Annotated in this window: 54 protein-coding genes (2 of these 54 only partly in view); 19 read left to right on the forward strand and 35 right to left on the reverse strand. The window is 33.4% G+C overall.

All coding sequences use genetic code 11. The features are described 5' to 3' along the window. On the forward strand, positions 1-513 hold the 3' portion of the coding sequence (locus Q0921_RS16880) for a GNAT family N-acetyltransferase (RefSeq protein ID WP_299258925.1). The gene continues 42 nt to the left of window position 1, outside the view; 513 of the gene's 555 nt are visible here — the last part of the coding sequence; its start codon lies beyond the left edge, outside the window; it ends in the stop codon at positions 511-513. A gap of 123 nt (positions 514-636) precedes the next feature. Here Q0921_RS16880 and Q0921_RS16885 read toward each other — a convergent pair whose 3' ends face one another. Next, on the reverse strand, positions 637-1,425 hold the full coding sequence (locus Q0921_RS16885) for a reprolysin-like metallopeptidase (protein ID WP_299258927.1): 789 nt from the start codon (positions 1,423-1,425) through the stop codon (positions 637-639). 356 nt (positions 1,426-1,781) lie between these two features. Between Q0921_RS16885 and Q0921_RS16890 the strand changes: the two genes are divergently transcribed. Genes Q0921_RS16890 through nadD form a run of 3 tightly spaced genes read left to right on the forward strand, consistent with a single transcriptional unit; the run spans position 1,782 to position 3,850 of the window. Continuing rightward, positions 1,782-2,648, forward strand: coding sequence for a YicC/YloC family endoribonuclease (locus tag Q0921_RS16890; protein WP_299258928.1), 867 nt, complete (start codon positions 1,782-1,784; stop codon positions 2,646-2,648). Positions 2,649-2,684: 36 nt separating this feature from the next. Next, on the forward strand, positions 2,685-3,257 hold the full coding sequence (gmk, locus tag Q0921_RS16895) for a guanylate kinase (protein ID WP_299258929.1): 573 nt from the start codon (positions 2,685-2,687) through the stop codon (positions 3,255-3,257). Between the two features lie 11 nt (positions 3,258-3,268). Next, a complete protein-coding gene (gene nadD, locus Q0921_RS16900; RefSeq protein ID WP_299258931.1) occupies positions 3,269-3,850 on the forward strand; it encodes a nicotinate (nicotinamide) nucleotide adenylyltransferase in 582 nt (193 codons plus the stop codon). Between the two features lie 66 nt (positions 3,851-3,916). Here the strand turns inward: nadD and Q0921_RS16905 are convergent, their stop codons facing one another. From Q0921_RS16905 to Q0921_RS16915, 3 genes are read right to left on the reverse strand one after another with little or no spacing between them, the layout of a single operon-like run. Continuing rightward, on the reverse strand, positions 3,917-4,696 hold the full coding sequence (locus Q0921_RS16905; protein WP_299258933.1) for an enoyl-CoA hydratase-related protein: 780 nt from the start codon (positions 4,694-4,696) through the stop codon (positions 3,917-3,919). Positions 4,697-4,715: 19 nt separating this feature from the next. Beyond that, positions 4,716-4,871, reverse strand: coding sequence for a DUF4177 domain-containing protein (locus Q0921_RS16910; RefSeq protein WP_299258936.1), 156 nt, complete (start codon positions 4,869-4,871; stop codon positions 4,716-4,718). A gap of 51 nt (positions 4,872-4,922) precedes the next feature. Then, positions 4,923-6,392, reverse strand: coding sequence for a PAS domain-containing sensor histidine kinase (locus Q0921_RS16915; protein WP_299258938.1), 1,470 nt, complete (start codon positions 6,390-6,392; stop codon positions 4,923-4,925). Between the two features lie 128 nt (positions 6,393-6,520). Here Q0921_RS16915 and Q0921_RS16920 point away from each other — a divergent pair, with 128 nt between their 5' ends. The 4 genes from Q0921_RS16920 (at position 6,521) to Q0921_RS16935 (ending at position 11,386) form a co-directional block, all read left to right on the forward strand. Further along, entirely contained in the window at positions 6,521-8,209 is a 1,689-nt protein-coding gene (locus Q0921_RS16920) for an ABC transporter ATP-binding protein (protein WP_299259139.1), read from the forward strand. A gap of 117 nt (positions 8,210-8,326) precedes the next feature. Next, positions 8,327-8,797 carry a hypothetical protein gene (locus Q0921_RS16925; protein ID WP_299258940.1) on the forward strand — a complete coding sequence of 157 codons (471 nt, stop codon included), beginning with the start codon at positions 8,327-8,329 and terminating at the stop codon, positions 8,795-8,797. Between the two features lie 155 nt (positions 8,798-8,952). Beyond that, the gene (locus Q0921_RS16930; protein WP_299258942.1) at positions 8,953-10,089 is read left to right on the forward strand and encodes an SPFH domain-containing protein; all 1,137 of its coding nucleotides are present in this window, start codon (positions 8,953-8,955) and stop codon (positions 10,087-10,089) included. 178 nt (positions 10,090-10,267) lie between these two features. Further along, a complete protein-coding gene (locus Q0921_RS16935; protein ID WP_299258944.1) occupies positions 10,268-11,386 on the forward strand; it encodes a DNA helicase PriA in 1,119 nt (372 codons plus the stop codon). Between the two features lie 3 nt (positions 11,387-11,389). Here the strand turns inward: Q0921_RS16935 and Q0921_RS16940 are convergent, their stop codons facing one another. The 4 genes from Q0921_RS16940 to Q0921_RS16955 form a co-directional block, all read right to left on the reverse strand. Beyond that, positions 11,390-11,881: a hypothetical protein gene (locus tag Q0921_RS16940; protein WP_299258945.1), complete on the reverse strand. Its 492-nt coding sequence runs from the start codon at positions 11,879-11,881 to the stop codon at positions 11,390-11,392. Between the two features lie 64 nt (positions 11,882-11,945). Further along, on the reverse strand, positions 11,946-15,659 hold the full coding sequence (locus tag Q0921_RS16945; protein WP_299258947.1) for a T9SS type A sorting domain-containing protein: 3,714 nt from the start codon (positions 15,657-15,659) through the stop codon (positions 11,946-11,948). Positions 15,660-15,747: 88 nt separating this feature from the next. Beyond that, the gene (locus Q0921_RS16950) at positions 15,748-16,125 is read right to left on the reverse strand and encodes a hypothetical protein (RefSeq protein ID WP_299258949.1); all 378 of its coding nucleotides are present in this window, start codon (positions 16,123-16,125) and stop codon (positions 15,748-15,750) included. A gap of 214 nt (positions 16,126-16,339) precedes the next feature. Continuing rightward, the gene (locus Q0921_RS16955; protein ID WP_299258951.1) at positions 16,340-17,893 is read right to left on the reverse strand and encodes an aldehyde dehydrogenase family protein; all 1,554 of its coding nucleotides are present in this window, start codon (positions 17,891-17,893) and stop codon (positions 16,340-16,342) included. A gap of 333 nt (positions 17,894-18,226) precedes the next feature. Between Q0921_RS16955 and Q0921_RS16960 the strand changes: the two genes are divergently transcribed. Next, the gene (locus Q0921_RS16960; protein ID WP_299258953.1) at positions 18,227-20,701 is read left to right on the forward strand and encodes a C13 family peptidase; all 2,475 of its coding nucleotides are present in this window, start codon (positions 18,227-18,229) and stop codon (positions 20,699-20,701) included. Positions 20,702-20,771: 70 nt separating this feature from the next. Here Q0921_RS16960 and Q0921_RS16965 read toward each other — a convergent pair whose 3' ends face one another. The 3 genes from Q0921_RS16965 to Q0921_RS16975 form a co-directional block, all read right to left on the reverse strand. Further along, positions 20,772-21,332 carry a 3-hydroxyanthranilate 3,4-dioxygenase gene (locus Q0921_RS16965; RefSeq protein ID WP_299258955.1) on the reverse strand — a complete coding sequence of 187 codons (561 nt, stop codon included), beginning with the start codon at positions 21,330-21,332 and terminating at the stop codon, positions 20,772-20,774. Between the two features lie 113 nt (positions 21,333-21,445). Then, positions 21,446-21,655: a hypothetical protein gene (locus tag Q0921_RS16970; protein ID WP_299258957.1), complete on the reverse strand. Its 210-nt coding sequence runs from the start codon at positions 21,653-21,655 to the stop codon at positions 21,446-21,448. A 257-nt stretch (positions 21,656-21,912) separates the two neighbouring features. Then, positions 21,913-22,851 (reverse strand): nicotinic acid mononucleotide adenyltransferase, encoded by a 939-nt coding sequence (locus tag Q0921_RS16975; protein WP_299258959.1) that lies wholly within the window; start codon positions 22,849-22,851, stop codon positions 21,913-21,915. A 125-nt stretch (positions 22,852-22,976) separates the two neighbouring features. Between Q0921_RS16975 and Q0921_RS16980 the strand changes: the two genes are divergently transcribed. The 6 genes from Q0921_RS16980 to Q0921_RS17005 all read left to right on the forward strand — a co-directional run bounded on the left by Q0921_RS16980 (position 22,977) and on the right by Q0921_RS17005 (position 29,180). Continuing rightward, positions 22,977-23,972, forward strand: a complete 996-nt coding sequence (locus Q0921_RS16980) for an NAD(P)H-dependent glycerol-3-phosphate dehydrogenase (RefSeq protein ID WP_299258961.1) — start codon at positions 22,977-22,979, stop codon at positions 23,970-23,972. A gap of 63 nt (positions 23,973-24,035) precedes the next feature. Beyond that, a complete protein-coding gene (locus Q0921_RS16985; RefSeq protein ID WP_299258963.1) occupies positions 24,036-24,281 on the forward strand; it encodes a VF530 family protein in 246 nt (81 codons plus the stop codon). Positions 24,282-24,386: 105 nt separating this feature from the next. After that, the gene (locus Q0921_RS16990) at positions 24,387-24,842 is read left to right on the forward strand and encodes a nuclear transport factor 2 family protein (RefSeq protein WP_299258965.1); all 456 of its coding nucleotides are present in this window, start codon (positions 24,387-24,389) and stop codon (positions 24,840-24,842) included. 3 nt (positions 24,843-24,845) lie between these two features. Continuing rightward, on the forward strand, positions 24,846-25,694 hold the full coding sequence (locus Q0921_RS16995; RefSeq protein WP_299258966.1) for a sulfurtransferase: 849 nt from the start codon (positions 24,846-24,848) through the stop codon (positions 25,692-25,694). A gap of 29 nt (positions 25,695-25,723) precedes the next feature. Beyond that, positions 25,724-26,821, forward strand: coding sequence for a glycoside hydrolase family 3 N-terminal domain-containing protein (locus Q0921_RS17000; protein WP_299258968.1), 1,098 nt, complete (start codon positions 25,724-25,726; stop codon positions 26,819-26,821). A gap of 154 nt (positions 26,822-26,975) precedes the next feature. After that, the gene (locus Q0921_RS17005; RefSeq protein ID WP_299258970.1) at positions 26,976-29,180 is read left to right on the forward strand and encodes a radical SAM protein; all 2,205 of its coding nucleotides are present in this window, start codon (positions 26,976-26,978) and stop codon (positions 29,178-29,180) included. Here Q0921_RS17005 and dprA read toward each other — a convergent pair whose 3' ends face one another. After that, positions 29,181-30,284 carry a DNA-processing protein DprA gene (dprA, locus tag Q0921_RS17010; protein WP_299258972.1) on the reverse strand — a complete coding sequence of 368 codons (1,104 nt, stop codon included), beginning with the start codon at positions 30,282-30,284 and terminating at the stop codon, positions 29,181-29,183. 210 nt (positions 30,285-30,494) lie between these two features. Between dprA and Q0921_RS17015 the strand changes: the two genes are divergently transcribed. Then, positions 30,495-31,529, forward strand: a complete 1,035-nt coding sequence (locus tag Q0921_RS17015) for an SPOR domain-containing protein (RefSeq protein ID WP_299258974.1) — start codon at positions 30,495-30,497, stop codon at positions 31,527-31,529. Between the two features lie 212 nt (positions 31,530-31,741). Beyond that, entirely contained in the window at positions 31,742-32,251 is a 510-nt protein-coding gene (locus Q0921_RS17020) for an acyl-CoA thioesterase (protein ID WP_299258976.1), read from the forward strand. Between the two features lie 500 nt (positions 32,252-32,751). On the opposite strand, the gene Q0921_RS25080 is transcribed toward Q0921_RS17020, so the two are convergent. The 21 genes from Q0921_RS25080 to Q0921_RS17120 form a co-directional block, all read right to left on the reverse strand. Beyond that, positions 32,752-32,868 (reverse strand): hypothetical protein, encoded by a 117-nt coding sequence (locus tag Q0921_RS25080; protein WP_366520005.1) that lies wholly within the window; start codon positions 32,866-32,868, stop codon positions 32,752-32,754. Positions 32,869-33,408: 540 nt separating this feature from the next. Further along, complete coding sequence (locus tag Q0921_RS17025; protein WP_299258978.1) at positions 33,409-34,182, reverse strand: sulfite exporter TauE/SafE family protein; 774 nt, start codon at positions 34,180-34,182, stop codon at positions 33,409-33,411. A gap of 7 nt (positions 34,183-34,189) precedes the next feature. After that, on the reverse strand, positions 34,190-35,422 hold the full coding sequence (locus tag Q0921_RS17030; RefSeq protein WP_299258980.1) for a peptidoglycan DD-metalloendopeptidase family protein: 1,233 nt from the start codon (positions 35,420-35,422) through the stop codon (positions 34,190-34,192). Beyond that, positions 35,419-36,192 carry a DUF4292 domain-containing protein gene (locus tag Q0921_RS17035; RefSeq protein WP_299258982.1) on the reverse strand — a complete coding sequence of 258 codons (774 nt, stop codon included), beginning with the start codon at positions 36,190-36,192 and terminating at the stop codon, positions 35,419-35,421. The genes Q0921_RS17030 and Q0921_RS17035 overlap by 4 nt, the downstream gene beginning before the upstream one ends. Positions 36,193-36,198: 6 nt before the next feature. Then, the gene (locus Q0921_RS17040) at positions 36,199-37,575 is read right to left on the reverse strand and encodes a lipopolysaccharide assembly protein LapB (protein WP_299258984.1); all 1,377 of its coding nucleotides are present in this window, start codon (positions 37,573-37,575) and stop codon (positions 36,199-36,201) included. A gap of 31 nt (positions 37,576-37,606) precedes the next feature. Next, positions 37,607-38,623 carry a sugar phosphate nucleotidyltransferase gene (locus tag Q0921_RS17045; protein WP_299258986.1) on the reverse strand — a complete coding sequence of 339 codons (1,017 nt, stop codon included), beginning with the start codon at positions 38,621-38,623 and terminating at the stop codon, positions 37,607-37,609. 31 nt (positions 38,624-38,654) lie between these two features. Then, entirely contained in the window at positions 38,655-39,089 is a 435-nt protein-coding gene (dut, locus tag Q0921_RS17050; RefSeq protein ID WP_299258988.1) for a dUTP diphosphatase, read from the reverse strand. Between the two features lie 55 nt (positions 39,090-39,144). Next, positions 39,145-40,596, reverse strand: coding sequence for an oligosaccharide flippase family protein (locus Q0921_RS17055; RefSeq protein WP_299258990.1), 1,452 nt, complete (start codon positions 40,594-40,596; stop codon positions 39,145-39,147). A gap of 34 nt (positions 40,597-40,630) precedes the next feature. After that, positions 40,631-41,143 carry a hypothetical protein gene (locus tag Q0921_RS17060; protein WP_299258992.1) on the reverse strand — a complete coding sequence of 171 codons (513 nt, stop codon included), beginning with the start codon at positions 41,141-41,143 and terminating at the stop codon, positions 40,631-40,633. Further along, positions 41,128-41,781, reverse strand: coding sequence for a hypothetical protein (locus Q0921_RS17065; protein WP_299258994.1), 654 nt, complete (start codon positions 41,779-41,781; stop codon positions 41,128-41,130). Before Q0921_RS17065 ends, Q0921_RS17060 begins: the two co-directional genes overlap by 16 nt. 103 nt (positions 41,782-41,884) lie before the next feature. Continuing rightward, positions 41,885-43,819 (reverse strand): hypothetical protein, encoded by a 1,935-nt coding sequence (locus tag Q0921_RS17070; protein WP_299258996.1) that lies wholly within the window; start codon positions 43,817-43,819, stop codon positions 41,885-41,887. A 318-nt stretch (positions 43,820-44,137) separates the two neighbouring features. Further along, positions 44,138-44,602 carry a hypothetical protein gene (locus Q0921_RS17075; RefSeq protein ID WP_299258999.1) on the reverse strand — a complete coding sequence of 155 codons (465 nt, stop codon included), beginning with the start codon at positions 44,600-44,602 and terminating at the stop codon, positions 44,138-44,140. 468 nt (positions 44,603-45,070) lie between these two features. Continuing rightward, entirely contained in the window at positions 45,071-45,934 is an 864-nt protein-coding gene (gene atpG / locus Q0921_RS17080) for an ATP synthase F1 subunit gamma (protein ID WP_299259001.1), read from the reverse strand. A 127-nt stretch (positions 45,935-46,061) separates the two neighbouring features. Then, positions 46,062-47,639: a F0F1 ATP synthase subunit alpha gene (atpA, locus tag Q0921_RS17085; protein WP_299259141.1), complete on the reverse strand. Its 1,578-nt coding sequence runs from the start codon at positions 47,637-47,639 to the stop codon at positions 46,062-46,064. Between the two features lie 73 nt (positions 47,640-47,712). Further along, positions 47,713-48,240: an ATP synthase F1 subunit delta gene (gene atpH, locus Q0921_RS17090; protein ID WP_299259003.1), complete on the reverse strand. Its 528-nt coding sequence runs from the start codon at positions 48,238-48,240 to the stop codon at positions 47,713-47,715. 7 nt (positions 48,241-48,247) lie between these two features. Then, positions 48,248-48,748, reverse strand: coding sequence for a F0F1 ATP synthase subunit B (locus tag Q0921_RS17095; protein ID WP_299259005.1), 501 nt, complete (start codon positions 48,746-48,748; stop codon positions 48,248-48,250). A 92-nt stretch (positions 48,749-48,840) separates the two neighbouring features. Continuing rightward, complete coding sequence (gene atpE / locus Q0921_RS17100; protein WP_201921264.1) at positions 48,841-49,035, reverse strand: ATP synthase F0 subunit C; 195 nt, start codon at positions 49,033-49,035, stop codon at positions 48,841-48,843. Between the two features lie 41 nt (positions 49,036-49,076). Further along, entirely contained in the window at positions 49,077-50,126 is a 1,050-nt protein-coding gene (gene atpB / locus Q0921_RS17105) for a F0F1 ATP synthase subunit A (protein ID WP_299259143.1), read from the reverse strand. A 579-nt stretch (positions 50,127-50,705) separates the two neighbouring features. Beyond that, on the reverse strand, positions 50,706-50,945 hold the full coding sequence (locus Q0921_RS17110) for an AtpZ/AtpI family protein (RefSeq protein ID WP_299259007.1): 240 nt from the start codon (positions 50,943-50,945) through the stop codon (positions 50,706-50,708). Then, positions 50,902-51,336: a polymer-forming cytoskeletal protein gene (locus Q0921_RS17115; RefSeq protein WP_299213056.1), complete on the reverse strand. Its 435-nt coding sequence runs from the start codon at positions 51,334-51,336 to the stop codon at positions 50,902-50,904. Before Q0921_RS17115 ends, Q0921_RS17110 begins: the two co-directional genes overlap by 44 nt. A 22-nt stretch (positions 51,337-51,358) precedes the next feature. Next, positions 51,359-53,983: a hypothetical protein gene (locus Q0921_RS17120; RefSeq protein ID WP_299259009.1), complete on the reverse strand. Its 2,625-nt coding sequence runs from the start codon at positions 53,981-53,983 to the stop codon at positions 51,359-51,361. Positions 53,984-54,296: 313 nt separating this feature from the next. On the opposite strand from Q0921_RS17120, the gene Q0921_RS17125 reads away from it, so the two are divergent. Beyond that, a complete protein-coding gene (locus tag Q0921_RS17125; RefSeq protein WP_299259011.1) occupies positions 54,297-54,959 on the forward strand; it encodes a hypothetical protein in 663 nt (220 codons plus the stop codon). Between the two features lie 10 nt (positions 54,960-54,969). On the opposite strand, the gene Q0921_RS17130 is transcribed toward Q0921_RS17125, so the two are convergent. Together Q0921_RS17130 and Q0921_RS17135 are read right to left on the reverse strand one after the other, a co-directional pair. Continuing rightward, entirely contained in the window at positions 54,970-55,665 is a 696-nt protein-coding gene (locus Q0921_RS17130) for an ABC transporter ATP-binding protein (RefSeq protein WP_299259013.1), read from the reverse strand. A 4-nt stretch (positions 55,666-55,669) separates the two neighbouring features. Continuing rightward, on the reverse strand, positions 55,670-57,145 hold the full coding sequence (locus Q0921_RS17135; RefSeq protein WP_299259015.1) for a DUF5687 family protein: 1,476 nt from the start codon (positions 57,143-57,145) through the stop codon (positions 55,670-55,672). A gap of 242 nt (positions 57,146-57,387) precedes the next feature. Here Q0921_RS17135 and Q0921_RS17140 point away from each other — a divergent pair, with 242 nt between their 5' ends. Next, positions 57,388-57,671: the 5' portion of a ferredoxin--NADP reductase gene (locus Q0921_RS17140; protein ID WP_299259017.1), read on the forward strand. It continues 769 nt past the right edge of the window; only the first 284 of its 1,053 coding nucleotides appear in the window; it begins with the start codon at positions 57,388-57,390; its stop codon lies beyond the right edge, outside the window.

Here is a 57,671-nt window from a genome sequence, read left to right on the forward strand (position 1 = left end):
TCTATCACTATCAGGCAAGCCGTATCTGATGATGCCGAAAAACTAGTAAAGCTCAAACTAGCATATCTAAAAAATACCGAAAGTTTACCCTTGTTTGCAAATGAATACCCAAACGATATTAATCAAGAAAGAGATATGATCGAACGGTATCAATCGGAAAACAACAGTATTATTCTGGTGGCCGTTTCTAAAGACAAGATTATTGGAAATATTGATCTTACTGGAAGTTGGAGAAAAAAGATGCAACATACAGCCGTTATTGGAATGGGAATTCACACGCAATGGCAAAATAGAGGTATTGGAACTTTATTACTGCAAAATAGTATCGACTGGGCACGAGAAAATCAAATTTTGAAAACAATCTGGCTAGAAGTATATGCCAATAATGCATCGGGAGTTGCTTTATATAAAAAAATGAATTTCCAACAATCAGGAATTATCCCTAACTTCTTTCTGGAAAACGAAGTATTCCTTGATAAAATTATAATGTCTAGAGAAGTTTCTGATAATTAAGAGAAGAACATTATACCGATTTTATCTCTCTAGAATCATATCATTACACTTTTGAAATACATGATAAAAAAACTGCCTTCTGTAAAAAGGCAGTTTATAAAGCTTCAATAATTTAATCTATTTCTATCGACACAATCTATTATTTCTATTACTATACATACGTCTTACTGCTCTAGCATCATTATTAGATACTCGTCTTGCATTAAACACCACACTAGGGTTTGAACCAGAAGTCATAATTGAATTAGGATCACCAACTGGTGTTCCAGGAACAAGCGTTCCTAATAGGTCTTGTTCTGCATGAACAAACCCTATATTATGTCCAATTTCATGGGCCAATATATTCCCCCATTCTCTAGCAGTTACGGCATCTCCATCGATACTAGGCTCATTAAGATTTAAGATAATTCGACCGCCTTCTCTTCCATTAGTAGGAAACTCTCCTAGGCCCCAACCACCAATTTCACCTGGTCCTGCTAATCTCACGATAATATCTGGATTGTTAGTCACTGGAATCAGGTTTAACGTTGTATTGTTAAGCCTATTCCATAAATTGATGCCTCTCTGAAAACCTCTTCCAGCAGCATTATTTCCCAGATTATTCTGAATACGAATATTCCCGACTCTATTACAGTTCACAATTCCAAAAAAAGCTTGTTTTTGAAAATCATCTTTTTTTAATGTTTCATCAGTAATAAAAATATCCCCATCTACAATATACCCTCCTTTAGAAGATATAATTGATGTTTCTTTAATATCAAACCCCATACTTTCCAGTTTTGACAAAACCTCAGCAGGTATCTTTTGTTGGCTTAAAATAGTTTCCTTAGGAACATCGTTGTCCACATCGTTTGTACATTGAACTATGCTAATAGCCAAAAGAATTAATAAAGCAAATTTTAAAGTTTTCATAAGTTTGTGTAATTTAAGTTGACTTTAAAAATAAGGATAACAACTTTATAAACAACACTATATATTACCTTCTTATGGCTTTATTTTAACAAAATTGATTTTTTATCATATAAATAAAGATCTGAAACAATCTAAATTTCTAAAAAAATTGTGTTTTTTCTAACCCTCCATTATTTATTAACTAAGAACATATTGAACTATTACTTCTTAATTACTACATTAACAAAATCGTCATGTCTAGAGAGGTAAAATAATTAAAACCATCTAGATCACACCTAAAATCATTCTCAAGAGCTTCACCTCACTACTTTTATGTATCTTCGTGTAATTTTTTAATCGAGTACTGATATAAGCATATGATCAAATCCATGACAGGTTTTGGGAAGTCAATCCTTCAGCTTCCTACAAAGAAAATCACTATTGAGGTAAAATCCTTAAATAGCAAAAACTTAGACCTTAACGCAAGAATTCCATCTCAATACCGCGAAAAGGAATTAGAGATGCGTAAAACCATTGCCAAAACTCTAGAAAGAGGAAAAGTAGATTTCGGTTTATATGTAGAAGTTACTGCAGAAGAAAACTCGACAAAAATCAACGAATCTATTGTAAAAGATTATATGAAGCAATTAGGCTCCATATCCCAATATGCAAAACAAGAGGAGTTGGAGTTGATAAAAATGGCTGTTCGTATGCCAGATGCTTTAAAAACTGAACGAGCGGAGGTTGACGAAACAGAATTTGAAGCAATAAAAGGTGGTCTAACTGAAGCTCTGGAAGCTATCGAAAACTATAGACTTGATGAAGGAAAAGCTTTGGAAAAAGACTTTATCACTCGAATTAAAAATATTAGCGATTTATTAGAGAAAGTTATTGAAATTGATCCGGAACGTATTGAGGTTGTTCGAGAAAGATTACATAAAGCCGTTTCTGAATTAAAAGAGCAAGTGGATGAAAACCGGTTTGAACAAGAATTGGTATACTATCTAGAAAAATTTGATATTACAGAGGAAAAAGTAAGGCTTGCGAATCACGTAGAATATTTTACAACTACGCTTAATTCTAAAGACTCTAATGGTAAAAAATTAGGTTTCATCACACAAGAAATTGGTCGTGAGATTAATACAATAGGTAGTAAATCTAATTACGCACCTATGCAACAATTAGTAGTTCAGATGAAAGATGAATTAGAGAAGATCAAAGAGCAGTTACTTAATATTTTATAACATAGAAACTGTATAGTTGCGAAACTAGGAGATATTATGAACACAGGAAAACTTATCGTATTGTCTGCACCATCCGGCAGTGGAAAAACTACTTTAGTTAAATATTTATTACACAACGAGAAATTGAATTTAGATTTCTCTATATCTGCTGCTTCTAGAGAACCTCGTGGAGGGGAAGTACATGGAAAGGATTATTATTTCCTGTCACTTAGAGAGTTCAAGGATAAGATCAAAGCAGATGAATTTCTGGAGTGGGAAGAAGTATACCGTGATAATTTTTATGGAACACTGAAAACAGAGGTACAACGTATTTGGGATAAAGGAAAGCACGTAATTTTTGATATTGATGTTGTTGGTGGACTCGATATTAAAAGAATCTATCCGGATAGAACACTTGCTATTTTTGTAAAACCACCAAGTATCGAAGAATTAAAAATCCGATTAAAGAAACGTAAAACTGAGTCTGAAGATAAAATCAATATGCGAGTTGCTAAAGCCTCTACAGAGCTAGCAACGGCTCCACAATTTGATGCTATCATAACTAATGACGATCTAGAAAAAGCAAAGGCAGAAGTGCTTCAATTAGTCAAGAAATTTATTGTAGACTAACCCTGTATCTTATGAGGAAAATAGGTTTATATTTCGGAACATTTAATCCTATTCATATAGGTCATTTGGCTATTGCGAATCATATGGCAGAATATTCTGATCTAGATGAAATCTGGATGGTAGTAACTCCGCATAATCCGTTTAAAAAGAAAAGTTCTTTATTGGATAATATGCACCGTCTGGAAATGGTATATCGCGCCACAGAATCCTATCCTAAACTAAAACCAAGCGATATAGAATTCAAACTACCACAACCAAATTACACAGTAAATACATTAGTTTATCTACAAGAAAAACAGCCTGATTATCAGTTTAATTTGATTATGGGTGAAGATAATTTAAAAAGTTTCCATAAATGGAAAAATTATGAAGCTATACTAGAAAATCACCATGTCTATGTATATCCAAGGGTTTCTGAAGGAGTAACCGAACATCAATTTAAGAATCATCCAAAAATTCATAGCGTAAACGCTCCAATCATGGAAATATCTTCGACTTTTATAAGAAAAGCTATCCCTGAAGATAAAAATATTAAACCCTTACTCCCAAAAGAGGTATGGGAATATATTGATGAAATGAATTTTTACAGATAACTATAAATAAGTCGACCTGTTAGGTTTATAACTCCCAACAGGTCTATATCTTACACGAACTCCCTGTTACTTTCCAGGAAAATCAGCCTTTCTTTTTTCTAAAAATGCAGTAGTTCCTTCTTTAAAATCTTTAGTTCCAAAACAATTACCGAATTCTGTAATTTCTGTTTTAAAACCATTGACACCATCTTCATAGGCCGCATTAATAGCACTAATAGCAGCTCCAATAGCTACTGAGGAATTCCTCATGATTCTACTAGCTAGTTTTTCTACCAATGGCAATAACTCTTCTTGTGAAACTACGTGATTCACTAAGCCGTAATTCAACGCTTGATTGGCGTCAATCATTCCTGCTGTCATTATCATTTCCATAGCTCTACCTTTGCCTACTAACTGTGGTAAACGTTGTGTACCACCATATCCAGGAATTACACCCAGAGACACTTCTGGTAATCCCATTTTGGCATTATCACTCGCTACTCTAAAGTGTGCTGCCATAGCTAGCTCTAATCCACCACCTAATGCAAAACCATTAACCGCAGCAATTACGGGTGTAGATAAATTAGCCACAAAATCAAAAAGTAATTCCTGTCCTTTTGCAGCAAGTTGACCTCCTTGATCGACAGAAAAATTAGCAAATTCGCTAATATCAGCTCCAGCTACAAAAGCCTTCTCTCCGCTCCCTGTTACAATAATCACCTTAGACTGAGGATCCTTATTTGCTACATCAAAAGCATTATGAAGCTCCTGAATGGTTTCCTTATTAAGTGCATTTAATTTTGAAGGACGATTGATGGTAATAGTTGTTATACCACCAGTATGAGATGTAAGAATATTACTATACATTTTCTATATTATTTGTTTGTTATTTTAAATCCCTTTCGAAATATAAATAGAAATACATTCCCATACCAAAATCCTCGACATCCGTAGATACTAATCTCCATGCATCTTTGGCATAAAAATCAAGTTTTTCCTGAATATCTTTAGCAGAAGATTTTAAGATATGTTCTTTATCCAACGTTAGTTTTTAATAATAAATCAACGATTCTAATTTATATTCTTTCATAGTTTAAAGTATTTGCTGTTCTTTTGGGAATTTCACCTTAAAAACGGTTCCTTTTCCCTCCTGAGATGTAAAGGTAATACTTCCGTTATAGGTTTCCACAATATTTTTTACCATACCTAACCCTAACCCCATACCACTGCTCTTTGTAGTAAATTTTGGTTCAAAAATCTTTTTTTTATTTTCCTCATTTATACCAACCCCATTATCTGCTACAGTAATAACGACATTTTCCATTTCCGCAAAGACATTTACCATAATTTTAGGTGTTTGATCTTCTGATATGGCTTGTATCGCATTCTTAACCAAATTGGTTACCACCCTTATTAATTGTGTCCTATCAAATTTAGCAATAATCTCCTCTTTTTCTGAAGGGAAAACAATATAATCTTCATTGAAAATATCGAGTGCTAATCCTACAATTTTCACAACATTTAATGTTTCACTTTTCTGTGCTGGCATCTGCGCAAAATTAGAAAAAGCAGAGGCAATTGAGCTCATAGTGTCAATCTGCTGGATCAATGTATCACTGTACTCTTTTACTTTTTGTTCAATAATAGGATCGTTAGGGTCAAACTTCCGTTCGAAACTCTGAACCGTTAATCTCATCGGAGTCAGTGGATTTTTAATTTCATGCGCAACCTGCTTTGCCATTTCTCTCCAAGCTGCTTCACGCTCACTTTTAGCCAGCATCGCAGCACTTTCTTCTAACTCATCGATCATACTGTTATATGCGTTTACCAACGAATAAATCTCATCACTAGAATCTCCAATCCTAATTCTTTTATTACGTTTATCTAAACGAGTCTGATCTATCGTATCTGAGATTGTTTTAAGAGATCGTGTGATATATTTTGACAAAAAATATGCTAACACTATAGCGATTAACAACATCAGCAAATATACTTGACCAAGCCTCTTTAAAGACTCCCATAATTCTCTGGAAAAGAAATTATCATCTTCCAAATATGGTAAGTTAAGTATTGCTAGTGGTTTTGATTTATAATCCTTAATATATGTGTATGAAGATAAAAAGTGTTCTCCATTTTTCTCAGAAACTCCCAAGTATCGTTTGTCATATCCACTACCTAAAGTATCTATAATAGGTTGACTTAACTGTTTATCAGTAGTATCATTCACAAAAGTTTCCTCTGATTTAACAAGTAATTTTCCGGATAAACTATAAATATTCACTGGTAATGTATGTTCCTGAGAAATTTGAGAAATTCTTTTTTTCTCTCTAAAAATCAAAGCAACATTCTCCTCAGTGACTGGATACGTGGTACTTCCTAATGCATTGTTAATAGCTATTTTAATTCGCTCTTCTTTCCTCTCTAATCGCTCTCGATGATAATCTTCTGCCTCTTCTTTGTATTGATATACAGTAATTGCGGCAACCAAGACAGAAGCTAACAAAACTAATACGGTCATGGAAATAAAAATTCTCGTTCTAAGGGAGAGTTTGGTAAGCTTCATAGTATTCATTGAAACGTAAATATAGCAAATATCACACCAAAACAGCCTTTAAAAGAAAGCTTGGGTACTACCTCACTACATTTCATTTCTTTGGGTGGAATTGGCTAAATTTACTTAGTTTTGATTCTATGGATAATGATGCCTTACTTTCTGTTAAAAATATAAACGTCTCTTTTATCTCTGATGAAAAAGAAATGCAAGTATTACATGATATTTCATTTGATATTAATTATAATGAAATCTTAGGGGTTGTAGGAGAATCCGGAAGTGGAAAATCAGTAACTTCTCTTGCCATTATGGGATTACTTCCTACTCGTATCGCAAAAATTTCTGGGCAAATCCTGTATGATAATCATTCTCTAATTGATTTAGATGATAAAACATTACGATCTATCCGAGGTAATGAAATCGCTATGATTTTTCAGGAACCCATGAGCTCTCTTAATCCATCTATGAAGTGTGGTAAACAGGTTATAGAAATATTATTACAACACACTGATTTGTCAAAGTCTAAAGCCAAGGAAGAAGTACTCTCTTTGTTTGAAAAAGTAAAACTCCCTGACGGTATTCGCGCATATAATTCTTATCCTCATCAACTAAGTGGTGGACAAAAACAACGCATAATGATTGCTATGGCCATTGCATGTAAGCCTAAATTACTTATTGCTGATGAACCCACAACGGCTTTAGATGTTACTGTTCAGAAAGAAATCATAAGTCTACTAAAAGATCTACAGAAAGAATATGAAATGAGTATTCTCTTTATTTCTCACGATCTTTCATTAGTTTCAGAAATCGCAGATAAGGTTCTGGTGGTTTATCAAGGTAAAATGGTAGAATATGGGACTACATCAGAAATCTTTAATAGCGCTCAGAAAGAATACACCAAAGCATTAATTCATGCCAGGCCATCACTTGACGTTAGATTTAAAAATTTACCGACCATAGAAGATTACCTTACCGATCAGACAGAAGAAAGAGAGATTATTACTAAAACACAACGAACACAACATCACAACGAATTATACAGCAAACCCCCTCTATTAGAAGTGAAAAATGTAGAAAAAACCTTTTTTTCTAAGGTGGGTTTGTTTGGTAAAAAGGAATTTAAAGCAGTTGATGGAGTCAGCTTCAAATTATACGAAGGTGAAACTTTGGGTCTTGTTGGAGAGTCTGGATGTGGTAAATCTACTTTAGGAAATACAATTCTACAATTAGACAAAGCCAATAGTGGCGAAATTTTATATAAGGGTCAAGATATTACAAAAATTTCTTCCTCAGAAATAAGAAGTTTAAGAAAAGAGATTCAGTTAATATTTCAAGATCCATTTGCTTCATTAAATCCTCGTTTAACTATCGGTAAAGCAATTATGGAACCTATGAAAGCTCATAATCTTTATTCTAATGATAAAAAAAGAAAAGAAAAAACTATTGGCTTGTTAGAAAGAGTAGGATTAGATCCTATATATTTTAACCGATATCCGCATGAGTTTAGTGGAGGGCAGCGTCAGCGAATCGGAATTGCAAGAACCATAGCGCTCCAACCTAAATTAATAATCTGTGATGAATCTGTTAGTGCTCTAGATATATCCGTTCAGGCACAAGTACTGAATTTATTAAACGAACTAAAAGAAAAATTTGGATTTACCTATATTTTTATATCCCATGATTTGGCTGTGGTAAAATATATGTCTGATCAGTTATTAGTTATGAACCAAGGTAAGATAGAAGAACAAGGAGATGCAGACCTTATCTACGAAAATCCAAAAAAAGAATATACCCAAAAATTAATTGATGCTATTCCTAAAGGTATTTAGTATAAACATATGCTCTTTTGTTTATTAGAAACATACATAAACTTCAAGTTTTTTATTATCCATGTTTACCTTTTTGTTTTCACTGACACTAAGTTTTAAATAACAAAACTTAAAATGATGAAAACAACAATGAAATTTTTAACGTATGTAATGATGGCCTTTGCCTTAGTATTAACCTCTTGTGATGGCGAAGATGGAGCCAACGGACTTGATGGAGCAATTGGTCCACAAGGACCATCAGGCCAAGATGGAAATGCCAATGTAGTTTCTGTATCAGTAGATGCATATACTGTAGCTATTGGCCAAAATGAAATCTTAGTTCCAGAGCTAACTCAAGAAATATATGATAATGGATTTGTATTTGGGTATACAACCGTAAACGGAAATTCATTCTGGGAAACTTTACCTGTAGTAATCAATGAAAATACTCTTCTTGATATCGATAGAATCGAAGTTGGTAAAATTATATTAACCTCTACTTTTGATCAAACGCTAGACTTTAGATTTGTTCTTATTGAAGGAACCGATATTAGTGGTTTTAATTTTAGTAGTTATGAGGATGTTCAATCATATTATAATTTAGACTAACATAACAATAATTAATATCCACCTTCATTTGTACTATGCGACCCTATTATATTAAACATAATGGGGTCGCTACTTTTAGAATTAAATCAAATTAAATTTTTACACAAGCGTCCTATTTCGTAGTTTTAGAACACGAATTATAAATCAACTCACCGATGGGAATTTTTGACGAAATAAAAAAGAAACTTAGTAATGAATTTATAGATATTATAGAATGGTTAGACAATACACAAGATACCATTGTACATAGATTCGAACGTTATCAAAACGAAATAAAAAACGGTGCTCAATTAATAGTTAGAGAAGGCCAAACGGCTGTTTTTATTAATGAAGGTCAATTAGCTGATGTATTTGAACCTGGAACATACACATTAAACACTCAAAATTTACCAGTTTTAACAACTTTAAAAGGTTGGAAATATGGATTTAACAGTCCTTTTAAAGCAGAAGTGTACTTTGTAAATACGCGTCTCTTTACAAATGAAAAATGGGGTACAAAAAATCCAATAACATTAAATGATGATCGTTTTGGTCTTGTAGAAATAAGAGCATTCGGAAGTTACGCATTTAAAATTAATGATCCTGGAAAATTTATTGTTGATATCGTAGGTACGGATGCTAATTTTACCAATTTTGAGATTAACGAACATCTTAAAAGTTTAATTTCTACTCGTTTTACAGATACTGTAGGAGAAGCCAACTTTCCCATTGAATTATATGCTGCTAATACTACAGAATTATCCGAAACTTGTAAGGAGGTAATGCAGCCTGAATTTAATTCTGTAGGTATCTCTTTAGAAAAATTCTTTATTGAAAATGTTTCAATGCCAGAAGATTTGAAGAAAGAAATCTTCGAATATAGTAGAATTGATAAACTTGATCTTGATAAATTAACCAAGTTTAAAACGGCTAAGGCCATCGAAGCCGCCGCTGCCAATGAAGGTGGTACTGCCGGAGCCGGAATGGGAATGGGAATGGGCTTTGTACTTGCTCAACAAATGGGAGGTATGATGAATCCTATGGCTACTCAGCAACAAGCACAACCTCAACAAACTTCTCCTGTAGCTCCTCCTCCAATGCCAGTACAAGTGCAGTATTTCTATGCTTCTAATGGTCAGCAAGCTGGTCCTGTATCATTCGATCAGTTAAAAGCGTTATTTGCCAATAGAACTGTAAATAAAGATTCTTTAGTCTGGAAACAAGGAATGGCTAATTGGACAGCTATAAAAGATATAGAAGAGTTAAAATCATTTTTAGGTGGGAGCACCCCTCCTCCGTTACCTGGAGCTTAAAATATCTTAAGCAACAATGAAACTGTCCAAAAATAGCTTTCTTTTGTCAAACTGAACTTGTCGAAGTTTTAAAAACGCACTATCGATTGGTGTTCGGCAAGCCTAGACTTGCAAATTATTTGTTTTTGGATTTTTCATACATTATTATTTTATAAAAATTTAGTATTACAATTCCTACATGGAAGAAGAAAAAAAAACATTTTCTGAACAAAAAAAATCTTGTATTAACTGTGGCGCCGAGCTAACCTATAAGCCTGGAACTACTCAGATTACATGTGATTATTGTGGACATGAGGAAACTATTATACAGCACGAAGATGGTTTTAAAGAACTAGAACTAAAACCTTATCTCGATGAAATGGGATCTCTTTCTCATTCTGAAGAAATTATGATGCTCCATTGCAAGAATTGTGGAGCAAACCAGCATATTGAAGAAAATTATAAATCATTACACTGTGTATATTGCACAATGCCTCTGATTGTAGAGGATGCCTACAAAGAAGATTGGATTCTTCCCGGTGCCGTTTTGCCTTTTCAATTTGATCAGAACAAATCACATCAGATATTTTCTAAATGGGTAAAAGAATTATGGTTTGCCCCTAACAATCTTCAAAAAGCTGCTTTAGATCCAGAGCATACCAAAGGCTTGTATCTGCCTTATTGGACATTTGATGCTCAGTTATATGCTACCTACACGGGGCAACGAGGAGATTATTACTATGTAAGTGTTCCCTATACTACAACCGTTAATGGAAAATCGGTACAAAGAACAAGGCAAGAACGAAGAACTAGATGGACCTCTGCAAGTGGCACTGTTAATGGTTTTGTTGATGACACCCTTATAAAAGCTTCGCATCAACGTAAAAACCCTATCCCTAATAAAATTTCTCATTGGAATCTTCAGGCATTAGAATCCTTCAATACTAGTTTTTTAGCTGGTTTTGTTACTGAAAAATATACAATACCCTTAAAAGATGGTCATTTGTCTTCTACTCAAGAAGCTGAACAAATTGCACGTTCTTGGGCACGACACGATATTGGTGGAGATACACAACGAGTACACTCTGTAAATATGAGTTTATCAGAAGAGACTTTTAAACATATCTTACTTCCTGTTTACATCAGTGCGTATCAATATAATGGAAAAAAATACAACTTCTTTGTTAACGGTCAAACAGGAAAGATATCTGGAAAGAGACCGTATTCTTTTTGGAAAATATTTTTCTTTAGTCTCCTTATTATTATCATAATTATTCTGATTGTTTGGCTAGTGAACACCTACGGAAATCAACAATAAGAACTAATTTTTAGATGTAAAACTAATTATTTGGTAAGCTGTCTCGTTCATGTTTTGACATAAAACCTCTAGCGCCACAAGATTAATTTCTTGATTTACATCTGTTTTTTGTTGGAGTGTTTCTAAATCACTTAATTGATTTTTTGTAAGCCCAAAAACAACTTCTTGTTCGGATTCGATCATATTGACTATCCCAGAACCTGAACCGATAACACTTTTTACTTTTATCCTTACGGTAACCTCATATAACGTTCCACAAATAGACTTATTTTCAAAAATCTCGAGAACAATTCCTTTAAGGTGTAGGGTGTTTGGTGATATTTGATTATTGGAAGTTACACTTGTTTTAGTTATTTGGTTATCGTTTTGATCCCCAAATTTTGGCTTCTCTATTTTTGGTTTCTCTGTATTACCCTTTTCTTTTTCTTGGGCAATACTATTTGATTTACAAGAAAACAAAACTATAATCAAGCCTATATACATTAATTTATTCATGATTTCTTTAAAAGAAAAAAAGGAGTTAATTAAATCAACTCCTTTTTCATAATTAATTATAATTCTATCTCTTTAGTAATTTAACGACAGTATTGATATTTGTTCCTGAGATTTTTGCATAATATAACCCAGATGCTAAACTAGATGCATCCCAGGTAATGTTAGCATTAGAATTAATATCAGACATCGTATGTATTAAGTTACCTGTATTATTAAAAATATTAATATTTACTTTTTTACCTGATTTTGATATAGTGTCTCCAAGATTAAAGAAAAATTCATTACTCGATGGATTAGGATAAACAGCAATATCTTTTGCAAAATCTAATGTAGTTAATAGAACTTCTGCTTGAGGACTAATGGGTTCTACAGAGCCTATAATATCACCGAAAATTTGAAAAATTTGATCTGAAGGCTCTCTTCCAAATGCTAAAGAAGCCGTCGACCAATCCGTTGCTCCTAATCCAAAAATATTAGCCGCATCTTTAAACTGTGTTTCCTCTCCTATAACATTATCTTGTGAAGCCCAAAACCATTGGTTTGTATCAGGATTAAAAGCAAGGTTCACATATACTGAGATCCAGTACTTACCACTCTTCAGAGTTACTATTTCTGGCAAAAGAATATTTAGATTTGAATTATCGAGTTCTGATATTGGCGTGATTCCACCACTATTATATATCTCATCTCCCGGTAACCCTTCATCATCCGTAAAAATTACTATTGTTGCGCTATCAAAGGAAGGAGTTCCTCGAAGTCCTCCAAATGCTAGTACTCTATCAATATTCCACGTATTTCCTTCGGGTACCGTAAAATCATCCGCTGATTGTGCTAATCCTCCAAAATCCAAGAAATTCTGAGATGGTAATGTTCCTATTTGAGCGTTCGTTTGCTCATAGATTGATGGTTCTGATACGGTAACTGTAAAACCTTCAGAAACTTGTTCCTCTCCAGAAGTAGCAATCAATCCAATAGAAACCGCTCCAACGCTATTAGGAGTATAGGATAATGTTAGCGTATTACCCGATAACACTGCGGTTACTAATTCCTCATTAGAATTTGTCACTTCAATATCGATTGGTAATCCTTGTGATTGTACAAACAAACCTGTAACATCGATTACTGTTTCTTCGCTATTTTCGTCTACTCCGAAATCATCTAATAAAAATGCCGTAGTTAAAGAAGATTCTGGCAGCGGGTTTGCATTAATAGGGAAGCGAGCACTAAACAGTCCATTTCCATGAGAAGCTACTGCTATAAATCCATCTTTTCTAGTAACTACCTCATCGGTTACTGCATTACCAATAGCAAAATTCTCTTTTCTCCATACCGTATTTTGTCCATTCAATCCTCTAGTAGAATATAAACCTGTACTTGTCGCAGCAAATATCCTTTGTAACCTAGAACCTATTCTACCTGTACTACCTCCTAAAAATGCTGTACTTCTAACAGAAGGACCATTACCCGTACCATCCGCATTTTCTTCTAAATTACCACTGACATTTGCCCAGGTATCTCCTGCGTCTTCTGTAACAAAGACACTGGGAATTCCATAGTTAGAATACGTAACAATCACTCTATCAGCATTAGACGGGTCTATATTAATATCATTAACAAAACCTGCAGGTAATCCTTTTCCTGTGGTGATGTCCACAGCTTGCTGATTATCTATATTGGCATTATCCATTCTAAATACGATCCCAGAATTTGTTCCATAATACAATCTATTAGCTACCGGAAATTTAGAAACTTCTAACGCACTTATAGTCGATCCATCAGGTGTTGATGAACTTGTAATATTCACCCAGTTCTCCGTTGCGTTTGTGTTTGTAAACAGTGGCAGCCCATCTAAATCATTATTTCTCCAGATAGTATTTCCTGCCGGCATATACATAATGTTATCATTATTCGGATCGAGAATAAATGGATTGACAAAAGCAAAACCAGCAGCACCTGCCGGCTCTACTGCAGAGAATGATTCAAAAACTCCTTCTTCATCAAAATTAAACCTAAACACATTACCTCTTTGGGAAGAAACATAACGAGTTCTTCCATTATCAGCAATTGCACTATAAGCTCCATCCCCACCAAAATCCGATTGCCAAATAGCATCAGAATCAGTAGAATTCGTAAACCATGTTCCATTATCTTGGAATCCAGCCACTAAATCATCCGTATTTGGTTCTGGATCAAATGCCACGTGATAAGGCTGTGTAGTTAAATATCCATTACTTAAAGAAGTCCAAGTTACTGGTTCTCCTGGATTAACAGCTGTAATATCTTCAGTTACAGATAATCCCCCATCATGTCCAGTTAACACTCTATCTGGATTTGATGGATAAAATAATAAAGCGTGCTGATCTGGATGATTATTAGTATACAGATTAAATGCCTCTGGTGTGGAAGAACTATATCCTGCTATCCAATCTCCAGCTCCTGCTGGAGTTGTAAATCCTGTTGTAGATCTATATAAGTTAGTTCCTGCTACAAATACTAAATTAGAATCCGAAGGGCTTACTTTCACAACCATATCATATCCTCCCTGAATATTAAAAGTTCCACCTCTTGAACCAATATCCCCAGGAAGATTGGCTGTAAGATCGGTCCAACGTTCTTCTGCAGATCCGGATGCGTTATATCTATGTAAAAATGCTGGCGAAGCTATATCTTGAGTTTGATTTGCGGTGAAAAAATATACAATATCTTCATTTGATGGATCTATACCCATAACAGACCTACCGTATGCCTCTGGTAAAAAATCTGGAGTAATTTCTGTCCAAGTATCTCCATCTGAAGAGGTAAAATAACCATTATTTGGCGTACTACCAGAATCCATAGTTGCGTATAACTGACCCGCAGAAGAAATTGTGACTTCTGCAAAAGTATCGAACCCACCTGATAGCACCTCTGTAAATGAGTTTCCTCCATCTTGAGATCTCTGAACACCAGTTATTGTTCCTGCATAAACATCTCCATTGGTAGGGTCCACGACAATAGAACTAATTAAATCAAAAGGAGCATCAACTGAAAAAACACCAACGTCTTCATTTATTGTAGCTCTAAGGAGTTCCCATGTGCGACCACCATTTCGTGATTTATAAATCCCAGACCCTTGATAAAAAGCACCACCTGCTCCTGCGGAATTACCTGAACGTTCACCTGATGCATAATACCAGGTAAAACTATGTCTTGGTCTTGGGTCTTGTACAATTGCCGTAATACTAGGACTCTGAAAAGACCTTGTCACTTTTCTCCAAGACTCTCCTCCGTTTTCAGATCTCCAAAGACCTCCAGAAACACCTCCGGCAAGAATTACATTTTCGTTTGTGCGATCAATAGCTAAAGCACGAGTTCTACCACCTACATTAAATGGCCCTCTATTTTTCCAAGAAGAAAATCTACCCATCTTTCCAGATTTTGGAGCTGCAGCAAGTGATTTTTGCGAATCATCACCAACACTGATTTTATCAGAGAATTGAAGTTCTGCTTTTCTAATTCCATCAGGAATTTTTCCAGTGTAAGGGTTTTTTAAACGAGTAAACTCAAACTCCGATCGTTCAATAGCATTGTCTCCTTTTTGCTCGAGGGGTGTTTTTGAGTCTGTAGAACCTGTCTTACTATCAAACATTTTTGTTTGTTTGTACAAATGATGTCCTTTAACAGGTTTTGGATCAGCACTAGTCTTTAATTGTTGTGTTTGAGAAGTTACAGAATAGGTTGTAAGAACCACTGTACAAACACACAAACCTCTTTTGAGGCATTGTAGAATTGTATTCATATTTGAGTTGATTTTGTGTGAATTCCAAATCTAACTCATTAAATACAAAGTAGTTGTTAAAATATTATCAAATTATTATACTATTTTATTAATTCGATTGAAGTATAATTTCTCGGCTTTCAGTAATCACATGACAAATATCTTTATCTACGAAAATCGGAATAGTTGAAGTAAAAGTTTCATAACCATCTCCACTAACGGTTATAGCATAAGTACCAATTCGCTCATAAGCTCCTACAAATACATTAGAATCAGGCAAGCGCTGAAGTGTTTCGGTATAATCATTATCTTTTACCACTACAGTAATTCCTATACCTAAGAGAGTTTCACTATTAGTATCATCTTTTAAAGTAATTTCTAGTCCAGGTCTAGCTTCTGTTGTACAAAAAACAGGGTCCGAGGTATCTTGTTCATCTATGTTACATGCTGAACATATTACCAATAATATTAAAATTAACTTCTTCATATTTCTTTTACATATTTATAATAAAGATGCAATTATAGGGTTGTGGTTGCGTGTTTATTTTTACGAAGGTATATATTCATAATAAAACTACTTCATTTCTATGAATTTGCTGAGGATATTTTTCATTAAAATTTAAGTTAACGCCAGTAAAATAAAGAAAAAGCATCCTTTTCTGAGAAAAAGATGCTTTTTTAATAAAATGAGGTTTTACATCTTATAAATCAAACTTAATTCCTTGCGCTAAAGGTAATTCTGTTGTATAGTTTATTGTATTAGTTTGTCTACGCATATATACTTTCCAGGCATCAGAACCAGATTCTCTTCCTCCACCGGTTTCTTTTTCTCCTCCGAAAGCTCCTCCAATTTCGGCACCAGAGGTTCCGATATTCACATTTGCTATTCCACAATCTGATCCTGCATGAGATAAGAATCTTTCTGCCTCACGAAGATTATTGGTCATAATAGCAGAAGATAATCCTTGAGCCACACCATTTTGAACATCAATAGCATTTTCTACATCTCCCTTATATTTTAATAAATATAAAACCGGTGCAAACGTTTCGTGTTGTACAATATCAAAAGAATTATCAGCTTCAGCGATAGCTGGTTTTACATAACATCCACTTTCGTATCCTTCTCCAGAAAGCACACCACCTTCAATAACTATATTCCCGCCTTCTTCAACTACTTTTTCTAAAGCATTTTTATATCCTTTTACTGCGTCTTTATCAATCAAAGGACCAACGTGATTATTTTCATCTAATGGGTTACCTATACGTAATTGTTTATAGGCATCTACCACTGCATTTTTTACTTTATCATACATTGATTCGTGAATAATTAACCTTCTTGTTGATGTACATCGTTGTCCCGCAGTTCCTACTGCACCAAAAACGGCACCGATAACTGTCATCTTAATGTCAGCATCTGGTGTTACGATGATTGCATTATTACCACCTAACTCTAATAATGATTTACCTAAACGTTGTCCAACAGTTGCTCCAACAATTTTACCCATTCTAGTAGATCCTGTAGCAGAAATTAAGGGAATACGCTTATCAGTAGTCATCATTTCTCCTACTTTGTAATCTCCATTGATAAGACAAGAAATTCCTTCAGGAAGGTCATTATCTTTTAAAACCTTAGCTATAATATTTTGGCAAGCAACCCCACAAAGCGGAGTTTTTTCACTTGGTTTCCAGACACATACATCTCCACAGATCCAGGCTAAAGCTGTATTCCATGCCCAAACTGCTACTGGAAAGTTAAATGCAGAAATAATACCTACAATCCCCATTGGGTGATATTGTTCATACATCCTATGTCCTGGTCGCTCAGAATGCATCGTTAATCCGTGTAACTGTCTTGATAATCCTACAGCAAAATCACAGATATCAATCATTTCCTGCACTTCTCCTAATCCTTCTTGATATGATTTACCCATTTCATAAGAAACAAGTTTACCGAGTGGTTCTTTTAAGATTCTTAGCTCTTCTCCAAACTGTCTTACGATTTCTCCTCTAAGCGGTGCAGGCATTACTTTCCATGATTTAAAAGCTGTTTGTGCTTTCTCTATCACTTTTTCGTAATCATCTTTAGTTGTAGTAGTCACTTTTCCGATTAATTCACCATCAACAGGAGAAAAAGATGAAATTTCTTCTCCATTAGAAAACCAATCAGAACCTGTAGAGGTTCCTTTATTCAGATCAGAAACACCTAATTGTTTTAATGCTTCCTCTATTCCAAAATCTGTTGCTATAGCTGCCATGTTTTTTGAATTATTTTTTAAGATCGTAAAGATACTGTCTTTTAAAGATATATTAAATTTTGACTAGTAAAACAATCATATTTTACACAATTCTCTTGTTTTTTAAAGGTTTTTTAATCAAATGTTACTTTTTTGTGTTCTTTTAGAAACACTTTGACTTGTGCAACACATCGTTTATTCATTAAATTTTCACACATCAAAATCACCAAAAAAAGGGGGAATTAACCCCTTTATTAACCCTTTTTCCCCTTTTTCAAATAGGGGTTATTAACTGAAAGAAATTTCCTTTTAAAACATCAATTTTACATTAATTAACCATAAAAATATATGATCATGAAAAAAATGATTCTTATTGCCGCCATTTTAATGGCCAGTCTCACTGGGAGATCACAAATTACATTTGAAAAAGCATACGACATTCTTTTAGAAAACGGTGACATTGTAACAGATGACAAAAATCAATGGGTATATGGATTAAAAGAAGTACTTCCAAGAAATTACAAAATCAATAGTTTTAACAAAACTATTATCACTCCAGAATCTCGATCTTGGTTATTTTTTATTGATCAGGATCCCTATGCAAACTGGGAACATGAAGCACTGTATGCTTTCGTTGACTCAGAATCTGGTAAAATTAAGACAGTAAAGGCAACCACACCTCCTGATTTTATTCAAGAAATGACTGTTTTAAAAAAGTTTCTAGAAACTAGCGAGCGCTTTCTTGAATTTGCAAAGTCTAATAATATAGCTTGTGGAACAGCAACCAACAAATATGCGGTAATTATTAGTGGTGGATGGAATACTGGCAACAATCACGTTCGGTACTGGAATGATTGCTCATTTGTCTATAAAACCTTAGTAGACAAATATGGGTATAATGATGCTAATATTTATACCTTAATGTCTGACGGAACAAATACAGCTGTAGACATATCCAACGGAACTAATTCTAATCCAGATTTGGATGGAGACGGAGATAACGACATTCAGTTTTCTGCGACAAAAGCCAATATAACCTCAGTCTTCAATACGTTATCAGGAATTTTAGATGAAGATGACGAACTATTTATTTTCACTACAGATCATGGAGGTGTAGATTCTGCCGGAGCAACAACCTGGGACACTTTACTATATCTCTGGGGAGAAACGATTACTGATGATGAATTTGCAGTAGAAGTAAATAAAATAAATGCTGGTAAAATCTCTATAGTGATGGAACAATGTAATAGTGGTGGTTTTATTGATGATCTTTCTGGGCCAAACAGAGTTATTGCAACCGCAGCAAGACACGATGAACTTTCTTGGGCCGGCCCAACAATTAACACAGATGAATTTGTGTACTATTGGACTTCTGCTATGAATGAAGCTCTGCCGTCTGGTACTGTAGTAAATTCTGACACTAATACGGATGGCGTGGTAACTAAACGAGAGGCATTTGATTATGCAGAAACCAATGATACAAGACCAGAAACTCCACAGTTTAATGAAACACCCATTAATCTAGGAGATCAATTAACACTTAATGGCACCGGAGATCTCCACATTAAAGATAACGAAACTCCGTACCACAGTGTAACCGATACAGGAATAGAACCAAACTCGTTTAATGGTCCTATGTACACCAGTAGGGACATTTGGGTACGACAAAATATCGATGGAGGAACAACTCACGAAAACCCTGAGTATAAAACAACAAGCCCAAATGGTGTTTATGTGAAAATAAAAAATCGCGGATGCGCTCCTATAGAGGATGGAAAACTAAGAGTATATTTTTCTAAGGCATCAACTGGATTATCATGGCCTGGTGATTGGATTAATTATTATGATTATACTGGCGGAGGATCCTATCTTTTGCACGGAGATGAGATTACCAGTACTCCAATAAACATCCCACTGCTTAATCCTGGTGATGAAACTACAATAATGATTCCTTGGTACCCACCTAATCCTAATGATTTTGATTATGACAAGCATCATTTCTGTTTATTAGCCCGAGTTGTATCACAAATTGATCCTATCGGAACAGAAACTACATCTGTAAACAGTAATACCAGAAACAATAATAATATCGCTTGGAAAAACATTTCGGTACACGACACCAACCCTTCTAATAATATTACCTACACGAATGTATTTATAAGAAATATATTCGAAAAACGAAAAGATATTGTTGATCTGTACTTCTTAGATGGTGTTTATGGAACTAATAATCAGAATCATTTCCTGAAAAAAGGCATCATAACTGCAACCTTAGACAAAGAACTGTTCGAAAGATGGAGAAAAAATGGTGGTGAAGGAAAAGGAATTAAAATAATTGATGATACCACCATACAGATTACTGAGCTAGAAGCTAGCTTACAAAATATAATTCTAGAACCAGACGAAACTTTTTCTATACAAATGCAATTTAAACTATATGACGCAACACCTTTTAGAAACGCTTTTACATATGATGTGCTTCAAAAAAACGAAAAAGGTATCATAGGAGGAGAACGATTTGATATTGTTTACGAAAAAGATCAAGAACAAAAAGAGACTACTTTACAAAAAGAATTGCCTATTTACTTCCATCCAAATCCTGTATTGGATCATCTTATAGTCGAATTACCAATATATAGGAACAAAACTTCTGCAAAGATGGTCATTAAAGACATTTCGGGCACGATACTTATTAATGAGCAAGAAAAACCTTTAGATATTGGCAACTACAAAAAACAGCTTAATGTTTCTGCTCTCAAAAAAGGAATGTATTTCTTAGAAATCATAATTAACGGAAAATCAATTATTAAAAAAATCTATAAGAAATAATCAATAGTTATATCACTCCTAGTACACTCTAAAAGAACTACTTATCAATCATTTGATAAGTAGTTCTTTGCTATTGATGAACACTACCTCTTAATGTTGCTGCTACAAATTTTTTATCTACTGGCATGATTGTTCCACAATTATTGCAGGTTCTTAATACCTTATGTCCATAAAAATCTTTAAAATGCTTTAGAAAGTCTTTCTCAATATCATTCAGTTTAAAGTATACTTCATGTAATTTGGTATTACAGTTGTCACAAAACCACAATAATCCATCTTCTGCCTCTAGATCAACTCGCTTTCTTTCAATTACAAGTCCAATCGACCCTTCATGACGAACTGGAGAATGAGGAATTTTCGCTGGGTGCAAATACATATCACCTGGCCCTAATGTCATAGTTTTCTTTTCTCCATCTTCCTGGATATGCACTTCTATATCACCTTCTAACTGATAAAACAACTCTTCAGTTTCATTATAATGATAATCTTTTCTAGCATTCGGGCCTGCAACGATCATCACAATGTAATCCCCTGCTTCTTTGTATAAATTCTTATTACCAACTGGTGGTTTTAATGTATCTCTATTTTCCTCAATCCACTTGTTTAGATTGAATGGTTTCTGGATCGCCATATCTTTTTATATTTTGAAATATAAAATTAAGGAAATGGTATTGAATCTTTCTAAAAACTAAAATAATCTTATGCAAAAAATAAAAGAGGACCAAAGTCTACTTTTATTTAGGCTTAACAACCTGTATCTTCATACTCTAAAGTTCCGTCTACGGGACAAGGTTCAGAACATAACTGGGTTATTATAACTTGGTACGGTCTATTTCCTGGTGTAAAAACACAAGCACAACATTCAAAAAATGGGAAACCTCCTCCTTGAATAGACTTTTGTGCAATTTTACTTAATTTCTTACTGTTTTCGATGTTTAAAATTTTTTTGAGCATAATATTAAATTGATTTGTTATGTACTAAAGATAATAAAATATGCTGTTAATTCCCTAAATAATAGATAATTAAACCCTATACATCAATCACTTATTGTTTAAACTAAATTAAAAGAAAAGGTCATATTCAATTATTTAAAAACAAATCAAACTTGAATATTTCTAAAAAAACTCGTGTTAAAAAGAAATCGCCCAGACAAGATTTCTCTTGTAGAGCGATTTCCAACTAAATAACCAACCAAAAAAATTTATATCGCCTAGTGCGACTTGTTATATTTTGTAAGCTTCATAAAATCAGCTTTCTTTAATCTTTTCTTATCATTCTGCGATGGTTTTCCATCTTTAGAACTTTTAAACTGTAGATACCCTCTACCTACAAATTCATAAATAGTTCCAGAAGCAGCGTGTAATAATTCTATCTTACTATCATTCATAACGGTCAACTCGAAATATTCATTGCCCAAATAATCGTAATCAAGTGTTAAATTTTTCATATAGAAATTATTAGCAACATCTTCTACTGCATAATATCCCGTATAATCATAGTATATATCATTGATATTAGACACATTAACATCTTCTGAACTTCTAAAATTATCTCCTGATCCGTAATACAAAAACTGTAAATAATTTTCGTTGTCAAACTCATTTAGCGCTCCAAACTCACTGGTATGTACTTTTTCCCAGGTAGTATATTCATGCAAGAAGTAATGAATATTATCATAGAATACTCTATCATAATCAAAAGTATTTCTTTGATACCCTATCAAATAATAACTGGTATTAGTAAGTCCGTCATATAATCTTATCTCATTATTTCCAAATTGTGTTACATCAAGACTATATGCTCCGTCTATATCGTGAATAATATCCACTTCCATACTAAAAGTATTATAATACCCAACATCTAAACCAAAACCGTTTCCGTTACTTCCAATACCTACCAGATTATTATTAGCATAAAAGGTTCCATTTTTGAATGAAACAGTAAATGCCTTCTGAAGAAAAGGAATCTCTCCGTTACCTTGGGTGCGTTCTATATCTACATACCATATTTCATAAGTGTTTAATAACTCATTCAAAGTAATTGAAGGTTCTTCGATATAAATATCATCTTCTACTATAACTTCTGCTACACAGGAAGTTAAAAGCATAGAACCTAAGATGAAAGCCGAAAGTAATTTTAAAGTCTTCATAAGCTATGTGTTTTCAATTTTCAAATAATAGAAACCAAAACGTGTGCCAAAAATATATTTAATTGATTATCAGATATTTATTTTGATTAGTATTTTGCTTATTTTTGAACTCACAATCATTTTACATGGATAAAGAATTAAAATTTGCCGTAATCGGTGGTGGTAGTTGGGCTACTGCTATTGTAAAAATGCTAACCGAAAACCTAAACGAGGTAGGCTGGTATATGAGAAGTGTATACGCTGTAGAACATCTCAAAAGGCAACAACATAATCCTAACTATTTGAGCTCTGTAGAGTTTAACCTTGAACAGTTAAGACTTACTAATGACATTAATGAAGCTGTATCATATGCAGATTATTTGATTTTTGCCATTCCTTCTGCATTCTTGAAAACTGAATTAGAGAAACTTACTGAATCGTTAGAGAATAAAATTATTTTTTCTGCCATTAAAGGAATTGTTCCAGAAACAGGATTAATTGTTGGCGAGCATTTTCACGATGTATATAATATTCCCTTTGATAATATTGGAGTAATTACTGGACCTTGTCACGCTGAAGAAGTCGCACTAGAACGTCTTTCTTACTTAACAATTGCTTCTAATGATGAAGCAAAAGCAGGAATTATAGCCAAAAACCTAAGTAGCGAATACATTAAATGTAAAGTTAGTGATGATATCATTGGAACTGAATATGCAGCCGTATTAAAAAACATTTATTCTGTTGCTGCAGGAATTGCACACGGATTAGGGTATGGAGATAATTTCCAGAGTGTTTTGATGAGTAATGCTATTCGCGAAATGAAACGTTTTATTAAGAAAATTCATAAAATGAAACGTAACATCAACGATTCAGCATACTTAGGGGATCTACTGGTTACCGGATATTCTATTTTTTCTCGTAATCGTATGTTTGGAAATATGATTGGTAAAGGATACACTGTAAAAAGTGCTCAAATGGAAATGAACATGATTGCTGAGGGATACTATGCAGCCAAAACTGCATATGAACTGGATGCAACTAGTAGTACGCGTACTCCAATTATTGATGCAGTACATGACATATTGTACGAAAACAAAAACCCTAAAAAGATATTTAAGAAACTAGCAGACAAGTTAGACTAATAGATATACAAAAAAGTTCTTACCAATAGAAGAACAGGTAACATTTAATCAATAACCTTATTCATGGACAATCAAAGTAATACTAGCAAAAAACAACCGAATAATCCTTTACACGGAATGAAGTTGTTAACTATATTAGAATTGTTAGTAGACCAGTATGGATGGGAAGAATTGGCTAATAAAATCTCTATCAATTGTTTTAAAAATGATCCATCAATTAAGTCAAGTCTAAAGTTTTTAAGAAAAACACAATGGGCAAGAGATAAAGTGGAACAGCTTTATCTTGAATTAGACAAAAGAAAAGGATAAGATGTAAACCAACTAGAAAGAAAAGTAGTTCTATTATCTTATATGAAATCTAGAACTATAGATAAATTTTACTATCAAGCTTTATTTCTTTGTAACTTTATAAACATGAAAGAACTTATCGAAACATTTTATACCGGTTTAAGTGAACGAAATGCAGAAAAAATGATATCCTGTTATCATAAAGATGTCGTTTTTGAAGATCCTGCTTTTGGAAAATTAAATAGTGATAGCGCCAAAAAAATGTGGAAAATGCTATGCAAAAACGGGAAAGATATGAAAGTAGAATTCTCTAAAATAGAAGCGAATGATCAAAAAGGGTCTGCACACTGGGAAGCCTGGTATACTTTTAGTCAAACCGGAAGACCTGTTCATAATAGTATCGATGCAGAGTTTGAGTTTAAAGATGGTAAAATCATAAAACACACGGATCATTTTAATCTTCATCACTGGGCTTCGCAAGCTATTGGTTGGAAAGGAAAATTATTAGGCGGAACCAATTTTTTTAAGAAAAAACTACACCAACAAACCAATAGATCACTTGATAAGTTTCGAGCATCATAGATAATGACAGTATTAGAACTACCAACGCCAATAGTATCAGTAGACTGGCTTTCAGCACACATAGATCATCCCGATCTTGTCATTCTTGATGCGAGTATAAAGAAAGTAACTTCCTCTAAAGAATCGTCAAAACAAAACCAAAAAATACCAAGTGCCAGATTTTTTGACATTAAAAAATCCTTTTCTGATCAAGATTCAGAGTTACCTAACATGTTACCTACTCCAGATAATTTTGAAGAAGGTTGCAAAAAATTAGGAATCAATACAAGTTCCAAAATTATCATTTATGATACGATTGGCATATATTCTAGCGCAAGGGCTTGGTGGATGTTTACGATAATGGGACATAGTAATGTAGCTGTACTCGATGGTGGTTTTCCTGAATGGATAAATCAAGACCTGCCTACTGAAAACAAAGAGAATTCCACGATATTTCCAGTTGGAGATTTTAAAACAAACGATCATTCCAAATGTACGGTAAACGCTAAAGATGTTTTATTTGAAATGAACAGTTCAAAATCTGTTATTCTTGATGCCCGCTCCTACGGAAGGTATAAAGGTACAGATCCTGAACCTAGAACAGACTTAAAAGGTGGACACATTCCAAACTCAATAAGCCTTCCTTATACCAAAGTGTTACGAGATGGAAAAATACTGCCAGTTAATGACCTTGTCGAACTATTTGTTAATTTTGATATTGAAAATAAAAAACTGATCTTTAGCTGCGGTTCGGGCATTACTGCTTGTATCATTTTACTAGCAGCTAATCTTTCTGGATATACCAATCTTTGGATTTATGATGGCTCCTGGACTGAATGGGGCCAATTAGAAGGTGTTCCGATTGAATGTTAATCTATAGAAACCAACCCTAACTCTTATTTATGCGATATTTCTCTTTATTAGTTCTTTCCACATTATGTAGCCTTCAAATTAATGCCCAATCTCAGAAATTTGGTTTGCAAGACTTTTATACTTACAATTCTGAATTAGAATACACCGTAGATTCCATCTATAATACGCTTTCAGAGAAACAACAAGTAGCCCAAATGATCATATCATCAGCTGGAGAATTAGGTAAACCTATGGCTACTGTAAAAAAATTGACAGAAAACGATGCTATTGGCGGCGTAGTTTTCTTAAAAGGAAGTAAAAAAAACCATACAGAGAGTATTAATATCTTAAATCAGATTTCCTCCAAAAACAAGACACTTCCTCTACTCTTTAGTATGGATGCGGAACCTAGTCTATTTGCAAGTCGTATCAAAGGAGCCAAAGATGTTGGCAAAACTATTGACATTAAAACAGAAGCACAATCAGATATTGTTGTAAACACCATAAATACCGAACTTAGAAAAATTGGAGTACATCATAATTATGCTCCTGTTTTGGATATTAGTGCTAGTAATGAAGCGATCAAATCCAGAAGTTATGGCAGTAATAAGGATTCTGTAATTAGTCTGGCCAATCAATTCATCAAATGTACTCAAGCTGGAGGAATTATTGCTACAGCAAAGCATTTTCCCGGTCACGGATTAGTAAAAGGAGATACCCACAAACAAAGTGTTTATATCGACGGACCACTACAAGAAGTAGATAACTATAAAAAAATCATTGAAGACGGTGTCTTATCTATTATGATTGCTCATATCACTATCCAAAACAATGAAAAATACGGAACAGATGGGTTACCGTCTAGTTGTTCCAAAAAAATTATTACTGGTTTGCTAAAAGAAGAAATGGGTTTTAAAGGTGTTATCATTTCTGATGCACTTAACATTATGAAAGCAGTTACGATTCTGGATAACGCGCCCTTATTAGCTTCTAAAGCCGGTTGTGACCTCATTCTAATGCCTCAGAACGAAAACGCAACGATCAATGCTATTATTACTGAAATGAAAACGAATTCTGCTTATAAAAAGCAAGTGGTTCAATCTGTTAAGAAGATATTGCGATTGAAGGTTTGTGGAGGGGTTATTTAAATTATTAAAGTTTCACGTCAATCAAGGTGATTAAATTAATTCCCACACTATCTTTGTTTTTTATCATTCATTCATGGAGGTCAAAACAACTTTATTATTGATACAACACTGGTCTAGTTGTACTTTGAATTATTCAGAATAAAATAGTAGTATCGTGAAAGATGTTCTTCTTATAACACCGCCATTTACGCAATTAAACACACCATATCCCGCAACGGCATATCTAAAAGGATTTCTGAACACTAAAAATTACAGTTCTTTCCAAATGGATTTAGGTATTGAGGTTATTCTCAAACTTTTTTCTAAAAAAGGACTTGCTGCCCTTTTTGAATTTGCTTTTCAACAAAAAAATATCACAACCACCAATTCTCAAAGAATTTATGCTTTACAAGAAGAATATCTTAAAACGATAGATCCCGTTATCGATTTTCTGCAAGGAAAAAGTCAAACCTTTGCCAGACAGATTTGTAGCGAGCAATTTCTACCCAAAGCCTCTCGTTTTGAACAATTGGATGATATGGAGTGGGCTTTTGGCTCGATGGGATTACAGGACAAAGCAAAACATCTGGCCACACTATACTTAGAGGATATCTCTGATTTTATTATGGAGTGCGTGGATGAAAACTTTGGTTTTAGTCGATACGCAGAACGTTTGGGCAAGAGTGCAAATTCCTTTGATGAGTTGTATGAATCTCTACATACCAAAACTACCTATATAGATAACGTTACCCTAACGATTCTGGATGAGAGGTTGCAAACAGAACAACCAAAATTAGTCTGCATTTCGGTCCCATTTCCTGGTAATTTATATAGCGCTTTTAGATGTGCTCAATGGATTAAAAAGAAACATCCTACTATTAAAGTTTCTATGGGAGGAGGATTTCCTAATACAGAGTTGCGATCGGTTACCGATGTTCGTGTGTTTAATTTCTTTGACTACATAACATTGGATGATGGAGAATTACCTGTAGAGTTATTACTTTCTAATACGATACATCCGAATACTTCGAACCCGAATTATAAGTTCTTTAAAAGAACATTTTTAAAAGAAAACAACGCCGTAAATTATAATAATTCTTCACCAAAAAAAGATTACAAACAAAGTGAAGTAGGCACTCCTGATTATAGCGATTTATTACTAGATCAATATATTTCTGTCATTGAGATTGCCAATCCTATGCATAGTTTGTGGAGTGATGGTAGATGGAATAAATTGACAATGGCTCATGGTTGTTATTGGGGTAAATGCACATTCTGCGATATTTCTCTGGATTATATTAAAATTTATGAACCTGTAGCGGCTAAACTTTTGGTTGATAGAGTGGAGCAAATGATCCAACAAACAACAGAAAACGGATTTCATTTTGTAGACGAAGCCGCTCCTCCTGCATTGATGAGAGCTTTTGCCATCGAAATTATAAAAAGAAAAATATCTATCAGTTGGTGGACAAATATTAGGTTTGAGAAAAGTTTTACAAAAGATCTCTGTATCCTCTTGAAAGCTTCTGGATGTATTGCCGTTTCGGGCGGATTAGAAGTTGCTTCAGATCGATTATTGACTTTGATCGATAAAGGTGTCACTGTTGCGCAGGTTGCACAAGTAACCAGAAACTTTACAGAAGCTGGAATTATGGTGCATTCTTATTTGATGTATGGATATCCTACCCAAACAGAACAGGAAACTATAGATAGTCTAGAGATGGTAAGACAGCTTTTTGAACTCGGTGTTATACAATCTGGTTTTTGGCATCAATTTGCCCTTACTACGCATAGTCCTATAGGTCTCAACCCATCTGATTATGGAATTATCCCAGACTATAGAGACATTTCTTTTGCCAATAATGATATTGATTTTAAGGATACTACCGGAATTAATCACGATCAGTTTAGTTTTGGATTAAAGAAATCTCTTTTTAATTTTATGCACGGAATTGGGTTTGAGCTTCCTTTGCACAACTGGTTTGATTTTAAGATACCTAAAACAACTATCAAAAAAGACTTTATAATCGATCTGCTAAATACTGAAGAGGTTATGTTACCTAAACCTACTTCTAAAATTGTTTGGTTAGGAGGAAAACCGATAATATCTCATACTACAAAATCAAAAAAAGGAATGACTAGTATTATCTCGAACCTTACCTTTCATACCCAAGAAGAAAGCATTACCATAAAAACTGTGAAAGAAGATGGAGAATGGTTACAGAAGATTCTTGAAAAATTATCAATTAATGAAAACAGCTCAGTTCTAACATTTGCTCAATTAAAATCGGATTACGAAAATCATTTAGATACTTTTGAACTATTCTGGTATTCAAAACCAATGGATACCTTAAAAAATCATGGATTATTAATTTTATAATCAAATCGCTTCAAACAATTTGCCGGGCAAAGGTCTGATAACACCTTTTAGTTCCATATTCAAAAGAATTGATGCTACTTTAAAAGTGGGTATTTCGCATTGCAATGCAATAACATCTAGCAATTCTTTTCCGTTTTTATTGAGAAAATTATAGATTTTCTTTTCATCACCTTCTAACTCTACAAAAAGCTGTTTTTGAACAATGGGTTGTTCTTTTTGTTCCAATTCCCAGTTAAGTATGTAAATAAGATCTGCTGCACTGGTTAGCATATGCGCTCTTTGTGTTTTAATAAGTGTATTACAACCTGAACTAAGTGCATCCCCCGATCTACCCGGTACAGCAAAAACTTCTCGATTATAAGAATTGGCTATTTCGGCAGTGACTAGAGAGCCACCTTTATCAGCACTTTCGATGACAATGGTAGCTTCACTTAGTCCTGCAATAATGCGATTGCGACCCAAAAAATTATTCCTATCAAAAGTATCTGTACTCCAGAAATCAGTAAAAAACCCTCCGTTTTCTTCAATCTGTGGCATATACTTTTTATGTGTCTTGGGATACACCTGATTTAATCCATGAGCAAGACAACCAACAGTTTGCAAGTTATTCTTTACTGCTGCTCTTTGGGCTGTGATATCAATACCATACGCAAAACCAGATATAATAACCGGATTTAAAGGAACGAGCGTTTCAATTAGTTCCTCACAGAATTTTACACCATAACTAGTTACTTTTCTCGTACCTACAATACTTAACATTCTTTTCTTCTTCAAATCGATGTTTCCTCTACTAAATAGCACAACAGGACCATCAATACAATACTTCAATTTTTCTGGATAGTTTATATCATCATAGGCCGTATAACTGATATTGTTATCCACTACAAACTGTAACTCATTTTCTGCTGCACGGCGATGCTTTTTATTCTGAATTTCCTTAATCTTTACAGTTCCAATTCCATCAATCTTTAACAAATTAGATGGTTTTTCTTTTAAAACCGCTTCAGCAGAACCTACTTCTCTAATTAGTTTTTTGATAGAACTATCGCCTAGATTCGGTGCTTTTTTTAAGGTAAGTAATGCAATTAATTTTTCTGTGTTCATCTAATCTGTTATAAGTCAGCACAAGAAACGAAAAAAATCAAAACTGTTAATAAAATCAAGGGGTATAGTTATTATTAGAACCAAATTTTTTTACCTTTGAGTAACCAATAACCAACCTAATTTTTCGGTTTACAACTAATAGGGCTTATTAAATATTCTAAAATTAGTTTACACTGATAATATTAGATAGCATTTTTAAGAAAGGGGACGATGAATAATACGGCAAAATACATCAGTGAATTATTATATAGATATGAGTGTGTAATCTTACCAGGTTTTGGTGCTTTTCTAACAAAGCGTCAACCTGCAATGATTCAAGAATCAACGCACGCATTTTTTCCTCCTCAGAAATTAATCTCCTTTAATAGCCAACTACAAAATAATGACGGATTATTGGCAAATTATATGGCTTCTGCAGAAAATATATCTTACACAGATGCAGTTGCTAAGATTCAACGTTATGTACTATCACTAAATAATAAAATGGCACTTGGTCAACGAGTGGAATTAGATGGTATAGGTTCTTTTTTTACGTCTGTTGAAGATACACTACAGTTTGAACCTTCTCAGGATACAAATTACCTTACCGAAGCTTTTGGTCTCAATTCTTTTATATCCCCATCAATTGTTAGAGAAGAAGAAAAAGCTACACCGAAAGTAGTAATGGCACAAGTAACTCGTGAAGCTTACAAAGAAAAAGTCCAGGCTATTGAAGAAACCACTCCTATTGCTTTTACACCAGAAAGAAGACATAATGAGCGTCCGTATCTTAAGTATGCAGCAGCAGCAGCTATTCTTGTTGGGGTTGTTGGATTTATTGGATTGGATCAATTTAACAAACAAGTTGATTTAGAAAATGATCGTATCTCTGTAAATGCAGAAAAGGAGATTGAAAATAGAATTCAGGAAGCTACTTTTGAGATTGCTAGTCCATTACCTGCTATCAATCTTACTATTATCAAAGCTAAAGAAACTAGTTCTGAGAAATCTACTACTACAACTGTCAGTACCTCCGGAAAATACCACATAGTTGCAGGTGCATATAGAATTAAAGCTAATGCCAACAAAAAGGTAGTTAAACTTAAGAACAAAGGGTTTGATGCTCGCTTGATTGGAGTAAACAAATACGGCCTACATCAGGTAGTTTATAATAGTTATGAAAATAGACTAGAAGCTCTAAAATCTTTACAAAACATCAAAAAACAACAAGATCGACGAGCTTGGCTATTAGTTGAAGAACTATAATTATTATTTCTTTTAAAAAAATTCTTACTTAATCCTTCTTTAGTATCACGTTTCAGTACTAATTTTTAGTTCTTACATAGATTCTTTTTTGTTTTTTACAAAAACGTTGAAAATACATTAATTCATCAAAAATGACTGGATATCAGTTTTCTGTCCTTGCATAGTCATTAGTTTATCGTACCTGATTATCTTTGCCAAAAATTACCAAATCCATGGAATCCAGATATCCTTCAGAATCGAGAACTATATTAACTGACCTTGTTTTACCAGGAGAAACAAATCCACTTAATAATCTTTTTGGTGGAGAACTATTGGCACGTATGGATCGTGCAGCAGGAATTGCGGCAGGTAGACATTCTAGAAGAATTGTAGTAACCGCTTCAGTAAATCACGTGGCGTTTAGCAAAGCAATTCCTTTAGGAAGTGTTGTAACTGTAGAAGCAAAGGTTTCTCGTGCATTTAAATCATCTATGGAGGTTGTTATTGATGTTTGGATAGAAGACCGACAAACTGGTGATAAAACCAAAGCAAACGAAGCCATATATACCTTTGTAGCGGTTAATGAGAGTGGATCACCTGTTTCTGTTCCGCCCATCAAACCAGAAACTGAATTAGAACAGCAACGATACGATGCTGCGCTGCGTCGCAAACAACTTAGCTTGGTTTTAGCCGGTAAGATGAAACCTAATGATGCTACGGAATTAAAAGCATTATTTGTCTAGTTGAGAAATAAATTCTAATTAATACTTCATAAAAGAAAAAGCTCATAGTAATCCATGTTTTCCTGATTTTAATTGCATAAAAACAAAAGAGATTGTCCAAATTAATTAGACAACCTCTTTTCTTAAAATTGCATTTCAACATATCCTAATTTTCAGGTTTTAGTATGAAAATTTAATATGTTAAGTTTACATTTCAGAACAGTACGATTTCTATTATAAAAACCAAAAACCACCACCATTTCCAGTACACTCTGCGCCATATCCATTGATAGCACATCTTGTACCTCTTGAACGAGTTATACAAGCAGAAGAATACTCTGGTCCTCCGACTCCATCAGTTCCAAAACCACTGCAACCTGCAATAAGAACTAATCCGCTACCCTTAATATCCTTTTGTTGTGTTTTGCTCAGAGTTTTAAATTCTCTTAGTTTTAAGACCGTTGCAAAAAGTTCTTAAAAAAGATTAGTCTATTTGGATTACTGTTTTTTAGCTATCAAAATCAATATATGTTGAATATTGATTTTTTTAAAAGTGAATCATAGGCATTAGCTTTGGTTAAGGCTGTCCTAAACCTACTTATAGTACTATGATCAGGAGCTATTTGATCAATATTCAACCCACAAAATAACTAAAGGAAATACTATCATTGACACGATCCTCTACCTCATAATCATTCAGACCATATCAAGTCTGAAGTAAACACATCTTAAGTAATAACAAATCACTATAACTAGGTTTGCCTGTAGCACTTTTACCTTTAGTATAATGCTGTGAAATAACAGCAGAGATAGGAGTCCAATCTAAAAGAGTATTAATCTGAGTGAAAAAGGTACGTTTGATTTTTCTTGAGCGTAAATCGCAGATGCTATCCGCCGAAGTTTGGTGTGTGATTAATTCCATACACAAAAGATAAAAAAAATAAGAAATTAGAAAACCCCTTGCAACGGTCTTAAAACAAAAATTCAATTCGAGATAAAAAATAAAACCGATGAACATGATCAGATAAGAGGAACACAGGTACCTATATTCATTCCCTATCTAGACGATTAGGATATTTATTCTTCATCAAATAAATGCTTGTAACCAGAAAAAATAGCTTCTCAACTAAGTTTGTCCTGAACGAATAGATGGAATAAAAATAATTAATACACTTACTTTACAAAAACCCTGCTCCCAAAGCAATTGAAATTAAAATCAACATGATTGCTACTACTATTTGAAGAAATTTCAAAGTAACTTTCTTTAGTAATTTATTACCAATAAATGCTCCTGCGATAGCAGATAATGTAGCGCAAATAACTAATGGCAGATTATCTCCAATACCTGATGTAGTAACATTTGTTGCATATACACTAAGTCTTGTAAAGTCTACAAAGGTAGAAACTACCACGGCTGTTCCGATAAAAGCTTCTTTAGATAATCCTGCTTTGATAAGAAAAGCAGTTCGCAACGCCCCCTGATTTCCTGAAAGCCCACCAAAAAAACCGCTTAAAGCACCTCCTATTGGGAGTTTTTCTTTGCCAAATTTCAATTTTATGAAATATGGAATCAAATCCATACAGGCAAAAATTATCAGTAAAATCGAAATAATAAATTTCACCGGAAATACTTCAAATCTTTTTTCAAACAAACTATAGGTGAAGAGCGGCTTTATATCAGGAATGTTTATCAATACCCAAGCTCCGGCAAAAGCAGCAATAACAGCTGGGATACCGAATCTCCATAAAACTGTTTTGTCTGCATTCTTTCCAACTAAAAACAGTTTAAAAACATTATTAAAAAAGTGAACTACACCAGTTAATGCAATGGCAATTTCTACAGGAAAGAAAATCATCAAAACGGGTGTTAAAATGGTTCCCAAACCAAATCCCGAAAAAAAAGTAAGTATGGAAACTAAGAACGCTACTAGCGAAATAATAACTATTTCCATTGTTTTATCACATTTTAAAAATCCAAGATTGTGGATTTAACTTCTTTGTATCCTTAAAAATCAAAAATTTCATAATAGCTCGGCCAGTAGCAGGATTTACCCTTACCTCTCCAATACTTTGTTTGGTCAATACTTTCTGACCCTCTTTTACCGAAATATTTTCTAAATTATAATACACTGTAATATAATTACCATGTCTTACGTGAACCAGTCTTCCTGCGCCTTTCAATTTCTGAATAGCCATTACTTCTCCTTCAAAGATTGCTCTTGCTTTTTCTCCTGGTCTGGTTTCTAGCTCTACTCCACTACTATTAATCTGAATATTAGGTAATGTAGGATGCGGTTGACGTCCGTATTTTCTTGTTAATTTACCCGTTCCAACAGGCCAAGGAAACTTTCCTTTGTTTGATGTGAAATTATCTGCGAGCTTTTTATCCTCCGGGGTTAATGCAAAAGTCGTTGCGGATCCTTTTTTAGATGCTTTTTTTCCTGCTTTTTTATTAGCTTTTGCAATGGCTTCACGAATTAATTTATCAATAGCTTTATCGAGAGCACTTGCTTGTTCCTGTTTTTTTCTTATCTCCTTTTTATAGGTGCCTTCTTTTTTACGAATAGACGCCATTAAGTTTTGTTGCTGCTTTTTCTCTTCCTTTAATTGCTCCTGAGCATCTCGGTTCTCTTCTACAAGCAATTGTTTGTTTTTTTTCCTTTCTAGCAAATCTTTATTTAGCTTCTGAAGCTCTTCTGCACGTGTCTGTATTTGATCAGCCTGTTCCTTGCGGTGCTCATTATATTGCTTCATATACTGAAGTCGCTTATAAGCCTGAGTAAAATCTGATGATGACAACAGAAACATAATCTTGCTTTGCTGCGATTTACTCTTATAAGATTTTACAATCATTCTAGCATAATCTTCTTTTAAGACTTTTAACTCTTCACGATACGACCCCATCTTTTTGAGATTGTTATTAATCTCTCTTGTCAATAGATTTGCTTGCTGATTGGTAATCTTTATAAGGTTTTGTCTGGTGCTTATTTGAGAATTTAACGTTTCTACTTCATCAAGTACAGATCGCTGTTTAAGTTTGGTGTCTTCAAGTAATGATCTCATCTGCTCAATCTGTTCCTTAAGTCGACGTCGCTGCTCTTCCAGCTGTTGTTGCTTTGTACTTTGAGAAAATGATGGAATACTAACAACTAATAGCAATCCAAATATGTATATAATTTTTTTCAGCCTCATTCTATAGTTACTTGCTCATATCCTGATGGTATTTTAAACGGAAAACTTACCCTGGCATTGTAATCTACACTACGATAATCTAATATTATAGTAGTTCTAGTTATTCCCTCTGAGGCTATAATACTTATTTCTTTCGGAAAATCTTGATTTCCAACTTTCTGATAACTACTATAATTAATAAGCAAGTTTCTGTTTTCTATAGGTTGTTTTAGCTGTTGAGAGAATATTTTAAAACTATCTGGATTTAATATAAATAGTCGTTCGAATAGTTCAAGTTCCTTTTTAGGACTAAGTCTATATTTTTGGTTTTCTATAGATGATACATGTTTTTCATCCTTAAGGTTAAATAATGCCTGACCCAATAATAACTGCTGTAATTTTTCAAAATCCAAATCGGTTCCTAGCCATTCGCTAAGTACTTTAAAATCACCTTCAAAATAGGTGTTATTAATCTTCTCGTAATAGCTTACCTTTTCTGGTGTAATCAGCACTTTAGCTAGGGTGATCCCCAGTAATTTTGCACTTAGCCATATTTTCTTATCTTTTTCTAAACGTAAGGTCACATTTGGATTAAATGATTGTTTACCATCATCATATCTTACTTTTACCTTAGCATTGAGCGTGGTAAAGTTAAAAGCTTTATTATAGTGATTAGCTACAATCTTTTCTGTCCTTAGCTTTTTAATTGTAGCTCCTGAAATTGCTTTAGTACCTTTACAAGATTGCAGTATAATTAGCGAAAAACATAACAAATAAAATATTCTATTCATTACCTTTTATGATTTTTTTTTAAGTTGAAAAGATCTCTCTTTATATTCTGAAGCTTTTGTTTCATTCCCCATTTTTAGATATGCCTGAGCGATTTGATCATAGAAATCTGATTCCATCTTAAGATCATCAATAATATAATCCATACCAATACTTAAGATATCTATAGCTTCTTCATAATTACTCAGGTTAATCAGAGAAACTCCACTCACCAAATACAAAATTGGTTGAGAAGGATACATTTCTATAGCAAGTTCGCTTCCTACTTTTGCTTTTTCATATCTCTTCAAATCAAGTTGTAATAATAGCATCTTTCTTAGAATCCCAAAGTTATTAGCATTATCCTTAATTCCTCTTTCATAATAATTAAGTGCGATCTCTTTTTTATCTTTTCCATAGAAATAATTCCCTATTTCTGTAAACACTTTATTACTTCCCGAGTCTTCAGAAAACACTTTAGTCACTTCAATAAGTTGTGATTCATAATTAGGATTCTTATCTACAAATGTCAAGAAGTCATTAATTATTTTATATTTGGACTCATCATCAATCTCATCACTTGATAACACTATCCTCATGGATTTAATAGCTTCTTCTGGCATATTATCATCTAAGAAGAACTTATATAATGCCAAATGAGCTAATTTTGATTTTGGTTTTTGTTCAAGAAGAATTTGAGCAGTTCCAAAAGCTTTTTGAACCTGATTATCTTGGCTATATAAGTAAATGAGATTTAGATAGTTTTGTTCTTCTTTAGGATTTTCCGCTATTTTTATTTGCAACTTGGTGATCTGAGAATCAGGATTACTGATTTTTAGTGCTATTTTTTTTCTTAGTTTATCTCTATACGAATCTATACCAAGTTCTTCTATTAATTCATCTACTGCCTTAAGTGCATCATCATATCTTTCTTCTAGAAAATAAAGATTAGCCAATTGTTCTCTATACCTGCCATCAAATGTTACTAGCTTTTCAACCACTTCTACAGACTCTGAATACTTTCTTTCCTTAAAATATACTTCGAACAATAGCTCTAAAACATATCTATTATTTGGTTTTTCCTCTAAAACTTTTTTAAAATTAACAGTAGCCTGATCATACTTTTTTAAATCCAAATAATTTTTCCCTAGCTCATAATATAATGCAATAGGTTTCGGGTTTGTAGAAATACACTTTTCTAAAGCGCTAATCGCCTTGTCGTAATTAGTAATTGCTCGTTGCTTTAATGCTTCAAAAAAACTCTCTCGAAATACATCAGACACATCTCCAAGGTCATCCAAAATCTCTACTTTTTTAAGAGCTTCTGATTCTTGGGAATAGCCAGTATTAATAACTGCTCCCATCAAGACCATACAAATTATAATATGTCGCCAATATTTAGTCATACAAATTTTTCAAAGCAATATAAATCACAAATTATTCCAAAGTAGAATAGTCACCAATACTAATCGTTGTGTACTTTCCGTTGTAATACACATGATTTCCAATCATAGCATTGTCTAAGTTAGCATTTTTTATGACAGTTTGGTTCTGTACTAAACTATTTTTGATATCACTATCTTCTATATTACAGCCATCTCCAATAGATACATTAGGTCCAACTGATCCATTCTTAATAGTCACTCCCTTTCCTATGCGACAAGGAGGAATAACAGTTGCGTTTTCTAGTAAAATATCGTCACTGATTAATTTTTCTCCATCTTTTTCTAAAAAACCTAGCATTCTAGTATTGGTTTCTACCGTCACATTTTTGTTTCCACAGTCCATCCATTCTTCCACCTGACCAGTAACGAATATTTTGCCATCCGCCATCATTCTTTTAATACCGTCATTAATCTGATATTCTCCTCCATTGATAATATTATTATCTAACACATGTTGCAATTCGTTTTTTAGTATTGCAATATCTTTAAAATAATAGATTCCTATCACAGCGAGATCAGAAACAAACTCCTTTGGTTTTTCTACCAATTCTACAATTTCCTTCCTATCATTCAGTTTTACAACTCCATAAGCTTCTGGTTGTTCTACTTGTTTTACCCAAATAACAGCATCAGCATCTTTATCTAAATTAAAATCAGCTCTAATCAATGTATCTGCATAAGCTACAACTGCTGGTCCAGATAATGAATCTTTTGCACACATGATAGCATGACCTGTTCCTAAAGGTTGATCTTGTCTATATATAGAAGCTTTGGCGCCAAGTTCTTCTGCAAGTGCTATTAAACTTTTTACGACATCATCTCCAAAAAACGCAGGATCTCCTAATATAAAAGCAATTTCATCTACTGGTTCTCCTAAAACTTTTGCTATATCCGAAACTAACCTATGAACAATAGGTTTTCCAGCTACAGGGATTAAAGGCTTAGGAACCGTAAGTGTATGAGGTCTTAATCGAGAGCCTCTTCCTGCCATTGGTACAATGATTTTCATTCTTTATATTGGTTTTTTGATTGGTTGATTATTATTTTACTCCAGTACTTCCGAAGCCACCTGCTCCTCTTGAGGTTTCCGAAAGTTCTACTACTTCGTTCCATTCTGCTCTTTCATGCTTAGCAATTACTAACTGCGCTACTCTTTCTCCATTTTCTATCACAAAATCTTCGTTAGATAAATTCACTAAAATCACTCCTATTTCGCCTCTATAATCTGCATCAATGGTTCCTGGTGCATTTAATACTGTAACTCCCTTCTTTGCAGCCAATCCACTTCTAGGGCGAACTTGTGCTTCAAGACCTACGGGTAATTCAATGAACAACCCCGTTTTAACAATTGTTCTCTCTAAAGGTTTTAGTGTTATTGACTCACTTATGTTTGCTCTCAGATCCATTCCGGCAGAAGCTATGGTTTCATAATGTGGTAATACGTGCGATGACTTATTGATAATATTTATCTGCATATTTTTTTATATAAATCACTATCTTCTCTAGACTCCGCTCTAGAAGATAGAAAAATTATCTTTTTAATAATTGTTTCAATTCCTTTTTTTCCGAAGCACACAAAATTACTAAAAACACTAATAATAAAGGGATAGAAATCATATAATTACTATCAAATATGTAAAACGAAATGATTGAAAAACCTATTGATAATGTTAAATACATCCCTATCTTTTTTAAATCATATGGGATTGGGTAATATTTTTTTCCAAAATACCACGACAGCAACATCATCGTTCCATAAGCCGCTAAAGTGGCTATTGCAGAACCTACATAAGTATATTCTGGAATTAATAAGAAGTTAAGAAGTAAGGTTATAACGGCTCCAAAAACAGATATATAAGCTCCAAATCTAGTTCTATCTGTTACTTTATACCATACAGATAAATTGTGGTAAATTCCTAAACAGAAGTTAGCTAATAAAATAAAAGGAACAATTTTTACCGCTTCCCAATAAGATGCATCTCTTAGAAAAGCAATTTTTAGAACATGAACAAACACAATAACAAACAAAAAGATAAAAGATCCTAAAATCACAAAATACTTGGTAATTCTAGCATAGGTTTCTGGTGCGTTTTTATTCCCTGCGTAATTAAAGAAAAATGGCTCTATACCTAACCTAAAAGCTGTGGCAAATAATGTCATGAACAATGCTAACTTATAACAAGCCGAATAGACCCCAACCATATGTTCAGCGACATTTTCTGGCAGTAACTTATCTAATAAAATTCTATCAAATGTTTCATTGATAGAATACGCTATTCCCGCAATCAGAATTGGTAGAGCGTATTTCATCATCTTTTTCCATAATACTCGATCAAAACGATACTTAATCTTTGTGTAAAACGGTAGCAACAGCATTAGCACAAATCCACTGGCGATCAGATTAGAAATAAAAATATAACTGATTTCATAATCATCTCTACAAATCGTTTCTAATGCTAAAAAATGAAAAGAAAGTTCCTTTAAATAAAGTAGAAAAAAGACATTGAGACCAAAATTTATGGCAACATTACTAATTTTAATCACAGAATATCGAATCGGGCGTTCTGTTGCTCTTAACCACGAAAACGGAATAATAACCAAAGCATCTAAGAGCAATATCCATATTACTAAGTTTATATATTCTAACTTAATATCCGTCCATACCGATATTTGTTCCTTTAAAAATAAAGCAACTGCCAAGAATACAAGAGAAGAAATTGTTATTGAAATTGCAGATGTACTCACCACTTTTTCCTTATCTGACTCTTTGTTAAAGAACCTGAAAAAAGCGGTTTCCATTCCATACGCTAAGATTACATTAAAAAGCACAAAATATGAGAAAATAATAGAAACTTTACCATACTCCTCTGTTGGCAATTGATCAGTATACAAGGGTACTAAAAGAAATGACAACATGCGCGGTAACACTGTTGCCATTCCGTATATAAATGTTTGCTTAAAAAGTTTTTGAAAAATTCCCAACTGCTATTTAATTGTGGCTTTAAAAATACAATTTTTATTGCCTTGGCTGCATTGGATATGCTTTCAATTCTTTCTCAGGTAAGTTATTCAGTTTAAAATACCCCTCTTTTCCATCTTTAGCATATGATATTATGCATTCCCCTTCCTTTAGTTCGAACGGTATTTTTTCTTCAATTTCCTGAGCTTTGTTGCCATATTCTTTCTTTGGGTCTTCACTCATAACAATATCCTCTCTAACCGTTCTCGGATCCGTGTAACGTCCCACATAGACAGCTTCATTCGACTTACGCTTCAGTTTTACATTTTTTCCCTTGAAATATGCATTCTCTAGCTGTATATCAGAATCTGGGTCAACAGGTATGTAAAGTATAAACCCAGCTCCTCCTCCTTTTACTCCGGAAACCCAGTTCTGGAAATAAGGATCTTTCAATTGTATTGGTACTATTTTATCGATCTTCTGACTGGTTGCACATTGCGTAAAAGCGACCAAAATACCTAGTAAACCGATTTTGGTAATAAGCGTTTTAAAATTTATTCGTTTTCCCATTTTTTCTTTAGACGTTTACGATGTTTTTCTTTCATTTTTTTAATATCCTTGGTATTAAAGACAAAGTTCATACCAAAATTAAATGCTACTCCAGAGAACAACTTGGTATCTTCTCCATTGGTAATATTTAATCCATACATATAGGGAAGTCCAAATTCTAATTCCAAGCACTTAGCAAATTTATAATTAATTCCAGCTCCGGCTGTTAATAGTAACAAACCTCCACTATTATCTTCAATGGCAATATCCGCTGGATCATTTGCCTTGTATCGAATAGCGCCAATTCCGATTCCGGATTCTAAATAGAAACTAAATTTACCACTATTAATTGCATGTTTCCTAAAAGAAGGAATAAAACCGTATGCCTGAACTTCAGCATCTATCCCATTTTCCTGTTCAATATTCTGAGGAAATAACACAAAAGCTGATGTATTGATAGCAAAATGCTCCGACACATAATAGGATAAACTTGGTTTAGCTGCGATTCCACTATAACCATTCCCAAAATCCATAAGTGGAACGCCAGCGATTCCCATTTTTATATCACCTGCTTCGTAAAGGGTTTCTGATTCCTGAGCATTGATTGTAGATACTAAAGATGCGATAACTAGTACCGCAAAGAGTCTAATTTTCTTCATTTTTCTTTTTTTCCCTTAAAGATAAAAAACGAATAGCCCCTTTATCATAAAAAAAACAAAAACCTCATACACATTAATGTGTATGAGGTTATATTATAAAATCTTATTGAAGATCTAAAATCAATGTGCCAGAACCAGTATAATTACTGTAGCCTGCAACTTCAACATAATAGTTTCCAGGAGATAATGTCCCTCTAATGTCATTATAATCACTTCCATTTAGATAACTACCACTACTATCATATAAATAAATGTAATCATCATAACTTTCGTTTATAATTTCGAAATCATAGGAAGCCTGAGAATCAACACTAAATTCATATCTTATTTTTCTGTCAATTTCACCTGTCGTACTAAAATTAAATGATTGATTATAAGGTATTGAAAGAGTACCAAGATTAATATCGGACTCATTTGGAGTGCTAAGAACTATGTTTAAAGTTCCGGATATATCATTATAGTCTTGGTTGACAATTTCTAAATAATAACTTCCTGTATTCAAATTCTCTCCATAAATATCTCGATAACCTCCATTTACATAGTTATTATTACTATCAAATAAATTTACATAAACCCCTGTTTGAGTAGTAAAAGAGTAGCCAGTGGCCTCATTAATCTCAAATAAATACCTAAGCTTCCCGTCAGGCTCTGTTGTTGATACATTAAACTCTACTGAGTTAGAATAGGGAATTGATAATACTCCAAGATCTTCGTTAGTAGCATCTGAATCTTTAAGGGCAAGTATAAAAGAACCAGAATCAATATCATTATAATATTGATACACATCTAAATAATACGTTCCTGCCTGAATCGTCTCCGTAAATGCTCTTCTATATCCAGATGCTATAAAGTTTCCATTCACATCCCGAAGCTCAAAATTGATGTTATTTTGAGAGAAGACCGAAACACCAGTCTCTTCATTAATCTGAAAGGTATAACCAATTTTATTATCCGGTTCATTATTTTGTATAGAGAAATTCAAAACTTCTTCATATGGTATTGTCAATGCTCCTAAGTCAACATCCGATTCTTTAGGGTCTTTTAAAATAAAAGTAAGTGTCCCTGATAAATTTGAATTGTTATAATACTCTGCTATTTCTAAATAATAGATCCCAGGATTTAATGATTCTCCTGATATTCTTTGCGAGTTCCCTGTTACATAGTTCCCTTGTTCGTCTAATAATGTTAATTGCAAATATTCATTAGAGTGAATAACATATCCAGTACTTTCCTCAACCTGAAAAGTATATCCAATTCTACGATCCACCTCTTCTTGATTAATCACATATTCAGTAGAACTATTATATGGAGGTGTTAATATCCCTAAATCAACATCTGTCGCTCTAAAGTCAAAACTTTTGCTAATCTCTGTTACTCCTCCATCTCTATCATTTGCTACAACCTTAATGATAATTTCATCATCCACATATTGCGAATAATTAGCATTGTAAGATATGCTACCTAAACCATCATAATCATCTGATCCAATAATGTAGTTTTCCTTTAGTATCAAATCATTTAGATACACATCATAAGATAAAATGTCTCCATCTTCATCTGATGCTTGATGCCAAGAAACTTCTAACCAATTATAATATGAAAAATCAAAATTAATATCTCCAAATTCAAACGTACTTGGATCTCTATTGACAAAAACATTGCGTTTTACTATAGATTCTTCAGAAACACCACCATTGCTATCGTACGCTTTAATACCAATTGTTAACTCCAGACTAAGACCTTTTTGTAGATCTTTTGATCTTCTGGTTAATAAATTTGTAACATTATATTCAATTGATAATTCAGTTGTCTTATTTGCTACAACCCTACCATTAACAACAACATCATAAGACAGAACGTCATTATTAACGTCTTCTGCTTCTGTCCAACTTATTTTCACCCGGGTCCCTTCAATTACTTCTGTCTCAATGTTCGAAACTTCCAATGGAGGAAGGTTTCCTATAGCATCATCATCACTCCCACATGATGATATCACGATGCTTATGCATATACAAAAAAGACTTACAAATTTTTTCATAAAAAGTATTTTTAAAATTAATGTTTAGTACTTATATATGAGTGCCTAAAACGGGGAAAATGTTACCCTTAAAAACCGCTTTTTATTTATTTTTCTATGAAATCTAGAAATAAAAAAACTCGACAAAATTAATGTCAAGTTTTAATGAAATCTTATTTTTCTTAAGGCTTACTTGAAGATATCAAAAAGTCCTATTTATGAAAAAATGCTTCTTTACTACCAACAATATCCAAGATCTCATCAGCAATAGAAGCTTGTCTAACTTTGTTATATTGTAATTTTAAGGAATCTACTCTTTATATACTTTTCAAAGAAATGTTATTTTATTTTAGAATTTAGATGCGCTATATTTTTTGGTACAAGATCTACTGACGCGGCATTATAGTCATGGTATATTACCTCTCCTGTATATCCATCAATAACTTCAACAAACTTCTCTTTTGCAGCATTAGTAGACATTAAATAATAAAAACTCTCTTTAGCATTTAATATTTTACTCTGCAAACTCTTCCTGTCAATATATTCATATTTCCAAGAATACTCTTGAAAAAGCTTATCTGAATTCTTTTTATCAACTAGCTTTTTTTTCCTTGGATGAAATCTCATTTTTATTTCTTCAGGAACAAACAGCGTTTTTTCTTTTAAATCTGCTAATTTTTCTGAGTTTTCGTGGTTTCCATAAAATCCATGTTTCTCATTTTTTAAAAGTAACCTATTAACTTCTATTAATTGATTTTTAAGATAACCAAGACCATAATTAATGCTTAGATATATCTTAGCCATATTTTTAGTTTTCTTTTTACCATCTTTAATGTGGTATTTTAGGCTGTAGTAGTTCCTAGTAAAAGTACTAAAAGAAAACCAATCATTGGCAGAGCCTGCACTTAAAGTACGACTAAAAGAACGGAATGAAAACACAGTATACTTAGTATTTCTATCATAATCTTTATACTCTTCAGTAGATACAACCTTAAAATCATTAAAAGACCAAACTTCTTGAAGTACTTTCTCTAAAGAATCCTTTTCATAAATATCGAGAACAAAAAGAGTAGTTCTATTTTTAAGATCTTCATACTCTTCTTTTTCAAAATCCTAAGTAGATACTTGAGCAAGTAAAGAACTACTTATTAAGTATATACAAACCAATACTAAACTATTTCTCATAACGCAAATTATTAAAATCTACTTAATATAACATAAAAAGGTCTTGTAATTAATTACAAGACCTTTTTATGTTTCAAATTAATATTATTAATTATTCAATGCTTCTGCGCCACCTACGATCTCCAAGATCTCATTAGTAATAGAAGCTTGTCTTGCTTTGTTATATTGTAATTTAAGAGCGTCTCTTAGCTCTGTTGCATTATCAGTAGCCTTATGCATCGCTGTCATACGAGCTCCGTGCTCTGAAGCAAAAGAATCACGAATTGCTTTATACAATTGTGTTTTGAGTGACTTAGGAATCAATTGCTCCACTATCTCTTCTTTAGATGGCTCAAAAATATAATCTAAATTAGCGTTTGCCTCACCACCTTCAATAGGCTTAATTGGCAGAAATTGCTCCGTAGTTACTATCTGAGTAGCAGCATTTTTAAACTTATTATACACCACTACAATTTTATCATAAGAACCATCCATAAACAACTCCATTAGCTCTTCTGCAATATCAGCAACATTAGCAAATGTAAGATGGTCAAAAACTTCACTTTTATTAGCAACTATAGTATGTGTTTTAGACACGATATCATTTACCTTTTTACCTATGGTAATAAAGTCAACTTGTTTTCCTTCGTACACATTATTATACAACTCTCTCGAAGCTTTTATAATATTTGTATTAAAAGCACCAGCCAAACCACGATTAGAAGCAATTGCCACTACTAATACTTTATTTACCTCACGCTGATCAGCATATGAACTTGCACTATCCCCTTCTAGAGAAGCACTAAGACTCTGTAATAATTCGGTAAGTTTATCTGCGTAAGGACGCATAGCGGTGATTGCCATCTGCGCCTTATTCAACTTTGCAGCCGATACCATTTTCATGGCACTGGTAATTTGCATCGTTGAGGATACAGAGGTAATTCTACTACGTAATTCTTTTAAATTTGCCATTTTTCTTAGTATTGAGTATTGATTAAATCGTACTTAGTACTTTCTAAAACAATACCTTTCTAATAGTATAACTTTAATAAAACACAGAATATCGAGATTTTAAAATCTTGATATTCTGTACCAAATATTATTTATATTTTGCTGAAATCTCTTTACAAGCTGAAAGTAATACATCTGTTACTTCATCTGTTAATTTTCCAGCTTTCAAAGTGTCTAGGGTATCTCTGTGCTTTGCATTAAGATATTCTATAAAGTCACTTTCGAATTCTTTGATCTTATTTACAGGAACATCTCTTAATAAGTTCTTAGATCCTGCATAGATGATTGCAATCTGATCTTCTACTGTATAAGGATCATTTTGAGCTTGTTTCAAGATCTCTACGTTACGCTTACCTTTTTCAATAACGTTTAAGGTAGCTGCATCAAGGTCAGAACCAAACTTAGCAAATGCCTCTAGTTCACGAAACTGTGCTTGATCAAGTTTTAAAGTACCTGCTACTTTCTTCATTGATTTAATCTGTGCAGATCCACCAACACGAGATACAGAAATACCTACGTTAATTGCCGGACGAACACCTGAATTAAATAAATCAGATGTTAAGAATATCTGACCATCAGTAATCGAAATTACATTGGTTGGGATATATGCTGATACATCACCTGCTTGCGTTTCGATAATTGGCAAGGCAGTTAATGATCCACCACCTTTTACTTTATCTTTTAAAGAATCAGGAAGATCATTCATATCTTTTGCAATACTATCATCCGCAATTACTTTTGCAGCACGCTCTAATAATCTAGAGTGAAGATAGAATACATCTCCAGGATATGCCTCACGTCCTGGTGGACGACGTAATAACAATGATACCTCACGGTATGCTACTGCTTGCTTAGATAAATCATCATAAATAATCAAAGCTGGGCGACCTGTATCACGGAAATACTCACCGATCGCAGCACCTGCAAATGGAGCATACACCTGCATTGGAGCAGGATCAGAAGCATTAGCTGCAACAATAGTTGTATATGCCAATGCACCTTTTTCTTCTAATACTTTAGCAATTAATGCAACAGTTGATGCCTTCTGACCAATAGCCACATATATACAATATACCGGCTCACCAGCATCATAAAATTCTTTTTGATTTAAGATTGTATCAATACAAACTGTTGTTTTTCCAGTCTGACGGTCACCGATTACCAACTCTCGTTGTCCTCTACCGATTGGCACCATCGCATCAATTGACTTGATTCCTGTTTGTAATGGCTCAGTTACTGGCTGACGAAAAACTACACCAGGCGCTTTACGCTCCAATGGCATTTCGAAAGTTTCACCTTCTATCGCACCTTTACCGTCTATTGGATTACCTAAGGTATCCACTACACGACCTACGATTCCTTCTCCAACATTGATCGAAGCAATTCTTTGTGTACGTTTTACAGTTACACCTTCTTTTACTTCTGTTGAAGAACCTAAAAGTACTACCCCAACATTATCTTCCTCAAGATTTAGTACAATTCCTTCTAATCCAGATTCGAATTCTACTAATTCTCCATACTGAACGTTAGACAATCCGTATACTCTGGCGATACCATCACCAATCTGTAATACTGTACCTACTTCTTCTAGTGAAGCTGTAGCCTCAAATCCAGATAATTGTTGTTTTAATATTGCTGATACTTCAGCAGGATTCACCTCTGCCATTTTATAATAGTTTACAAAAATGAGCATTGATACTCATTCTCTTATTATTAAATTTATATTAATAAAGTAATTATTAATTACTCAATTCTCTTTTTAAACTTGTTAGTTTATTAGCTATACTTGCATTATACTGCAAATCTCCTACTCTAAGAATAAATCCGCCAATGATACTTTTATCAACAACATTTTCTATAGTAGCCTCATTACCTGTTAATTCTTTTACTTTCGCCTGCACCAAAGTACTTAGCGCTTCATTTAAAGGAATTGCTGTAGTCACTTTAGCTAACTGAGTATTGTTTAACTGATCCAATAAAACAATGTATTGCTTAGCAACATCGTCTAGCAAATCAACCCTTTTATTTGTAATTAACGTATCAAAAAGTTTTTGTGTAAGATCTCCAGTACTTTTGAAAACCTCTCGCAAAGAAGCTAACTTTACTTCACTTTTTATCAAAGGACTATTTAATACCATTCTGAGCTCGGCACTACCGTCTATAGTAGCGATAATACTTTGCATATCTTTCTGAACATCCTCAGTGGCTTTTTTATCTTGAGCTAAACTCAAAACTGCCTTCGCATAACGTATTGCTGCTCTACTCATCTTTTGATTAGTTTAAGGTAACATCTCCTAACATAGACTGTACCAACGCTAGTTGCTTGTCTTTGTCAGCTAATTCTTGTCTTACTACTTTTTCTGCTATCTCTATAGAAAGTCCTGCAACTTGACTCTTAATATCAGCAATCGCCGCTTTCTTTTCGCTCTGGATTGTTACTTGCGCCTGAGCAACTATTTTGTCTGCTTCTGCTTGTGCTTCAGATTTTGCATCTGCAATCATATTCTCTTTCAGTTGTCTTGCTTCTTTAAGCATTCCATCTCTTTCTGCACGAGCTTCGTTAAGGATACGCTCATTATCAGCCTGAAGGTTTTGCATTTCTTTTCTAGCTGCTTCAGCAGACTCTAATGCATTTTTAATCCCTTCTTCTCTATTATTTAAAGAATCCAAAATTGGTTTCCAAGCATACTTTCTTAATAAAAACAGCAATACCAAAAGTATTAATGCTTGCCAGAAAAATAGTCCGAATGAAAAATCGTTAATTAATTTATCCATTTCTTTTATACTTATTAGTGTGTCTAATCTTTAATTTCTAAATGGTAAATATCACTTTCAACCAACCGTTGAAAGTGATATTTTCTAATTTCTTACTTCCCAAGGATTAAAGCAGCGAATGCTAAACCTTCTAAAAGTGCCGCGATAATAATCATCGCAGTTTGAATCTTACCTGTAGCCTCTGGTTGACGAGCGATTGCTTCCATTGCCGATCCACCGATTTTTCCTAAACCGATACCTGCTCCGATTACAATCAAACCTGCACCTACTAAACCTGGAATTTCCATAAAAAAAGTATTAAATATTAAACAATTATTGTTCTTAATTCTTAATGATGATCGTGATCTTGGACTGCTAATCCAATAAACAAAGCAGATAACATTGTAAATATAAATGCTTGTAAAAAGGCTACTAAAAGCTCTATCACTGATATAAATATTGTCAACAATAATGACACAGGTGTCATTACGTATATGTTTTGTGCTGTGAAAATTAATGCTATCAAACTCATAATTACTACGTGACCTGCAGTAATATTTGCAAAAAGACGAATCAATAACGCAAAAGGTTTTGTTAATGTTCCAAGAATCTCAATTGGCATTAATACAATTTTCATAATTACAGGAACACCTGGCATCCAGAAAATATGTTTCCAATATTCTTTATTTGCACTAAATTGAGTAATGAAATATGTAAACAAAGCTAGACATACTGTTATTGCTATGTTCCCTGTCACATTAACTCCAAGTGGAGTCATTCCTAGTAAATTCAAAATCCAAATGAAAAAGAATACGGTAAGCAAAAATCCCATAAATTTTCTATGCTTTTCTTTTCCGATATTAGGAATAGCTATTTCATCACGCACATAAATAACCAAGGGCTCTAACACTCTTCCAAAACCAGTAGGTAAAGGGCCTTTTCTATAAGATTTTGCAAGACCTCCAAACATCAAAAACATCAAAACACAAACAATAAGAATAGTGACAACATTCTTTGTGATTGAAAAATCTAATGGCTTTGCGTTTGTTGCGTGATGATCCTCATCGTAAGTTATAGTCCCTTCTGCATCAGTCTTGTATATTTTACTATGGTATAGTTTATAGTAATTACCTTCGACCTCAGCAACAGTTTCTCCATGATGGAATTTTGAAGAAGAAAAAACCTTTAACCCTCCATCCCATAAAATTACTGGAAGCGGGAATCCAACATGAGTACCTTCTTGTCCATCAGACCAAAGTGTAAAATCATGAGAATCCTGAAGGTGATGTTCTATGTAAGCATCAATCTCATTTTTTGTATCTACTCTACCTTCGTTTTCTCCTTTTTCAGCATCTTTTGCAACCAGATTCAAAGAAGTGAGAATCAAGGCCAAAGTCATAAAAATTCTAACTACACTAATTTTTTGCATTCTAGGTCAGATTTCGGTTCCTAAATTTCGGTGCAAATGTACATAATTATGTTAGATTCTTAAACTATTTTAGGCAAATAAGTTTATCGAAAAAAATAAAAAAATAAATAACTGATAATCAGTTATTTGTGATTGTTTAGTAATTTGGCTATATAATATATTTCCAAAGACAAGCATACTAAATAGGGTATAAAGAAATCCAAGAATGCACTTTTATTAATTTCTATGTTATTCATCTTTATTAGAGCAAGAAAAATACCAGTTTTCACAAAACTTCCTACCAGAAAGATAAAACCTATCTGATCTTTATATTTTTTACTAAGTAAGATTATTGTTAAAGTAAAAACAAAGGTAAAAGCAGCGTTAAACTTATAAGATAGATTAACAATTTCAATATTTCTCCCAACAACGAAATGATTAATAATCAACGCCTTATGAGCCAAATACCCACCTAATACTATTATTATAAAAAACATTGTAAATCTTACTAAATTCTGAAGCATACTGTTGAATTATATTTTGCAAAGAAAACAAATTATGCTACATAGTTTAATTAGACCTGTTAATTTTATTCAGTTGTTTAATAACTAAATATAATGAAGAAGCTACTCCTAAAAGAACAAATATTATTGTTAACCATTTCTCTTGAAATCCATAATAAGCGTCTAATTTTTCGCCTATGTATGCAAATAAAAATATAGTGGCCCCCATCTGAAAAGCTATACCAGTTAGGATAGCAAATTTTCTAAGCTGACTTCCCTTGTCCTTGCTGTCCTTGTTTTTGTCCATCTTGTTTACCTCCAAGAGATTTAACGCCACCCTTCATCACACAAGATGCATTGAACGTTGCTCCAGGTTCTACAGCTAGTTTACCAACAGAAACTTCACCTTCAATATGCGCTGTTGGTTTTAGCGATAAGGTGCCAGATATTACAAGGTTACCTGAAAATTTACCTTCGAAATCAGCATCAGAACACTCTAATGTTCCCTGAATAAAACCTGATTTTCCGACTACTACTTTTCCTGTAGTCTTAAAAGTTCCCTCTATGGTACCTTCTACTCTAAAACCGCCTTCGGAAATAACATCTCCTACAATTTTAGTTCCTTCTGAAATTTTGTTCTGATTTCTGGAAAAATCAGTTAAAGCTTGATCTTTTCCTTTCTTGTTGTCTGAAAACATATTACTGGGGGGATTAAAATTATTATTCTGATTTAGGTTCCAAATATTTATCCAGATTCTTATGTATCTGGATAATTCTATAATTAGGTGATGCTACTATAAAAAATTCTTTGTTCACCTTTTCATAGTACTTCTTTTTTCTATTCCATTTTGTAAGATCTACTCCTCTTGTATCTTCTATTTTACCTATAATTAAAAGTTCCGCCATACCTTCTGCACCTAGTTTATCTCTTTTGGTATGAATTACTACAAACTGCTGATCTTTATTATAAACATCTAAAGAAACTTTCATTCTATCATATCTAAGATCTTTTACAATTGCCTCTAGCCGTTCCTTCAACTCTTGTGCCTGATTATCTCCAAATCTGGTATATGCATATACCAGTTTATGGTTTTTTTCCTCTTCTATACCTTGTTCAAAATCACTGTTTTGAATTTGAGGAATCGTAGTTTGATAAATTAATTGTGCTTTTTTGCCTTCAGGACTTTGTGGATAATTTAGTGAGACATAGTTCAAAGCTTCTTTATAAGCCTCAAATCCTTTATAACGACCAATTGCCTGTGCTTTTAATAATTCAAATTTCGAAACAAAATCTTCTCCACCAAACTTAGTAATTAACTCTTCACTTTCTTTAATCACCGAAGCATATTTCTGATTTTTAAAATCCTTATACAATCTATTATACATAGATTCTGGACTGTTTTGATCGTTCTTTAATTCCTCATCAGGGTTTTGAAGAATTTTTGCGTAACGAGAATCCCCATGCGTATTAATGATATCCTGTTTAAGTTCATTTGATTTTGTTATATCTCCTTGTAAAAGATATATTTTATACAAATTATATTTAGAAGGGACTATTAAGCGTTCTTCGGGATTACTCTTTAAGAGATCTTCAAACTTATCTATAGACAATCCATACTCCTGAAACTTCTCTTTATAAATAACACCTAATTGATAATATGCAAAATTTCTGTCGGTTTGTAAACTATCTAAAACTACCTGGTCCGTTGGCAATTGCGTGATATATGTTTGTGGATCGAACGTAGGATCTGTATCTATAGAGTATTCTTCTTGTTCAGTCTGCTCTACATTAGATACAGCGCTAGGATTCGTGATGCTGGAAATTCTCCAATTATCCTGTAATTCTCGATTCCCAAAAGTTCTTTTGAAAGCAGTTTTTCCATAAGCTACTGTAGTAGGGTTATAAAAATAAAATGTTCCTCCTTCTTCCTGATTCGGACCACTGCTATTTCCTAATCCTGCTCTTGGTTGACTAAATCGTTGCTCATTAGGAAGCTCCCCTTTTATTCTTGCGATTTCTGCTGCTTCCTGAGCAGCAATGGCTTCTGCCTTTATTTTTTCTGTATACTCTGAGTAGTATGCCGTTCTTTCTTCTGGAGACATTGCTACCACCGATAGAATACTATCGTTCGTCTTTGCAATTCCTTCGTATAAAATAACATCATCCAGATTTATTCTTTTCTTTTTAAGAACGCGATATTTTTTAGAATCTACTACCATGCGCTCCAGTGTGCTATCATAATAAGCACCCGCAATAGCATATTCTTTATTGTCAAATTTAATATCACCTAATGCTTTATAGTTCAGTGATTCAAGATGCTTATCTTCAGACTTAGTTCTTAGTGATTTGTTATAATTCTCAACCGCTAAATCAATAGAATCCAATGTATTAAAATATACTGCTTTCTGATTATAAATTTTATCAAGGAATGGTCTATTCTCTCTGTTTTCCTGCAGATCAGTAAGTAATTCGAGAAATTCTACTTTATTTCCTGTTTCATAGTTAAAATTTCTTGCCTTCGCCATATAGGCATTAAGCATATATCGCCTAGCGGTTTTTCTATTGAGATCAATAACTTGATCAAAAGCATAATTAGCACTGTCTTTATAGCCTAGTCGATTAAGAAGCTGACCCTTTATGTATAAGTACCTTCCTTTTTCCTCATTATTCTTAGAATGGATAGCCGCTTTACTAATATATGTTACAGCAGAATCTTTTTGTTCCAAATTAATATAAGCCTGAGCGATCATAGCCACAGCGTCCGAATAGTCCTGAGCTTCCATATACTCTTCTTCTATCATCTTCATTAGATCCTCGACAGCTTTTTCATTATTATCCAAACGAAGATTCGTTTTTGCTTTCCAAACCTTAGCATGATTGATATTATTACTAGTAGGATACTTATATAGTATATAATTAAAGGCTTCTAAGGCAGGGATAAAACGCTGTTCGTTATATCTCGCTTTTCCTAAAAGTAAAAAAGATTCATCGATTTTAGGATTCCGTTCTCTGTCATCAATAAGCATACTATGCTTCTGAATTGCTTTTGCCGCTTTTTCCTCTGCTTTATCAAAATTTTGATTAAGTACTTCGTTGGGTAGTCTAACATCCTCACTAACAATCAGCCTTTCTACCGGAAGTAGTTCCCAAAAATTATCATTATATGTTTGTACAATATCTTGTTTCCCTTTTTCGAAAGCAACTCTACCGTTATACAAGGTATTGTTTTTGGTAGTTACATCGTGCCAAGTCCTATTAGTCCATTTGTCTTTTTTACGAGAACAACTAAATCCAACTGCTATTAGGATAAGTACAACGATGATTTGTGATAATTTTCTGCTCAAAATCTCAATAATTTATACGCTGATAACTTAAAAACTTGTGTTTTAGTGCATCAGAACGGCACAAAAATAATGTGTGAGATGTAAAAATACATTTCTTTCTGTAAAAAATAGGTTATTAACAACTTTTTCTCATTGGGTCAGTGATTTTATTATATCTTCCAAAGTTGTTAACAATTTGCCTTTCAGAAAGAAGAACATCTTTCGATTTGTTTTGTCCTTCTAACATAATAAACAAAAAATCACCGGATACAGTGTATTACTACTATTTAGATTTATAGATCTTCGTGATTGGTTCTTAATTAATCTGAAAATCATGAGAATTATCGAAATTCCTACAAAAGATATTGAAACCATAAAGAATTTTTTGAATTCCAATAAGAAACTGGAAGCAGTAAAATACATTCTAAACACCTACCAAGTGTCGCTGCGTGATGCAAATAAGATTGTTAAAAAAATAATCGCCAATCCGGGATTAAAGGTTATTAACATTGAAACAAGTCCAAATTTTAAAAGAGAAGTCAAAGATTCATTAATTACTAAAACATCTAATATTTCTGCAATTATGTATTATTTATTGCTTTTTATTGGACTTTGTTTACTGGTCGGAGGAATATATGATCTTGGTAAAACCTTAAATTCTTTAACCAAAACTGAAAAAACAAGTGCTACTATAATCAGATACGAATCCCATGTTTCAGTTACAAATAGTGATAATGGAAAAATTATGCAAACTATGTATAAGCTCGTAATGCAATTTACCTTTAGGAATAAGATTTATGAGCGCAAAACAAAAACTTCTTCGTCCTCTAAGGACTTTGCCATTGACGAACAAGTTTCTGTTTACATACACAAAGGTTTTCCAGCAGTTAATGAAGTCTATTTAGATGACTTCATAGAAAAATATGGACTTACATTAGCACTACTTTTATTTGGTGTTTTTATTACGGGAGCAGGATTTATTGTAAAAAAATTCTAAACCCTCTTGGTTACTTATTAAAATGCTCCTCTAGTTCTTTTAATGTCTCTTCTGATGTAACAAGATCTTTGACTACTTCTCCTTTATCTAATACTACTATACGTTCACATACTTCTGTAACATGCATTAAATCATGACTAGAAACCAAAACCGTCACATTAGGATCCGCAGCTAGTTCTTTGATTATCTTTTTTAGTCTAATCTGAGTTGTCGGATCTAAGTTCGCAAACGGTTCATCTAGAATAATTACTTCTGGATTACCAATTAATGCTGCTACTATTCCTGCTTTCTTTTGATTTCCTTTAGAGAGATCTCTTAAGTATTTTTTTTGCCCTAAAATTTCTCCGTGAAAGAAATCCTCAAACCCGGCAAGCAATGCATCTACATCTGCTTTATTCTGACCACGAAGTTCTCCTATGAAATAAAAATACTCTTCTGCAGTAAGATATCCGATCAAGAATGTTTCATCAATAAAAGCAGAAGTTATAGCTTTCCAATCTTCGCTTTCACTTACTTTGATCCCACTATTCTCTATATAACCTGTAGTTGGTCTAATTAAATCCAATAAAGCACTAAACAATGTTGTCTTCCCCGCTCCGTTGTTTCCAACCAATCCGAAACTATCTCCCTTTGGTATTTCTAAGTGCTCGATATTCAACACTGTATTCCCCGCATATGTCTTCGTAATATTATGTATTCCTATCATCTTCTTATTTTTTTTGTTTGTATGCCCAGATCGTTTTGTACTTCTCTGTTCTATAAATTCTTTCGATTTTATCAAAAACCATATTTCTGAATGCAAAACCTGCAATTCCTGCTAATGCTACCAATGCATATCCTGCATACGGACTGTATGCATAATGCCCGATTGCATAAAGTATCATTGGCAATGCTAATTTTGGTAATGACAGCATTAATGTCTTTATATTAAAAGATTGTTTATCTCCAAATGCCTTTTTATTACTAGTAAGATCAATTGGAGTTTTTACATATGCTCCAGCCCATAAAACGACGTGAGAATTCATTCCCATATTATAAACAGCTCCAACAATTACAGCTAAATAAGCTTCCCATCCAAAATATAAATATCCAGATGCCAATATCGTAGATATAAAAGTTGCTATGACCATCAGCCACCATTTAGAAGACAGATATTCTCGATATTTGATATTTTGACTCATCATCAAGGGATAATAAGAACTATCCCAGCTTGGTACAAATTGTCCAAAACTCATTAAGAAACCTCCAGATACAAAAATCCCTGCAAATATTTTCCATACCGGGCCTTCATAGGCTTCAACAGCACCAGTAAAAAATAATAAACCATAAAACAGAAATAATGCACTCACTAATACTGTAGTTTTAGCCCTTTTATTTCTTTTAATTAATTTAATATCATTTTTTAGAAATACTGCAGTTTTACCAAATCGATCTAACCATTCTAAATTCTCCGTTTTTGCCGTTTTAGATTTAGTAGCTAATCCAGCATCCAGATACAAATCCTTTACAAAGGATTTAAAAGCAATGATATAAAACCCTACTGCAGCTACTATAGGCACTACAAATAAAAACTGAGACTCGTATAACCCTTGAAAAAATGGAGCGGTATACTGCGTAATGTCAAAATATCCGAAATAATGCAACCCTCCTAAAACAGCCATAACTCCTCCTACCCCATAAATAAGACTATCCTTATTGTTCAATAAAATATTCAGGAAATTGTTTGCGTATACTAATCCAATTAACCCGATATTCCATAGTAGTATGTTTAGTAGTGAGGCGTTTCCTTCCGTGATTAATAGCACAGAAAATGGAACAAAAAAGAACGCATGTATGATATTAAAAAACGATAACATCGTTTTACCCAAGGCAAAAGAAACAATTTTGTTTTTAGTAAAAGGTAAAATCAATAAAGGTGTTATATTGATTATAGGCATTTTTTGTAAGGCATATCTAAAGATAAGATCAAACGCCCACCAATAGATTAAAAACCTACTAACTACTTCTAATGGATCTAGGCATAATTCTTTATTGATATATTTATAAGCAATAAAACTTCCTCCCATCATCATTAAAATGAAATAGACCGCCCAAAATCCCATAAAAATTTTCATCCAAACTCCTGAGGAAGCAGATGCAGATCTCCAAAAGGATTTCCACTGTAATGAAATAAAGTGTTTAAACATAGTTGTGATAGTTTTAAAAGAAGTTAGGAAAAACTTCTTATACTATTTAGTAATCAAAAAATAGATTTTGTTACAAAAAAATTTCGTTAAGCTCTTAATTATCGTGATTTAATCTTCTTCAAAGCGGTTAACTTTGTTATTTTTGCAAAAAAATTATTGATCCACAAAGGATGATGGGATTTTAATAATTTCTTCTGAAAACTTAAAAATCAAGTATTCAGCTTAAAGTTTATCATATTGCTATGTCAGATTTTCATACACTTACTATAAAAAACATTACAAGAGAAACTCCCAAAGCAGTTTCTATAGCTTTTGAAGTTCCTTCGGAATTAAAGAAGGATTACTCTTTCACTGCTGGGCAGTATATAACCATTAAAACAGAAGTTGATGGTAAAGAAATAAGAAGAGCGTACTCTATTTGTTCTGCATCAAACAGTGAATCTCTTCGTGTAGCAGTAAAAGAAATCGAGGGTGGTACATTCTCAGCAATCGCTAATAATAAACTAAAAGTAGGTGATACTCTAGA

This window comes from uncultured Aquimarina sp. (assembly GCF_947496855.1).
Taxonomy (GTDB): Bacteria; Bacteroidota; Bacteroidia; order Flavobacteriales; family Flavobacteriaceae; genus Aquimarina.

Bases quoted from the DNA above. Each gene is read 5' to 3' on its own strand.
- Q0921_RS16960 (WP_299258953.1), top strand. From the start codon at position 18,227: ATGAAAAAAATGATTCTTATTGCCGCCATTTTAATGGCCAGTCTCACT.
- atpB (WP_299259143.1), bottom strand. From the start codon at position 50,126: ATGACTTTGGCCTTGATTCTCACTTCTTTGAATCTGGTTGCAAAAGAT.
- Q0921_RS17065 (WP_299258994.1), bottom strand. From the start codon at position 41,781: ATGAAGAAAATTAGACTCTTTGCGGTACTAGTTATCGCATCTTTAGTA.
- Q0921_RS16945 (WP_299258947.1), bottom strand. From the start codon at position 15,659: ATGAATACAATTCTACAATGCCTCAAAAGAGGTTTGTGTGTTTGTACA.
- Q0921_RS16970 (WP_299258957.1), bottom strand. From the start codon at position 21,655: ATGCTCAAAAAAATTTTAAACATCGAAAACAGTAAGAAATTAAGTAAA.
- atpH (WP_299259003.1), bottom strand. From the start codon at position 48,240: ATGAGTAGAGCAGCAATACGTTATGCGAAGGCAGTTTTGAGTTTAGCT.
- Q0921_RS17030 (WP_299258980.1), bottom strand. From the start codon at position 35,422: ATGAGGCTGAAAAAAATTATATACATATTTGGATTGCTATTAGTTGTT.
- atpA (WP_299259141.1), bottom strand. From the start codon at position 47,639: ATGGCAGAGGTGAATCCTGCTGAAGTATCAGCAATATTAAAACAACAA.
- dprA (WP_299258972.1), bottom strand. From the start codon at position 30,284: ATGAACACAGAAAAATTAATTGCATTACTTACCTTAAAAAAAGCACCG.
- atpG (WP_299259001.1), bottom strand. From the start codon at position 45,934: ATGGCAAATTTAAAAGAATTACGTAGTAGAATTACCTCTGTATCCTCA.
- Q0921_RS16995 (WP_299258966.1), top strand. From the start codon at position 24,846: ATGACAGTATTAGAACTACCAACGCCAATAGTATCAGTAGACTGGCTT.
- Q0921_RS16920 (WP_299259139.1), top strand. From the start codon at position 6,521: ATGGATAATGATGCCTTACTTTCTGTTAAAAATATAAACGTCTCTTTT.
- Q0921_RS16890 (WP_299258928.1), top strand. From the start codon at position 1,782: ATGATCAAATCCATGACAGGTTTTGGGAAGTCAATCCTTCAGCTTCCT.
- Q0921_RS17095 (WP_299259005.1), bottom strand. From the start codon at position 48,748: ATGGATAAATTAATTAACGATTTTTCATTCGGACTATTTTTCTGGCAA.
- Q0921_RS17075 (WP_299258999.1), bottom strand. From the start codon at position 44,602: ATGGCTAAGATATATCTAAGCATTAATTATGGTCTTGGTTATCTTAAA.
- Q0921_RS17135 (WP_299259015.1), bottom strand. From the start codon at position 57,145: ATGTTTAAACACTTTATTTCATTACAGTGGAAATCCTTTTGGAGATCT.
- Q0921_RS16940 (WP_299258945.1), bottom strand. From the start codon at position 11,881: ATGAATAAATTAATGTATATAGGCTTGATTATAGTTTTGTTTTCTTGT.
- gmk (WP_299258929.1), top strand. From the start codon at position 2,685: ATGAACACAGGAAAACTTATCGTATTGTCTGCACCATCCGGCAGTGGA.
- Q0921_RS16975 (WP_299258959.1), bottom strand. From the start codon at position 22,851: ATGAAGACTTTAAAATTACTTTCGGCTTTCATCTTAGGTTCTATGCTT.
- Q0921_RS16925 (WP_299258940.1), top strand. From the start codon at position 8,327: ATGAAAACAACAATGAAATTTTTAACGTATGTAATGATGGCCTTTGCC.
- Q0921_RS17045 (WP_299258986.1), bottom strand. From the start codon at position 38,623: ATGAAAATCATTGTACCAATGGCAGGAAGAGGCTCTCGATTAAGACCT.
- Q0921_RS17125 (WP_299259011.1), top strand. From the start codon at position 54,297: ATGAGAATTATCGAAATTCCTACAAAAGATATTGAAACCATAAAGAAT.
- Q0921_RS16915 (WP_299258938.1), bottom strand. From the start codon at position 6,392: ATGAAGCTTACCAAACTCTCCCTTAGAACGAGAATTTTTATTTCCATG.
- Q0921_RS16990 (WP_299258965.1), top strand. From the start codon at position 24,387: ATGAAAGAACTTATCGAAACATTTTATACCGGTTTAAGTGAACGAAAT.
- Q0921_RS17070 (WP_299258996.1), bottom strand. From the start codon at position 43,819: ATGAAAAAATTTGTAAGTCTTTTTTGTATATGCATAAGCATCGTGATA.
- Q0921_RS16885 (WP_299258927.1), bottom strand. From the start codon at position 1,425: ATGAAAACTTTAAAATTTGCTTTATTAATTCTTTTGGCTATTAGCATA.
- Q0921_RS17020 (WP_299258976.1), top strand. From the start codon at position 31,742: ATGGAATCCAGATATCCTTCAGAATCGAGAACTATATTAACTGACCTT.
- Q0921_RS17130 (WP_299259013.1), bottom strand. From the start codon at position 55,665: ATGATAGGAATACATAATATTACGAAGACATATGCGGGGAATACAGTG.
- Q0921_RS16905 (WP_299258933.1), bottom strand. From the start codon at position 4,696: ATGTATAGTAATATTCTTACATCTCATACTGGTGGTATAACAACTATT.
- Q0921_RS17000 (WP_299258968.1), top strand. From the start codon at position 25,724: ATGCGATATTTCTCTTTATTAGTTCTTTCCACATTATGTAGCCTTCAA.
- Q0921_RS17115 (WP_299213056.1), bottom strand. From the start codon at position 51,336: ATGTTTTCAGACAACAAGAAAGGAAAAGATCAAGCTTTAACTGATTTT.
- Q0921_RS16930 (WP_299258942.1), top strand. From the start codon at position 8,953: ATGGGAATTTTTGACGAAATAAAAAAGAAACTTAGTAATGAATTTATA.
- Q0921_RS16950 (WP_299258949.1), bottom strand. From the start codon at position 16,125: ATGAAGAAGTTAATTTTAATATTATTGGTAATATGTTCAGCATGTAAC.
- Q0921_RS17035 (WP_299258982.1), bottom strand. From the start codon at position 36,192: ATGAATAGAATATTTTATTTGTTATGTTTTTCGCTAATTATACTGCAA.
- Q0921_RS16935 (WP_299258944.1), top strand. From the start codon at position 10,268: ATGGAAGAAGAAAAAAAAACATTTTCTGAACAAAAAAAATCTTGTATT.
- atpE (WP_201921264.1), bottom strand. From the start codon at position 49,035: ATGGAAATTCCAGGTTTAGTAGGTGCAGGTTTGATTGTAATCGGAGCA.
- Q0921_RS17040 (WP_299258984.1), bottom strand. From the start codon at position 37,575: ATGACTAAATATTGGCGACATATTATAATTTGTATGGTCTTGATGGGA.
- Q0921_RS17060 (WP_299258992.1), bottom strand. From the start codon at position 41,143: ATGGGAAAACGAATAAATTTTAAAACGCTTATTACCAAAATCGGTTTA.
- Q0921_RS16955 (WP_299258951.1), bottom strand. From the start codon at position 17,893: ATGGCAGCTATAGCAACAGATTTTGGAATAGAGGAAGCATTAAAACAA.
- Q0921_RS16985 (WP_299258963.1), top strand. From the start codon at position 24,036: ATGGACAATCAAAGTAATACTAGCAAAAAACAACCGAATAATCCTTTA.
- Q0921_RS17110 (WP_299259007.1), bottom strand. From the start codon at position 50,945: ATGGACAAAAACAAGGACAGCAAGGACAAGGGAAGTCAGCTTAGAAAA.
- nadD (WP_299258931.1), top strand. From the start codon at position 3,269: ATGAGGAAAATAGGTTTATATTTCGGAACATTTAATCCTATTCATATA.
- Q0921_RS17015 (WP_299258974.1), top strand. From the start codon at position 30,495: ATGAATAATACGGCAAAATACATCAGTGAATTATTATATAGATATGAG.
- Q0921_RS16980 (WP_299258961.1), top strand. From the start codon at position 22,977: ATGGATAAAGAATTAAAATTTGCCGTAATCGGTGGTGGTAGTTGGGCT.
- Q0921_RS17025 (WP_299258978.1), bottom strand. From the start codon at position 34,182: ATGGAAATAGTTATTATTTCGCTAGTAGCGTTCTTAGTTTCCATACTT.
- dut (WP_299258988.1), bottom strand. From the start codon at position 39,089: ATGCAGATAAATATTATCAATAAGTCATCGCACGTATTACCACATTAT.
- Q0921_RS16965 (WP_299258955.1), bottom strand. From the start codon at position 21,332: ATGGCGATCCAGAAACCATTCAATCTAAACAAGTGGATTGAGGAAAAT.